56 protein-coding genes and 1 tRNA gene (2 of these 57 only partly in view) are annotated in these 56,963 nt (G+C 59.9%); 32 read left to right on the top strand and 25 right to left on the bottom strand.

Features of this window, described 5'->3' with window-relative positions; genetic code table 11:
- From GRI43_RS07450 to GRI43_RS07425, 6 genes are all read right to left on the bottom strand, one after another.
- Window positions 1-1,445: the 5' end (the start) of an autotransporter domain-containing protein gene (locus GRI43_RS07450; protein WP_160730372.1), read on the bottom strand. 1,975 nt of this gene lie to the left of the window's left edge; only the first 1,445 of its 3,420 coding nucleotides appear in the window; the start codon lies at window positions 1,443-1,445; its stop codon lies beyond the left edge, outside the window.
- A 169-nt stretch (window positions 1,446-1,614) separates the two neighbouring features.
- Window positions 1,615-3,024: a type I glutamate--ammonia ligase gene (gene glnA / locus GRI43_RS07445; protein ID WP_160730371.1), complete on the bottom strand. Its 1,410-nt coding sequence runs from the start codon at window positions 3,022-3,024 to the stop codon at window positions 1,615-1,617.
- An 85-nt stretch (window positions 3,025-3,109) separates the two neighbouring features.
- Window positions 3,110-3,448, bottom strand: a complete 339-nt coding sequence (locus tag GRI43_RS07440; protein ID WP_160730370.1) for a P-II family nitrogen regulator — start codon at window positions 3,446-3,448, stop codon at window positions 3,110-3,112.
- A gap of 269 nt (window positions 3,449-3,717) precedes the next feature.
- Complete coding sequence (gene argC, locus GRI43_RS07435) at window positions 3,718-4,653, bottom strand: N-acetyl-gamma-glutamyl-phosphate reductase (protein ID WP_160730369.1); 936 nt, start codon at window positions 4,651-4,653, stop codon at window positions 3,718-3,720.
- A complete protein-coding gene (locus tag GRI43_RS07430; protein ID WP_160730368.1) occupies window positions 4,650-5,000 on the bottom strand; it encodes an SH3 domain-containing protein in 351 nt (116 codons plus the stop codon). Before GRI43_RS07430 ends, argC begins: the two co-directional genes overlap by 4 nt.
- 121 nt (window positions 5,001-5,121) lie before the next feature.
- The gene (locus tag GRI43_RS07425) at window positions 5,122-6,504 is read right to left on the bottom strand and encodes a leucyl aminopeptidase family protein (RefSeq protein WP_160730367.1); all 1,383 of its coding nucleotides are present in this window, start codon (window positions 6,502-6,504) and stop codon (window positions 5,122-5,124) included.
- A 72-nt stretch (window positions 6,505-6,576) separates the two neighbouring features.
- Here GRI43_RS07425 and map point away from each other — a divergent pair, with 72 nt between their 5' ends.
- Complete coding sequence (map, locus tag GRI43_RS07420) at window positions 6,577-7,404, top strand: type I methionyl aminopeptidase (RefSeq protein WP_160730366.1); 828 nt, start codon at window positions 6,577-6,579, stop codon at window positions 7,402-7,404.
- On the opposite strand, the gene GRI43_RS07415 is transcribed toward map, so the two are convergent.
- Both GRI43_RS07415 and ccmA read right to left on the bottom strand, forming a co-directional pair.
- Window positions 7,401-8,054: a heme exporter protein CcmB gene (locus tag GRI43_RS07415; protein ID WP_160730365.1), complete on the bottom strand. Its 654-nt coding sequence runs from the start codon at window positions 8,052-8,054 to the stop codon at window positions 7,401-7,403. The two genes, map and GRI43_RS07415, sit on opposite strands and share 4 nt — an antisense overlap.
- Complete coding sequence (gene ccmA, locus GRI43_RS07410; protein ID WP_160730364.1) at window positions 8,051-8,635, bottom strand: heme ABC exporter ATP-binding protein CcmA; 585 nt, start codon at window positions 8,633-8,635, stop codon at window positions 8,051-8,053. The genes GRI43_RS07415 and ccmA overlap by 4 nt, the downstream gene beginning before the upstream one ends.
- Before the next feature lie 100 nt (window positions 8,636-8,735).
- Here ccmA and GRI43_RS07405 point away from each other — a divergent pair, with 100 nt between their 5' ends.
- Window positions 8,736-9,026, top strand: coding sequence for a 4a-hydroxytetrahydrobiopterin dehydratase (locus tag GRI43_RS07405; protein WP_160730363.1), 291 nt, complete (start codon window positions 8,736-8,738; stop codon window positions 9,024-9,026).
- Here GRI43_RS07405 and GRI43_RS07400 read toward each other — a convergent pair.
- The 3 genes from GRI43_RS07400 to GRI43_RS07390 form a co-directional block, all read right to left on the bottom strand.
- A complete protein-coding gene (locus GRI43_RS07400) occupies window positions 9,023-10,072 on the bottom strand; it encodes an alpha/beta hydrolase (RefSeq protein WP_160730362.1) in 1,050 nt (349 codons plus the stop codon). The two genes, GRI43_RS07405 and GRI43_RS07400, sit on opposite strands and share 4 nt — an antisense overlap.
- A 7-nt stretch (window positions 10,073-10,079) precedes the next feature.
- Window positions 10,080-10,886, bottom strand: a complete 807-nt coding sequence (locus tag GRI43_RS07395; RefSeq protein WP_160730361.1) for an SDR family oxidoreductase — start codon at window positions 10,884-10,886, stop codon at window positions 10,080-10,082.
- 73 nt (window positions 10,887-10,959) lie between these two features.
- Window positions 10,960-13,035, bottom strand: a complete 2,076-nt coding sequence (locus GRI43_RS07390; protein ID WP_235903632.1) for a S9 family peptidase — start codon at window positions 13,033-13,035, stop codon at window positions 10,960-10,962.
- Between the two features lie 1,049 nt (window positions 13,036-14,084).
- Between GRI43_RS07390 and GRI43_RS07385 the strand changes: the two genes are divergently transcribed.
- On the top strand, window positions 14,085-14,225 hold the full coding sequence (locus tag GRI43_RS07385) for a hypothetical protein (RefSeq protein ID WP_160730360.1): 141 nt from the start codon (window positions 14,085-14,087) through the stop codon (window positions 14,223-14,225).
- Window positions 14,226-14,721: 496 nt separating this feature from the next.
- Here GRI43_RS07385 and GRI43_RS07380 read toward each other — a convergent pair whose 3' ends face one another.
- Window positions 14,722-15,339 carry a DNA-3-methyladenine glycosylase family protein gene (locus GRI43_RS07380; RefSeq protein WP_160730359.1) on the bottom strand — a complete coding sequence of 206 codons (618 nt, stop codon included), beginning with the start codon at window positions 15,337-15,339 and terminating at the stop codon, window positions 14,722-14,724.
- Between the two features lie 93 nt (window positions 15,340-15,432).
- On the opposite strand from GRI43_RS07380, the gene GRI43_RS07375 reads away from it, so the two are divergent.
- From GRI43_RS07375 to GRI43_RS07240, 28 genes are all read left to right on the top strand, one after another.
- Window positions 15,433-15,750, top strand: coding sequence for a 2Fe-2S iron-sulfur cluster-binding protein (locus tag GRI43_RS07375; protein ID WP_160730358.1), 318 nt, complete (start codon window positions 15,433-15,435; stop codon window positions 15,748-15,750).
- A 60-nt stretch (window positions 15,751-15,810) separates the two neighbouring features.
- Entirely contained in the window at window positions 15,811-16,821 is a 1,011-nt protein-coding gene (locus GRI43_RS07370; protein WP_160730357.1) for a cysteine synthase A, read from the top strand.
- Between the two features lie 46 nt (window positions 16,822-16,867).
- Complete coding sequence (locus GRI43_RS07365) at window positions 16,868-17,227, top strand: tumor necrosis factor receptor family protein (protein ID WP_160730356.1); 360 nt, start codon at window positions 16,868-16,870, stop codon at window positions 17,225-17,227.
- Complete coding sequence (locus tag GRI43_RS07360; protein WP_160730355.1) at window positions 17,228-17,989, top strand: Gldg family protein; 762 nt, start codon at window positions 17,228-17,230, stop codon at window positions 17,987-17,989.
- A 298-nt stretch (window positions 17,990-18,287) separates the two neighbouring features.
- A complete protein-coding gene (locus GRI43_RS07355; protein ID WP_338090021.1) occupies window positions 18,288-18,827 on the top strand; it encodes a division/cell wall cluster transcriptional repressor MraZ in 540 nt (179 codons plus the stop codon).
- Complete coding sequence (rsmH, locus tag GRI43_RS07350; RefSeq protein WP_160730354.1) at window positions 18,824-19,801, top strand: 16S rRNA (cytosine(1402)-N(4))-methyltransferase RsmH; 978 nt, start codon at window positions 18,824-18,826, stop codon at window positions 19,799-19,801. Before GRI43_RS07355 ends, rsmH begins: the two co-directional genes overlap by 4 nt.
- Window positions 19,798-20,328 (top strand): hypothetical protein, encoded by a 531-nt coding sequence (locus GRI43_RS07345; RefSeq protein WP_160730353.1) that lies wholly within the window; start codon window positions 19,798-19,800, stop codon window positions 20,326-20,328. The genes rsmH and GRI43_RS07345 overlap by 4 nt, the downstream gene beginning before the upstream one ends.
- Complete coding sequence (locus tag GRI43_RS07340; protein ID WP_160730352.1) at window positions 20,325-22,043, top strand: peptidoglycan D,D-transpeptidase FtsI family protein; 1,719 nt, start codon at window positions 20,325-20,327, stop codon at window positions 22,041-22,043. The genes GRI43_RS07345 and GRI43_RS07340 overlap by 4 nt, the downstream gene beginning before the upstream one ends.
- Complete coding sequence (locus GRI43_RS07335) at window positions 22,043-23,542, top strand: UDP-N-acetylmuramoyl-L-alanyl-D-glutamate--2,6-diaminopimelate ligase (protein ID WP_160730351.1); 1,500 nt, start codon at window positions 22,043-22,045, stop codon at window positions 23,540-23,542. The genes GRI43_RS07340 and GRI43_RS07335 overlap by 1 nt, the downstream gene beginning before the upstream one ends.
- Window positions 23,539-25,005, top strand: a complete 1,467-nt coding sequence (locus tag GRI43_RS07330; protein WP_160730350.1) for a UDP-N-acetylmuramoyl-tripeptide--D-alanyl-D-alanine ligase — start codon at window positions 23,539-23,541, stop codon at window positions 25,003-25,005. The genes GRI43_RS07335 and GRI43_RS07330 overlap by 4 nt, the downstream gene beginning before the upstream one ends.
- Window positions 25,006-25,028: 23 nt before the next feature.
- Window positions 25,029-26,099 (top strand): phospho-N-acetylmuramoyl-pentapeptide-transferase, encoded by a 1,071-nt coding sequence (gene mraY, locus GRI43_RS07325; protein ID WP_160730349.1) that lies wholly within the window; start codon window positions 25,029-25,031, stop codon window positions 26,097-26,099.
- Window positions 26,096-27,424, top strand: a complete 1,329-nt coding sequence (gene murD, locus GRI43_RS07320; protein WP_160730348.1) for a UDP-N-acetylmuramoyl-L-alanine--D-glutamate ligase — start codon at window positions 26,096-26,098, stop codon at window positions 27,422-27,424. The genes mraY and murD overlap by 4 nt, the downstream gene beginning before the upstream one ends.
- A complete protein-coding gene (locus GRI43_RS07315; protein WP_160730347.1) occupies window positions 27,421-28,677 on the top strand; it encodes an FtsW/RodA/SpoVE family cell cycle protein in 1,257 nt (418 codons plus the stop codon). Before murD ends, GRI43_RS07315 begins: the two co-directional genes overlap by 4 nt.
- Entirely contained in the window at window positions 28,674-29,870 is a 1,197-nt protein-coding gene (murG, locus tag GRI43_RS07310; protein WP_160730346.1) for an undecaprenyldiphospho-muramoylpentapeptide beta-N-acetylglucosaminyltransferase, read from the top strand. The genes GRI43_RS07315 and murG overlap by 4 nt, the downstream gene beginning before the upstream one ends.
- A complete protein-coding gene (gene murC / locus GRI43_RS07305) occupies window positions 29,867-31,291 on the top strand; it encodes a UDP-N-acetylmuramate--L-alanine ligase (protein ID WP_160730345.1) in 1,425 nt (474 codons plus the stop codon). Before murG ends, murC begins: the two co-directional genes overlap by 4 nt.
- A 26-nt stretch (window positions 31,292-31,317) precedes the next feature.
- Window positions 31,318-32,259: a UDP-N-acetylmuramate dehydrogenase gene (gene murB, locus GRI43_RS07300; RefSeq protein ID WP_160730344.1), complete on the top strand. Its 942-nt coding sequence runs from the start codon at window positions 31,318-31,320 to the stop codon at window positions 32,257-32,259.
- Window positions 32,256-33,245: a D-alanine--D-alanine ligase gene (locus GRI43_RS07295; protein ID WP_160730343.1), complete on the top strand. Its 990-nt coding sequence runs from the start codon at window positions 32,256-32,258 to the stop codon at window positions 33,243-33,245. The genes murB and GRI43_RS07295 overlap by 4 nt, the downstream gene beginning before the upstream one ends.
- A complete protein-coding gene (locus GRI43_RS07290; RefSeq protein ID WP_160730342.1) occupies window positions 33,232-34,137 on the top strand; it encodes a cell division protein FtsQ/DivIB in 906 nt (301 codons plus the stop codon). Before GRI43_RS07295 ends, GRI43_RS07290 begins: the two co-directional genes overlap by 14 nt.
- A complete protein-coding gene (gene ftsA / locus GRI43_RS07285; RefSeq protein WP_160730341.1) occupies window positions 34,137-35,417 on the top strand; it encodes a cell division protein FtsA in 1,281 nt (426 codons plus the stop codon). The genes GRI43_RS07290 and ftsA overlap by 1 nt, the downstream gene beginning before the upstream one ends.
- A 122-nt stretch (window positions 35,418-35,539) precedes the next feature.
- Window positions 35,540-37,234, top strand: a complete 1,695-nt coding sequence (gene ftsZ / locus GRI43_RS07280) for a cell division protein FtsZ (protein WP_160730340.1) — start codon at window positions 35,540-35,542, stop codon at window positions 37,232-37,234.
- A gap of 65 nt (window positions 37,235-37,299) precedes the next feature.
- Window positions 37,300-39,072: an SPOR domain-containing protein gene (locus GRI43_RS07275; RefSeq protein ID WP_235903631.1), complete on the top strand. Its 1,773-nt coding sequence runs from the start codon at window positions 37,300-37,302 to the stop codon at window positions 39,070-39,072.
- A gap of 138 nt (window positions 39,073-39,210) precedes the next feature.
- The gene (locus GRI43_RS07270; protein WP_160730339.1) at window positions 39,211-39,717 is read left to right on the top strand and encodes a type III secretion system chaperone family protein; all 507 of its coding nucleotides are present in this window, start codon (window positions 39,211-39,213) and stop codon (window positions 39,715-39,717) included.
- A 64-nt stretch (window positions 39,718-39,781) separates the two neighbouring features.
- Window positions 39,782-40,588 carry a pyrroline-5-carboxylate reductase family protein gene (locus GRI43_RS07265; RefSeq protein ID WP_160730338.1) on the top strand — a complete coding sequence of 269 codons (807 nt, stop codon included), beginning with the start codon at window positions 39,782-39,784 and terminating at the stop codon, window positions 40,586-40,588.
- A 109-nt stretch (window positions 40,589-40,697) separates the two neighbouring features.
- A complete protein-coding gene (locus tag GRI43_RS07260) occupies window positions 40,698-41,477 on the top strand; it encodes a Bax inhibitor-1/YccA family protein (RefSeq protein WP_160730337.1) in 780 nt (259 codons plus the stop codon).
- 148 nt (window positions 41,478-41,625) lie between these two features.
- The gene (locus GRI43_RS07255; protein WP_160730336.1) at window positions 41,626-42,723 is read left to right on the top strand and encodes a hypothetical protein; all 1,098 of its coding nucleotides are present in this window, start codon (window positions 41,626-41,628) and stop codon (window positions 42,721-42,723) included.
- A 91-nt stretch (window positions 42,724-42,814) separates the two neighbouring features.
- Window positions 42,815-43,870 carry a GTPase ObgE gene (obgE, locus tag GRI43_RS07250; RefSeq protein WP_160730335.1) on the top strand — a complete coding sequence of 352 codons (1,056 nt, stop codon included), beginning with the start codon at window positions 42,815-42,817 and terminating at the stop codon, window positions 43,868-43,870.
- 65 nt (window positions 43,871-43,935) lie between these two features.
- A complete protein-coding gene (proB, locus tag GRI43_RS07245) occupies window positions 43,936-45,069 on the top strand; it encodes a glutamate 5-kinase (RefSeq protein ID WP_160730334.1) in 1,134 nt (377 codons plus the stop codon).
- Window positions 45,066-45,986 carry an NAD-dependent epimerase/dehydratase family protein gene (locus tag GRI43_RS07240; protein ID WP_160730333.1) on the top strand — a complete coding sequence of 307 codons (921 nt, stop codon included), beginning with the start codon at window positions 45,066-45,068 and terminating at the stop codon, window positions 45,984-45,986. The genes proB and GRI43_RS07240 overlap by 4 nt, the downstream gene beginning before the upstream one ends.
- An 11-nt stretch (window positions 45,987-45,997) precedes the next feature.
- Here GRI43_RS07240 and GRI43_RS07235 read toward each other — a convergent pair whose 3' ends face one another.
- The 9 genes from GRI43_RS07235 to GRI43_RS07195 all read right to left on the bottom strand — a co-directional run bounded on the left by GRI43_RS07235 (window position 45,998) and on the right by GRI43_RS07195 (window position 54,083).
- The gene (locus GRI43_RS07235) at window positions 45,998-46,783 is read right to left on the bottom strand and encodes a phosphoadenylyl-sulfate reductase (RefSeq protein WP_160730332.1); all 786 of its coding nucleotides are present in this window, start codon (window positions 46,781-46,783) and stop codon (window positions 45,998-46,000) included.
- Entirely contained in the window at window positions 46,776-47,201 is a 426-nt protein-coding gene (locus GRI43_RS07230; protein WP_160730331.1) for a DUF934 domain-containing protein, read from the bottom strand. Before GRI43_RS07230 ends, GRI43_RS07235 begins: the two co-directional genes overlap by 8 nt.
- Window positions 47,194-48,825 carry a nitrite/sulfite reductase gene (locus tag GRI43_RS07225; protein WP_160730330.1) on the bottom strand — a complete coding sequence of 544 codons (1,632 nt, stop codon included), beginning with the start codon at window positions 48,823-48,825 and terminating at the stop codon, window positions 47,194-47,196. Before GRI43_RS07225 ends, GRI43_RS07230 begins: the two co-directional genes overlap by 8 nt.
- Before the next feature lies 1 nt (window position 48,826).
- Window positions 48,827-49,123, bottom strand: coding sequence for a DUF2849 domain-containing protein (locus GRI43_RS07220; RefSeq protein ID WP_160730329.1), 297 nt, complete (start codon window positions 49,121-49,123; stop codon window positions 48,827-48,829).
- Entirely contained in the window at window positions 49,120-49,878 is a 759-nt protein-coding gene (cobA, locus tag GRI43_RS07215) for a uroporphyrinogen-III C-methyltransferase (protein ID WP_160730328.1), read from the bottom strand. The genes GRI43_RS07220 and cobA overlap by 4 nt, the downstream gene beginning before the upstream one ends.
- A gap of 98 nt (window positions 49,879-49,976) precedes the next feature.
- Entirely contained in the window at window positions 49,977-51,101 is a 1,125-nt protein-coding gene (locus GRI43_RS07210; protein ID WP_235903630.1) for a mechanosensitive ion channel family protein, read from the bottom strand.
- Window positions 51,098-52,306: a cystathionine beta-lyase gene (gene metC / locus GRI43_RS07205; RefSeq protein ID WP_160730327.1), complete on the bottom strand. Its 1,209-nt coding sequence runs from the start codon at window positions 52,304-52,306 to the stop codon at window positions 51,098-51,100. The genes GRI43_RS07210 and metC overlap by 4 nt, the downstream gene beginning before the upstream one ends.
- A 2-nt stretch (window positions 52,307-52,308) precedes the next feature.
- Window positions 52,309-53,157, bottom strand: coding sequence for a sulfurtransferase (locus GRI43_RS07200; protein WP_160730326.1), 849 nt, complete (start codon window positions 53,155-53,157; stop codon window positions 52,309-52,311).
- Between the two features lie 50 nt (window positions 53,158-53,207).
- Window positions 53,208-54,083, bottom strand: coding sequence for a hypothetical protein (locus GRI43_RS07195; protein WP_160730325.1), 876 nt, complete (start codon window positions 54,081-54,083; stop codon window positions 53,208-53,210).
- A 507-nt stretch (window positions 54,084-54,590) separates the two neighbouring features.
- Here GRI43_RS07195 and queF point away from each other — a divergent pair.
- Entirely contained in the window at window positions 54,591-55,064 is a 474-nt protein-coding gene (gene queF, locus GRI43_RS07190) for a preQ(1) synthase (protein WP_160730324.1), read from the top strand.
- Between the two features lie 9 nt (window positions 55,065-55,073).
- On the opposite strand, the gene GRI43_RS07185 is transcribed toward queF, so the two are convergent.
- The 4 genes from GRI43_RS07185 to GRI43_RS07170 form a co-directional block, all read right to left on the bottom strand.
- Window positions 55,074-55,847, bottom strand: a complete 774-nt coding sequence (locus tag GRI43_RS07185) for a hypothetical protein (protein ID WP_160730323.1) — start codon at window positions 55,845-55,847, stop codon at window positions 55,074-55,076.
- A 91-nt stretch (window positions 55,848-55,938) separates the two neighbouring features.
- Entirely contained in the window at window positions 55,939-56,097 is a 159-nt protein-coding gene (locus GRI43_RS07180; protein WP_160730322.1) for a hypothetical protein, read from the bottom strand.
- A gap of 138 nt (window positions 56,098-56,235) precedes the next feature.
- Window positions 56,236-56,311 (bottom strand) — tRNA-Thr (locus GRI43_RS07175).
- A gap of 42 nt (window positions 56,312-56,353) precedes the next feature.
- Window positions 56,354-56,963, bottom strand: the 3' portion of a protein-coding gene (locus GRI43_RS07170; RefSeq protein WP_160730321.1) for a hypothetical protein. It continues 278 nt past the right edge of the window; 610 of the gene's 888 nt are visible here — the last part of the coding sequence; the start codon falls outside the window, past its right edge; its stop codon occupies window positions 56,354-56,356.

Here is a 56,963-nt window from a genome sequence, read left to right as displayed (position 1 = left end):
GAAGCGAATGGCGATTCCTCAGCCAGTTCGACACCGTTGTGAGCTTCTACAGCGAGGGCAAGGCCGTCACCGAGCAGCCCATCGCGGGTTACAGCCCCGTCGAGGTCGAAGCCAGCCAGTTCGATACCATCGACTACGCCGATACCCGAAGCCACGCCGCCGGTAAGGGTGCTGCGTGCTGGCGGAGTGTCATCGCCTGTGCCCAGATCCTGACAACCGTCACCTGGATTGTCGCCTTCCGGATCGAAGCAGACTTCACCGAAGTCTGGCGAACCGCCGGTGATGCCAGCACCCGGAGTGGTCGGCAGGCCGTTTACGACATTGCCGTCCGCATCGATGACACGATAGATCGGGTCAAGGGTGGTTTCCCAGTGCGAGCTGTCTGCCCAACGGCCGTCGCCAGCCTTGTTGGTGACATAGCGGTACGGGTTGGTCGCCACGATGTAATCCCAGAAGAGATACAGCGGCTGGTAGAAGCTTTCCGTACCGTAGCTGGAGAAAGCTTGCGGGCCAAAGAAGCGCGAACCGCCAGACAGAACGCCGATTACCAGATCTTCGTCTGAAAGCGTGTTGTTGGCTGCATCGAGGATCAGCGGGCCACCCGAGTCACCGCCAGCGGTCGTGCCTTCGAGCTCGCGCGGCTCATCCTTGTACAGGTTGAAATCGAACGGGTTGGTCTTGTTCGGATCGTCGAAATCGAGACGATACAGGCTCTGCGGCAGGTTGCCGAACGGGGCGCCGAACAGGAACGTGTTGCGTTCGTCGAACGAAGTCAGCGAACCGAGCATGTTCTCGGCTGCCTTACGGCGCCAATCGATGCCAACGGTAGCGCCGGTTGTGCCGGAACCCGAACGGCCGTAGCCGGTGATCGCCACGTGATATCCGGTGCCGTCGGCATCGGTGATCTGTTCCGGGGTCGGAAGCGGCGAGAACAGCAGGCTCCAGGTCGGCAGGTTGGCTGCCGGCGTGTCGAGCGATGCGAGCGCGATGTCTGCTTCCAAGAAACCGACCGCTTCGGGGTTGGCCAGCGAATCCTGATTGTAATAGATGCGGTTTACATTGAAGACCGCAAGATCGGGATTGCTGGTGAAGTTGTTATTGATCCAGTCGATGAAGCCAGGAAGGGCGTTCACGTTGAACGAGAATGCCGACTGGATGATGCCGTTCGTGTCGTAATCGCTTTCAGGACGATCGTTGACGCAGTGCGCGGCGAAAAGCACGGTACGCGGGTTGATCAGCGTGCCGGTGCAAACGAAACCATCGTTACGGAAGAACTGGCCAACACCTGCATAGACATCATCTTCATCGACGATGTCGTCAGGAGTGAAATTGTCGTTCGGGACAATTGCGTTGGCGGGCGAACTGACTGCTGCGAGCGCAAGCGCAAAAGGCGCGGCCCCAGCCATCAGACGCCCGAAGCGGGTACGATCGGAAGACTTCTTCATGTGTTGTGATCCCTGATTAAGTTGATCGGCCAGATGTTTCTTAGCCTTACAGATAAATCTGCAACCTCTAGGAGATTAACGTTTGATTCAGTGATGCCAAAGACAAAGCGGCGACTGGATGAATCCAGCCGCCGCCTGTTGCAATTCTGCCGCAGTATGCAGTTGCGCGTTAGACGCTGTAATACATATCGAATTCGACAGAAGTCGGCGTGGTTTCCCAGCGGCTGACCTCTTCCCATTTCAGTTCGGTGTATGCGAGGATCTGATCCGTGCTGAATACATCGCCCTGCAGCAGGAAATCGTGATCCGCCTCGAGCGCTTCCAGTGCTTCACGAAGCGAAGCGCAAACGGTTGGCACTTCTGACAATTCAGCCGGGGGAAGGTCGTAGAGATTCTTGTCCATCGCCTCGCCCGGGTGGATCTTGTTCTGGATCCCGTCCAGGCCAGCCATCAGCAGCGCCGAATAGGCGAGGTAGGGGTTGGCCATCGCGTCAGGGAAGCGGAACTCTACTCGCTTGGCCTTGTCGCCAGCGCCGTAAGGAATGCGGCACGATGCCGAACGGTTACGAGCCGAGTATGCCAGCAGAACCGGTGCCTCGAACCCGGGGACCAGGCGTTTGTAGCTGTTGGTGGTCGGGTTGGTGAAAGCATTCAGTGCCTTGGCATGTTTGATCACGCCGCCAATGTAATACAGGCAGTTGTCGCTCAGGCCCGCATAGCCGTTGCCTGCGAAGGTCGGTTTGCCATTTTCCCAGATCGACATGTGGGTGTGCATGCCGCTGCCGTTATCTTCCTTGATCGGCTTCGGCATGAACGTGGCGGTCTTGCCGTAGGCATGCGCCACCTGATGAACGACGTATTTGTAGACCTGCATACGGTCGGCCGTTTCAACCAGCGTGCCGAAGGTCAGGCCCAGTTCGTGCTGCGCGGCGGCAACTTCGTGATGGTGCTTGTCGCATGGCAGGCCCATTTCGAGCATGGTCGCGACCATTTCGCCGCGAATGTCCATGCAGCTGTCGACCGGAGCGACCGGGAAATAGCCGCCCTTTTCACGGGGGCGGTGGGCCATGTTGCCCGCTTCGTATTCCCTGCCTGAATTGGTCGGCAGTTCGATGTCGTCGATCATGAAGCCCGAACCGGCATAGCCGTCTTCGAAGCGAACATCGTCGAACATGAAGAATTCGGCTTCTGGGCCGACATAGATCGTGTCGCCGATACCGGTCGATTTCAGATAGGATTCGGCGCGCTTGGCAGTCGAACGGGGATCGCGGCTGTAAAGGTCGCCGGTCGATGGTTCGACGATATCGCAGTTGATGATCATCATTGGCGTCGCGCTGAACGGGTCCATGTAAATCGCATCAAGATCCGGCTTCAGAATCATGTCGGATTCGTTGATCGCTTTCCAACCAGCGATTGAGGAACCATCAAACATCAGCCCGTCTTCGAGCTCGTCTTCGCCCATGACGCTGGCGACCATCGAAAGGTGCTGCCATTTGCCCTTCGGATCGGTGAAGCGCAGATCGACCCACTCGATGTCGTTTTCCTTGATCTGCTTGATGATGTCTTTTGCGGTGGCCATAAATTTTCCTCTTAATCGGAAAGATTGGGAAGGGCGGTCGAATTGTCGGTTGCGGCCCGCCCTGTGCGGCCACAACCAGAAAAACCTAGATTGCGTCGTCGTCTTTTTCGCCGGTGCGGATGCGCAGCGCGCTTTCGATCGGAGTCACGAAGATCTTGCCGTCGCCGATGCGTCCGGTCTGGGCTGCGGCTGCGACAGCTTCGATCACGCGTTCGGCAATCGTGTCGGACACCACAACTTCCAGCTTCACCTTGGGCAGAAAGTCGACGACATATTCAGCGCCGCGGTAAAGTTCGGTGTGCCCCTTTTGCCGCCCGAAACCCTTGGCCTCGGTCACGGTAATACCGGACACGCCAATTTCATGCAGCGCCTCCTTCACTTCGTCGAGCTTGAAGGGCTTGATGATCGCTTCGATCTTTTTCACACGGTCCTCTTTCAAAATCCGGGGCCTTGCCCCTGCGCAACTTGCCAGCATCGCAGACCTGTGCGGCGCGATACTGGCTAGTCGGACACTTCGTGTCCTGACTATCCAAGAACTGTGCCAAATGCGGAGCGTAGGCGCAATGCGCGTTTCTTGTCGCAAAACATCTTGGAAATACGGGGTTTTTTAGAGCAGGGCCAAAGCTGCGAGTCAAAGCAAGATGCCCCGGTGCGGCGAATCTGCCCGAATCGAAAGCAGGGAGTGCCTAAATTTCAGGCAGACAGGCTAAGGCCGGTTTCTTCTGGCAATCCAGCCATCAGATTGAGAGATTGCACGGCCGCGCCGCTTGCGCCCTTGCCGAGATTGTCGAGCTGCGCGATCAGCCGCACCTGTTCGCCGTTTGCGTCGGCGAAAACATGCAGCGTCATTCCGTCCCACGGTGCAGCGTCCTTGCGCAGCAACAATTCACCGATCTCTATGCCAAACGGGGCGACATTCACCACGGCAGAACTGGCGTAATGCTGCGAAAGCGTGCCGTGCAGATCTGCAGGTGAGGCCGAGGTTTCAAGGCAGGCCAGCGGAACCGGAATTTCTACGAACATGCCGCGATGTGCATCGATGACTGCCGGAGCGAAAATCGGCGCATGGGCCAGACCCGCATAATGCTGCATTTCGCCCAGATGCTTGTGGCCCATGGCAAGGCCATAACCGCGCCACGCAATCGAACGGTCCTGTTCAAACCGGTCGATAAGCGCATTTCCGCCTCCCGAATATCCGGAAACAGCGTTCACTGACCATGGCCAGTCGGACGGCAGTAAGCCTGAGCGCACCAGCGGAGCGAGCATCGCAAGGAAGCCTGTGGGATAACAGCCGGGATTGGCGACGCGCAGGGCATTGGCGATTGCGGCCTGACCTACAAGTTCAGGGAATCCATAAGCCCAGCCATTGGCGACGCGGTGTGCGGTCGACGCATCGATGACCCGCGTTGTGCTGTTGTCGATCATACCGACCGCCTCGCGTGCAGCGTCATCGGGCAGGCAAAGCACCGCAATATCGCAAGAATTCAGTGCATCGCGGCGCGAATTGGCGTCTTTACGCTGATCGTCGCCGAGCACGATGAGCGAAAACTCACCGCGATTTGCCAACCTGTCACGGATTTCCAGACCAGTGGTGCCAGCGGCACCATCAATGAAGACAGACAGGGTCACGCTGCTGCGGTTTCGAGCGCGCTCTTCTGGATATACCCGCTCGGCCCATCTGCACTAACGCAGCCCCAGCACCAATTGCCGGCAAAATCGAGAATTTCGAAATACGATCCGGCCTCAAGACGCATCAGGGTGTCCGAAGCATCATCTGCCGCCAGTTTCAGGTCCGCCCCGGAAGAAGCGATTTTTCCGATTTGAGGCACGACATAATGCGGAACCAGATACCGGTCTGCGAGCGCAATATGCGCCAGATCGCCGCGCAAGGGCAACGTCCCTGGTTTCGGGCGCGCAACGGGGCCCTTCAATCCCAGATCACCTTTCGGCAAATCGTATTGCGCCTTGCTGCTCACGTTGACTGTCTGCCCCTAATCGTAGCCGCCTTCAACCTGCTTGCAGGCGGATTGGCGCGCTTATACGCAGATAAGCTTCCCGGCAAGTTTACGCATGATGGGCGAAGATTGCCCAGCCGGATCAGCCGTAACGTTGACGCAGCATGTGAAACGCAGCCCTCAGGCCATAGGCCGCGCCGCCTTTTGGACGGCCAGGTTTTGCGAAGGGACGCCACGCGAATGTGTCGAAATGCGCCCACTCGATCCCTTCGCCGACGAATTTGTCCAGGAACAGGCCCGCGACGCTGGCACCGGCATAGGCGTTACCGTGCGCATTATTCACATCGGCAATGTCCGAATTCAGCCATTCGGCGTAGGCTTCGGGCAGCGGAAGGCGCCACGGCTCATCGTCATGCGCCTTGCCTGCTTCGATCAGCTTGGCTGCGGTTTCGTCGCGGCGGGTCATTAGTGCGGGGAGGTCAGGGCCCAGCGCCACGCGTGCAGCGCCGGTCAGCGTGGCAAAATCGATCAGCAATTCCGGATTGTCTTCGCTGGCACGGGTCAGTGCGTCGCCCAGAATAAGCCGACCTTCGGCGTCGGTATTGCCGATTTCGACCGTCAGCCCCTTGCGGCTGTTCAATACATCGCCGGGCCTGAAAGCGTTGCCCGCAATCGCGTTTTCGACCGCCGGGACCAACACGTGCAGCCGCACATTCAGCCCTGCATTCATAATCAGTTCGGCTAGGGCGAGCGCGTGCGCGGCACCGCCCATGTCTTTCTTCATCAATTTCATGCCGGCCGCGGATTTCACGTCGAGACCGCCGGAATCAAACGTCACGCCCTTGCCCACGATTGCCACGCGGGGGGCCTTTTCGTCGCCCCATTCCATCTGGATCAGGCGCGGCGCATGATGGCGCGCGGCAGCGCGGCCGACTGCGTGGATCATGGGATAATCGGTTTCGAGCGCATCGCCCTTGGTTACGCGGATTTCTGCCTTGTAATCCTTTGCGATCCGTTCGGCCTCGGCCTCGATTGCAGCTGGCCCCATGTCTTCGGCCGGGGTGTTGACCATATCGCAGACGAGATTGACGGCGTTTGCCTCAGCGGTCGCCGCATCGATGTGCTTTGCCTGCTTGCTGAGCAGTACTCGCGGGCCGGTCGCGTTCTCATCCTCGGTGTAGCGATCGAATATGTACTGGGCAGTAATCCAGCCATGCATCGCCGGACCGGGATCGCCGGATTTGAGGCGGTAAGTTCCTTCGGGCAGAACATCGGCCAGTTTGGCGAGGCACCAACTGGACAGGTCGGCGGGATCGGCCACACCGCCAACGGCAAACCAGCTGTCGCCATCGGGCACAATCGCCACCTGATATCCGCCGCCATTAAATTTCTGTGCTTTCAGCGATGATCGCTGCCCCGCACTGAGCGTTTTGGAAAATTCATCGAAGCTGGCTGTGTTGACCAGGTGGATGGCGATGGCGTCTTGGCCGCGGTCGGCCTTGATCAATTCATGTGTTCTGCTCATGCCATACTAAGTAGCGATTGAGGCGCATGTTCCAAGCTCGCAATTTGCTGCGGGCATCGCTATGTGAGCCAGATGAACGAATATCAGGTAATCGAAGGCACCGAGACCGTCGTACGCGACGGCACTATCAAGCTCCACGGCCAAGCCGGTTTCGAGGGTATGCGCAAGGCAGGCCAGCTGGCCGCCAGCATCCTCGATGAAATCGCGCCTATGGTTCAGCCCGGTGTGACCACCGCGGAAATTGACGACAAGGTTCGCGAACTGATGTTCGACGGCGGATCGGTGCCGGCAACGCTTGGCTATCGCGGTTACACACACAGCTGCTGCATCTCGATCAATCATGTCATCTGCCACGGTATCCCGAGCGAAAAAACGCTCAAGAGCGGCGACATCGTCAATATCGATGTTACGCCCTTGCTGGATGGATGGCATGGCGACACCAGCCGCATGTATTTTGTTGGCGATGTTCCGCTGAAAGCGCGGCGGCTGGTCGATGTAACCTATGAATGCCTGATGCTCGGGATCGATCAGGCGAAACCCGGCAACAGGTTGGGTGATATTGGTGCGGCCATTCTAGAGCATGCGCAAAAACACCGGTACGGAGTGGTGCGCGAATTTTGCGGGCACGGCCTGGGCCGCCTGTTTCATGATGCGCCCGAGGTGATCCATGCGGCGAAAGCGGGAACCGGGCCTGAGCTTAAGCCTGGGATGTTCTTCACCATCGAACCAATGATCAATATCGGCAAGCCTTGGGCCAAAATGCTCAGTGATGGCTGGACCGCAGTTACCCGCGACAAGTCACTGTCGGCGCAGTTTGAACATTCGCTGGCAATCACTGAAACGGGCAACGAGATTTTCACTCTCAGCCCCAAAGGCCTGCACCAGCCGCCTTACGATTAGGTTTCGCGCGCGGCCCTGAGCGCCGCGCCGCCAGCGAACGGGGCAATCGCCACCAGCACCAGGCTAATCGCTGCGCATAGCGCGATGCCGCTGGCATCTCCGCGTGCAAGACTGCCCGCACCGAAAATCAGGATCGGCACGGCTAGTGGTATCAGCATCAGGCCCGACAACGCAGCACCCCCGCGGAGGCTTGCGGTTAGGGCAGCGATCATCACGCCGATTGCTGCAAGCCCCGGCGTACCCGCCAGAAGGCCGAGCATCACCAGCCGAACGCTGCCATCCTCCAGCCCCAACAATGCAGCAGCGGGCAGGGCGGAAAACAGCAGCAGCGGTGCAAAACTGAGCCAGTGGGCGGTGATGCGGACAGCGATAACCGCCTCATCCGAAATGCCCCGCAGGGCCAATTGATCAAACACCCCCAGTTCGAGATCAGGGGCGATCAGCCTGTCCAGCGGCAGTATCGACGCGAGCAATGCGGCAATCCAGATCACCCCGCCGCCAGTTCGCGCCAACAGCGGTGCATCGGGGCCGACCGCGAAGGGATAGAGCATCGCAACGGCCAGGAAAAACAGCAGCGGCAGCAACGTGCCCCCGCTTTTTCCGCCGGGCAGCAACAGACCCAAATCGCGCCGCAGAAGCTGCCAAATCACAGGGCATACTCCTCTAGCGGCAGCGTCTCGCAATCGGGCAAATCCATCGCCTGATGGGACGCGATCACGCAAATACCGCCATCGCTGCAATGCAATTTGATCAGCGCAGTGATGCGTTTGCGCGCCTCTGCGTCCAAACCGTTAAGCGGTTCGTCGAGCAGCCATATCGGCGCGCCTTGGTTGACCAATCTCGCAAATGCGGCACGTTTCCTTTGACCGGTCGAAAGATAGCGGAAGGGCACATCCAGCAAGCTGTCCATGTCGAGGACGGAGGCGATTTCTCCGGCATCATCACACCGGTCGACCCGGCCCCAGAATTGCAGTGCCTTGCCAAGTGGCAATTGCGGATCGAGCGCGGGGTTTTCGTCGAGGAGGGCCACCGTTCCAGTTCGCTGGACCGATCCCGAATAGGGGCGCAGCAATCCGGCCAGAATCCGCATGAGGCTGGACTTGCCGATGCCGTTGGAGCCGGTGATGTGCAAAGCAGACCCGCCGTCCATGGCCAATCCCAGATCGCGAAAAAGCACACGATCTCCGCGCCGGCAGGCAAGTTCGGATGCGGATAGGCTGCAGGCTTGCATGGCGCTGCCCGATAGGGGAAAGGCTGGCCGGTAACAAGCGCCACCATGCGTGGCGGTTCGCCGCGCGGCCAGTCCGCAGAGCACAATCACGGAGAATTACATGAGTGTCGCAAAACTAACCGAAGCAGAGCGCGATGATGCTTTGATCCAGCTGGATGGCTGGACGCTGGGCCGGGATGGTGCCGCGATCGAGCGGACCTTCAAATTCGCGAACTTCGTCGAAGCATTTGGTTTCATGACCAGTGTGGCGATCCTGGCTGAGAAACAGGATCACCACCCGGAATGGTTTAACGTCTATAACCGCGTCGAAATCACCCTGACCACGCACGATGCGGACGGATTGTCGCAGCGCGATATCAAACTGGCCAAGGCAATCGAGGAATTGCTCTAGGGTATCAGCGTGCCTTCGCGCGCGCGCGGGCCAAGGTCGAGGCTGAGGCAGCGGTAAAATAGCCGGCCGCGTCCCATGGCCGCGGCCCCGGGGGTGGTGCTGAGGGTGTTGTCGGCACCGCATTCTGTATCCAGGATGGCCTGTTCGGCATCGGTGCGGGGATCGGCTGTCCCGCCCACCATCTCGCCAGCCGGGCGGTATTCGCGGTGCGGTTCGCCGTAGAGCAGGCGAAACGCATCGAGCGCAGCGGTGTGATAGATTGTGCCGTGGGTTTCACTGTCGTTCAGCGGGACATAGGCCCATTTCCAATCGGCTGGCGCACTGCTGCGAAACGCATCGACCAGTCGTTCGACACCTTCCTCGTGCCGGTAGCCTTCATTGGCAAGCGTCAGGTAAATCCGTTCCTTGCCGCCAGCGGCAGCCGGCATCATTGATGCGGCCTCGCGCGCCAGTTTCATGTCATCGAACCACATGGAAGGCGAGACGGCGATCCAGTCGTCGAACAGGTCAGGCTGTTTCATCAGTGTTTCCATGATGAACAGCCCGGCCAGCGATTCCCCCATGACGGCGTTATGACCGTCGGTGCGGAAATTGGCCTCCACCCAGGGTTTTACATCCTTAGCAATGAAGCGCCGAAAATTCTCCGACCCGCCCGGCTTGGCACCGAGACTTTCTTCATATTCTGCCAGCGCCTCTGGCCGAACCGGGGGCGAAATTTCCGCCCGGCGGTTCACTGTCTCGATCCCGACCAGAATGAACCGGCCAAAGCTCCAATTCATGTCGCGGCTCTGTGCAATCCCGGCGATATGCGGGAAATCCTGCTCCGGACCGCCATCGATCACATAGACCACGGGAAATTGTTTTTCGGGCTGTTCGACGTATCCGGCTGGCAGACGCACGGTCAAGCGCCGCTCGCCCTCGAATGCTGTCGCCGGAATGGAATAGGTCATGCCGATCGAAACCGGTTCACCGCCAGCAGGCTGGGCGGCAATATTGTGCGGCAGCAGTGCAAGCGCGGCGGCGCACGCAATCATTGGAAATTTCATACGGAGCCTATTTGCCAAGGGGGCGGAAGGATGAACGTGTCTGTTTGCGCACCCGGCCCGGCATCCAGCGAGCAGCAAAGCCAATCTGCTTTGCGGTCTTGCCAACCAGCGTGTGCAATTTGTCGCTATGCACGGCGTCCCATGCAGCTTTCGCGACTTCTTCAACCGGAGTAATTTCAAGACCGGCATCGGTCACGCGGGCACGAATGGCCTCGTTCGCCCCGTGGTTGGGGGTCTTGTCGAGCAACGGCGTGTCGATGAAGCTGGGGCACAGCGACCGCACATTAATGCCATCGTCCGCCCATTCACCGTCCAGGCTTTCAGTGATGCCGCGCACGCCGAACTTTGTCGCGCTGTAAACCGATGCGCCCGGTGTGCCGTAGACACCGGCTGCACTTGCGGTGTTCAGCAAGCAGCTGCCCGGCGCGGTTTTCTTCAGATGCGGATAGGCTGCCTGCGCGCCAAACAGCACGCCTTTCAGATTGATATCCAGGCAGCGTTCGATTTCATCGGTGCTGTTTTCGATCAACGAGCCGCCGATCGGGATCCCGGCATTGTTGGCGACCACGTCGATCCGCCCTCCGGCAGCGACAGAGAATGCTTCCAGCGCGGTATCCCACGCATCCCGCTCGCGAACGTCGAGCACACGGCTGTAGGAATAACCGCCGGGCAGCAAAGCTTCGGTGCCTTTCATCCCTTCCGCGTCGATATCGGCAAGGCCGATGAACCAGCCGCGCTCGCCGAAATATTGCGCGATAGCGCGGCCGATGCCCGACCCGCCGCCTGTAATGAAAATAGCTTTCCGCTCGCTCACAATGCTCTCCCAACAAATAAGCCGCCCGGGGACCTAACCCCGCGCGGCTCGTTTGTCAGCAGCGGCGGCAAATTTACCCGCCGAGGGCTTCTTCAAGGCCCTTCACATGTTCTGCGCCCTCGATGATTTCAGCGGTCGATCCGCTCACCGTGTCGCCAATCGGTTCAGCGCGCCCGCCAAGGCAGGTGGCGAGGAAATTCTCTGTCACTGCGTTGAAGGCGATGTTGTTGTTTGGCTTCGCGAAACCGTGTCCTTCGTCGGGATACAGCACATAGGTCACGGGAATGCCGTGTTCCTTCATTGCGCCGACAATCTGGTCGCTTTCCGCCTGTTTCACCCTGGGATCGTTGGCACCCTGACCGATCAGGAGCGGTTTTACGATCTTGTCTGCCGAATAGAGCGGGCTGCGCTCTTTCAACATTGCGAGCCCTTCCGGCGTGTTGGGATTGCCCATGCGTTCGTGGAACTGAGCAATCAGCGGTTCCCAATATGGCGGGATGGTCTCCAGCAGGGTTTCGAGGTTGGACGGGCCGACGATATCGACACCGCAGGCGAATTTGTCGGGCGTGAACGTCAGCCCCGCGAGCGTTGCATAGCCGCCATAGGAGCCGCCCATGATCGCTACCTGATCTGCACGGGTCACTCCGTTATCGATCGCCCAATCGACCGCGTCGATCAGGTCATCGTGCATTTTCTTGCCCCATTCCAGGTCGCCGGCAGATATGAAATCCTTGCCGAAACCGGTGGAGCCGCGGAAGTTGACGCTCATCACGGCATAACCGCGATTGGCCAGCCATTGATGGTATGAATTGTACCCGAAACCGTCGCGTGCCCAGGGGCCGCCATGAACCAGCAGGATCATCGGAACGGCCGCATCGGGAACCCCGTCGCCATCGCTATCGCTGCCTGGCGGCAGGGTGAGGTAGGAAGGCAGCGTCAACCCGTCGCGCGATTTCAGTTCCAGCGTGTGCATCGTCTGCAGCGGCGCCCCGACCAGTTCGGGCCGGGTGGTGTAGAATTCCGTCAGCGTCTTTGCAGGGCGGTCATAAATGAACGTTTTGCTGGGTGCGGTCAGCGGGTCGTTCCAGACGATCCACTTCGTGTCGTCCTCCGTCCGCGACTGGACGCCAAATTCGCCCTCCAGCCGCTCGCCCAGCCAATCGAGCGAAGACTTCACGTCCTGGTCGATCGCGGTCCATTCGGTGGTGAGATAGGTGAAGCTGTAAGCCTCGATCTCGCCAGTCTTGGGGTCCTGCATCGCGCCGCCAATGTCGGCCTTTTCATTCTCTGCAATTACGGTCTTTTCGCCGGTTGCCATATCCTGGGCGATCAGCGCGGCGGTGTTTCGGCCGCGGCTGTCGATCCAGTACATAGTCTTGCCATCGGTGGTGAAGCCGGCGGGCTGTGTGGTCAGCGAATCCGCCAGACCGGAACTTTCGCTTGGCTCGGCGGCAATCTCGCCATTTGTGACAGGGAAGAAATCCATACCCCCCGATGCGTTGGGCCGCACGGCCATCCGCAGGTCAAGATTATCATCCGCGAGGAAACCGGCATAACCGTTATTTTCCAGCACCAGCGTCAATTCGCCGGTGTTAAGGTCCAGCAGATAGGGATCATGGAACCTCGCATCGCGGTTGTTCAGGCCGACCAGCATCTTGTCGCGGATTGTTTCGGAGGTTCCGAAAACCTGAACCCGGGTTTCTTCAAAGGGGGTCAGCGTGCGTTCCTTGCCGCTCGCCACGTCGATCCCGTAAAGCAGGAAGTTCTCATCGCCGCCCTTATCCTGAATATACAGCAGGCTGCGCGAATCCGGGGCCCAGAAATACTGCCTGATCGGCCTGTCGGCGGCGCTGGTCATCACTTTGGCAGCGGCGGGATCGGATGCCGGTGCAATCCACACATTCAGCACGCCGTCTTTGGGCGCGAGCCAGCTCAGCCATTGGCCATCGGGGCTCAATTGGCCGGATGCGCGCGTGGGGTTGCCGAACAAATCCTCGCGCGGGATCAACGGGGCGGCTTGTGCTGGTGTATTCATTCCTGATGTCGTCTCCGCATGATGGTCTGCCGCAGCACTGCCGGGCAGGGATATCGCCAATGCCGCGAATGCGCAGCCGGCGAACAAATTCCTGGATAGTGATCTGAATTTCATGACAACTCTCCCTTCAGGCAACATAGGAAGAGGATAGGCAAAGGCCATGGCCGGATTATGACTATTCGACAAACCAACGAATTGGGCGGGCGAAATGCTCGAGCTGTCAATATCGTTATGAATTGCATATCGCTTGGGTTAATGGGGCATCTTCAGCTTCACGGATAAGGGGGAATCCAATGACGAAGACCGAGCCACAGAAAAACATTCCATCGGCACAATGGTCCAAACCTACGGTGCGGACAGTTGCCTCAGTCGGGCAAACTCGTGGGGGTTTCCTATCCAACGCGGCCCGGCCGGAATCTGTTTTCTACAATCCGTCGTAAGGCTGCCTTCGTTTTGCATGCTGTGGTCGTCCATTCCGCGAATGGGTACCATCGGTCAGCGTAGGGTGTGCGCGCCGTAAAAGGTCGTGACCGGGTGTGTGGGTATAGCCTGGCCCCCTTGCAAACCCGGCAGTTGCAATGCTAACAAGGCCTTAAGGTCGTATCGTAAGAACAAATCTTTGCAATTTTAACGGGGTATTTATGTCCAAAGATACGAAATTGAATCAGGTTCAGGCCAAGTCTTGGTCGAAACCGCAGGTAAAATCGATCACACCGCTTAAGCGGACTATGGGCGGTCCAACTGGTGGTCGCACGATTGAGGATACTTTCTACAATCCCTCATGAGGTTTGCGCCTTATAAGGTTTACGTTTGCTGATGCCGCGCCCTGATACAGGGGCGATGACGGTTCCAGGCGAAGCAGCATAATTGAGAATGCGCTAGCGCGCCGCACTGATGATCGCTGATCTGGGTGCGGCGCGTTTTGTTTTACGGAAAGAATATGGCGATCCTCGGCAGTCCGGATCTGTGCCTTGTCGCCCGCCCGTTGGTGGACTGTTTGCCGTCAGGGCGCGTTATATTCTCGTAAAGTCTGTCAGCCCTGCCGGTCTTTGCCCAGTTCGCGGGAATAGTCGCGCCCACTTGCAATTATGGTAGTTCGAATGCTATCAAGGCTTTAAGGTCGTATCGTAAGAAAAAATATTCGCAGTTTTAAAGAGGTATTTATGTCCAAAGATACGAAATCCGATCAAGTTCAGGCTAAGTCCTGGTCGAAACCGCAGGTAAAATCGATTACACCGCTTAAGCGGACCATGGGCGGCGCGGTTCGCCGCACGATTGAGGATGCTTTCTACAATCCTTCATGAGGTTTGCGCCTTATAAGGTTTGCGTTTGTTGATGCCGCGCCCTGATAAGGGGGCAATGACGGTTCCAGGCGAAGCAGCATAATTGAGAATGCGCTAGCGCGCCGCACTGATGATCGCTGATCTGGGTGCGGCGCGTTTTGTTTTACGGAAAGAATATGGCGATCCCCGGCAGTCCGGATCTGTGCCTTGTCGCCCGCCCGTTGGTGGACTGTTTGCCGACAGCTGGCTCAATGATCGTTATCGCCGGAGAGCATGTCACTCAAATGTTCTGCTTGCGATCTAGCCACTTTTGGGGTCTCTGATTCGCTAAGCAGTTTTGGGGGATGGGTCGTGAGTAAGTTTGATCGTAGCAAAAGCGATGCAGCGCAGGCCAAGCGTTGGAGCAAACCGAGTGTTGAAATCGTCGCCGGCGTAAACAAAACTCGTGGCGGCGCAGATGTGCGGCCATCTGAGGTTGGCCCCTTTTACACGCCTTCCTGACGCACAATACCCCTGCCTAAAGGGCGGGGTTATCGTAACAATGCCATGAAAAAATCGCCAGCGCGCCGCGGTGCGGGCTGTACGGCTGCGCCAATTCGCGTGCCTCCTTCTCACTCGGGCGTGCGGGCAGGCTCAGGATTTTATGCAGGGCCACTTGCACGGCAAGGTCGCCCGCAGGCCAGATATCGGGGCGGCCCTCCGCGAAAAGGAGGTAGATTTCCGCTGACCACCGCCCGATGCCCTTGATCCTGGTCAGTTCCGTGATGGCTTCTTCGTCGTCTGCCGGAAGTTCGCTTAGATCGAGTTCTTCACTGACCACCAGTTCGCAGAGCGACCGGGCATAGCCCTGTTTCTGGCGCGATAATCCGCAGGCCCGTAGCGTGTCGAAATCCCGGGCGAGCAATTCGTCCGGGGCGATATCTTCGCCCAGCTCAACCTCCAGCTTGTTCCACACAGATGCGGCTGCCGCCACGCTGACCTGCTGCCCCACAATCGTGCGCAGCAAGGTGCGATAGCCGGTCGGGCGGATGCGCGGTTCGGGATAACCTGCGGCGTCCAGCGCAGCCGCAAACGCAGGTTCGACCGCCGCCGCATGGTCCACGCCCTGCCTGATTTGGTCTTTCGACAAGCCCATAGTGTGTCCTCCTGCCTTGCAAATCGGCGAGGGCTCTTTTAGCAGCCACGCCGAACGGCCAATCCGGCCGACCTTTTATGGAGCCTGCTCATCATGCCCAAGCTGATTGTCGTCAACCGTGCCGGTGAAGAATCGACCGTTGAAGTCGAAGACGGCCTGACCGTTATGGAAGCAATCCGGGACAACGGTTTCGATGAATTGCTGGCGCTGTGCGGCGGCTGCTGTTCGTGCGCGACCTGTCACGTGCTGGTCGACCCGGCATTCTCCGACAAGCTGCCTGAAATGTCGGAAGACGAAGACGACCTGTTGGAAAGCTCTGACCACCGCGCGCAGAATTCGCGCCTGTCATGCCAGGTGCCTTTCACCAGCGATCTCGACGGTCTCAAAGTCACCATCGCACCTGAAGATTGATTTTAACGCTGAAAGAGCAATTGCATTGCTCTTGGCGGCGCAGCTTCCTAGTTCAGGCTCATGACAGCACCACAATTGCGCGATGATACGCTTGAACTGATCGGCAACACGCCGCTCGTCCTGTTGCAGGGACCGAGCGAGGCGGCGGGCTGCGAAATATACGGCAAATGCGAATTTGCGAACCCTGGCGCTTCGGTGAAAGATCGGGCGGCGCTGGGAATAATTCGCGATGCAGAGGCGCGCGGCGATCTGAAGCCCGGCGGTACCATCGTTGAAGGGACAGCCGGAAACACCGGTATTGGTATCGCTTTGGTGGCGAATGCGCTGGGCTACAAAACCATCATCGTGATGCCGGACAACCAGTCGAAGGAAAAGATGGATACGCTGCGGGCGCTTGGCGCGCAGCTGGTCACCGTTCCGCCGACCAAGTTTTCTGATTGCAATCATTTCGTCCACACATCGCGCCGGCTGGCTGAAGAAACCGATGGGGCGATCTGGGCCAACCAGTTCGACAATACGGCTAATCGCAAGGTCCACATCGAAACTACCGCTGCCGAATTGTGGGAGCAGATGGAGGGACGGATTGACGGCTTCACCTGCGCTGCCGGGACGGGCGGAACGATTGCCGGTGTCGGCCTTGGGCTGAAGGCGTTCGACGAAGACATCCGGATCGCCCTGACCGACCCGCACGGCGCGGCGCTTTACAGCTATTTTGCCGAAGGCGAGCTCAAGGCCGAAGGCAGCTCCGTAGCGGAGGGTATCGGACAGGGCCGCATCACCGCCAATCTGGAAGGTGCGCCGATCGATACACAGTTCCGGATTTCCGACGAGGAAGGCCTGGACTGGGTTGCGCGGTTGCTGCGTGAAGAGGGGCTGTGCCTCGGCCTTTCTTCCGGCATCAATGTTGCCGGGGCAATCGCGCTGGGCCGCCAATTGGTCGAAGAAGGGCGGGAAAAGCCGCGTGTAGCGACGATCCTATGCGACACCGGGTTCCGCTATCTGTCCACGATTTACAATGCCGACTGGCTGGAAGCAAAAGGCCTGCCGGTTTTCGAATGGCTGCGCGACTGACCCATTAGCTCTTGGCGCGCGTGCCGGGACGGTCTAGATTCCAGAAATGGCAAATCGTTTTTTTGAACGCATCATGCATGGGCCGGCCGATGCCGTCGGGCAAACGCCGCTGGGCGGAACCCGGTCGCAAGCGTTGCAACGTCTCCAGATCGGAATCAGCGGTATTATCGTGATGATCATGCTTGTCGCGCTCGCAGACGTCATTCGCGACCGGGCGGACCAGGCGGATGCCGAAAGCGTGCCGGAAGCTGCCGCGACCACCGCACCATTGCCGAGCGCATCGGTCCAGAGCGATCCGCTGGCAGAAGCCGGTGTGGTGCCGGATCTGCCTGCGGAACCGACCGCAGCTCCAACTCAGGAATCGGCGATCCTGCCTGAGCAGGGCCTGAGCTCAGAAACCGAATAAATGGGCACCGCAAGATCGGTTGCGGCTTGCATCTGCGCTGCGTTGTTGGTGCTTGCCAGCTCTGCGTGCGCTGATCAGGCGGAAGAGGTAGTGCAGGCACCGCAAATGCCAGCGTTGGGCCTGATGACGTCCCTGCCAATCTACTGGCCCAGTCAATCAGACATCTCAGCTGCGATTTCCCCCGATGCAGAAGCGCCTTGGGTCAGGCGATTGCTGGAAGAGCGATACGAACTGACGCCGCTCGACACTTTAGCCGGACAGGGCGCGGTAACGCCTTCAGCTGCATTATCGGCAGTAGATTATCTCATCCTGGCTCAACCGGCTCCATTACCGCCAGCCGACTACGTTGCTTTGGATGAATGGGTGAAGGCAGGCGGTCAGGTGCTGATATTTGCCGATCCGGTTCTGACCCAGCACTCGCAATTCGGGCTTGGCGACAAGAGGCGGCCTCAGGATATCGCGATGCTGGGGCCAATCCTCTCTCGGTGGGGGCTTGAGCTCAGGGTAGGGCCGGACACTTCGGGAGAAGCGCTGTGGAGCAGCGTTGCCATCCCGGTCGAAGCGCCTGGCGTGCTTGCTGCGCATGGCAGCGAATTTGCGGATTGCGAAATTCAGGCGGCGGGTCTGGTGGCGCAATGCCAGGTCGGGGAAGGGCGCGCGACAGTCATCGCGGATGCAGCAATTCTCGATACTGAATTGGCGGACGAGGCGCGGATAGAGGCGCTCGGCAGTATGCTCCAGCGGACATTCGGTCGTGACTGAACGCCGTTCGGGGATTTCACGGGATGGAGCGGAGTCGCGCCCCGGGATCGACGGGGATTTCGCGGGAGGCGTGTTGTTATCAAGGCTTTTTATGCGAATATCAGGCTTAGGGTTAAGGATATTTAGCTAGGTAAAACAAATACTTATCAGCATATCCCCATTAAACCCTTAATTTTCCCTTCCATCCCCGCATCTCGCGGGGTAATACCGTCTTCCATCAGGCAAGTCGTTTTTTGCTGCGCTCCGATTCTTCGGGGCGAGCCACCCGAGCTTATGCGCGGGCGGAAGCGGAGAAGGCGTGCCTCAGGGGTTTTGTTCGGCAGAGGATTGGGGCGAAGTGGCGGGAGCACTTCATAGTTACAGTGGACAGGCTTTGACCCTTCTGGGGGACAAAGGTCGGTTCGTTGTGCCTTCCGACTTCAGAAAAACCGTCAAGGAATCCAGCGATGGGCATCGCATCCTCTGCCTTGCCAAGCATGACCGCTGGGATTGTCTGGTTGGCTTCGGCCTTTCCCGAGAAGCAGAGCTTGAAACCCAGCTTGACCGCGAAGAAGATGCTGCCCTGCGCCTTGGCCGCGAATACGACCGTGAACTGCGCGCCAGCCAGTTGTTCGGTTTCGAGAAAATTCCCTTTGATGACAGCGGCCGCTTCACCATGCCCGACTTCATCAAGACCGATGGCCTGATCGAAGATGCACTGTTCTTTCGCGGTGGCGGCCGGTTCTTCACAATCTGGAACCCGCAAGTCCTCGACCGGCAGGGCGACGAATGGCGTGCTGCGAAAGCCGGTTGCCAAGGGCTGCTGGCCGACATTGCGGCGAAGGCGAAGCGCAAATGACCGGCGCTCCGAACACAGCTGCGAACACCGCTCCGCACATTCCCGTGCTGTTGCAAGAGGTCGTTGCGGCGCTTGCGCCCGAGCAAGGCGACGTCATCATCGACGCGACTTTCGGTGCTGGCGGATACACCCGCGCGCTGCTCGATGCAGGAGCCACCGTCCACGCTTTCGACCGCGACCCCGACGCGATCGAGGCGGGCGAGAAATGGCCTGAAACACGCGAAAATCCGCCCCGGCTTGTGCTCCATGCGCGGCGTTTCTCGGAAATGGCAGAGGCTATGAATGATGCCGGGATCGAAGCGGTCGACGGCATTACAATGGATATCGGCGTATCGTCGATGCAGCTTGATCAGGCGGAGCGCGGTTTTGCCTTCTCGGCTGATGGACCGCTCGATATGCGTATGTCGCAAGAGGGCGAAAGCGCGGCGGATTTCCTCAATTCCGCCGACGAAAACGTGATCGCCGACGTCCTTTATGATTACGGCGAAGAACGCCAGTCGCGCCGGGTCGCCCGGGCGATCGTTGCGGCGCGCCCGCTGGAGACGACCGGCGACCTCGCACGCGTGGTTCGCAAGGCACTGGGTTACCGCCCGGGCGAATACACGAAGCGCCCGCAGAAAGACCCGGCCACCCGCAGTTTCCAGGCAATCCGTATTCACGTGAATGCGGAGCTGGATGAGTTGCACGAGGGGTTGGCTGCTGCAGAGGCACTGCTGGGTGAGGGCGGCCGTCTTGCCGTGGTCAGTTTCCACAGCCTCGAAGACCGTATCGTCAAACGTTACCTCAAGGATGCCAGCGGCAGCACCGGCGGTTCGCGTCACTTGCCGCAAATCGAATCCGAGCCGGCAATCTATCGCGATGTGTCCAAGGCAATTCGTGCCGGCGAGCGTGAAGTGAACGACAACCCCCGTTCGCGCTCCGCAACCCTGCGCTATGCCGTTCGCACAGCCGCCCCCGCGAGGGAGGCAGCATGATGCGCGGTTCGCGTCTTCGCCAGATCGGCTGGGCCGTGGTGCTGAGTGTCTGCATCACCGGTTTTGTCGCGCTCACTTTCCGTGTGAATGCCGTGAAGAGCGAAGTCCGGCTTGCCGAACGCCAGCTCATCGCGCTGGAGCGTGAGACATTGCTGCTGGAAACAGAATTTCAGACCCGCGCCAATCAGCAGCAGCTGGCCGACTGGAACCGGATCGAATTCGGTCTTTCTGCACCGAATGCGGACCAGTACCTCGAGAATGAGCGTCAGCTTGCGAGCCTGGGCGTTCCCCGCGGTGCCACCGCGCCCGAACCGATCCGTGTTGCCCGCGCTCCAGTTGAAGGTGAAGAGTCGAGCTTCGCATTGATGGTTTCGCCGCTGACCGGCGAGACTTTGCAGCCTGAACGCTCGGACGGCGGGAATACCGGCGAGCGGCGCCGCTCGCCCATGTCCGCCCCATCTTCGCTGGCAGAACGCCTTTCGCTCGATAATCCGCTGGAGCGGTCGATTGCGGAGCTGCCGGAATGAACGGGATGGCAGTCAGCACTGCAATTTCGACCAGCCGTTTCCAGCTTACATCCGTCCGCGAACTGGCCGTAGGCACGGCGCGTCTGCGGGTGCTGTGGGTTGCCATCATCTTTGCTCTGGTGGCGAGCGCGGCCGTGGCCCGGATTGGCTATCTTGGTTTCACCGATCAGACTTACCGTGCGACTTCGCTGGAAGATGCGCTGCTGCCGCCGCGCGGGGAATTGACTGATCGCAACGGTGTCCCGCTGGCGCGCGCATTCCCGGCCTATGCGCTGTGGTATAACCCCAAGGCCTTGGGCGATGCTGATAATCCGCTGGTGAAGAACCCGCGTGAAATCGCGCAGGAACTCAACCGCATTTTTCCTGAGATGGACATTGATGTCACCGCGGAAAAACTCGCGGCTGGCCGGCCGGGATATCTGCGCCGCCGCGTTCTGCCAGAACAGGCAAACGAAGTCATGGCGCTGGGCGAACTGGCGCTGGAAATGCCCCGCGAAACCGACCGCCACTATCCGCAAGGATCGATGGCAGCCCATGTGCTCGGCTATGTCGATGCCGAAGGTAAAGGCAAGGTCGGCATGGAGCAGGTGCTCGACGCGCGCCTTATGGACCCGGCAGTTCGCGGAACTCCCGTTGCTCTCTCGATCGACATGCGCGCCCAAGGTGCGCTGGAAGACGAGCTGCGCCGCGGCATGCTGGCGACCAATGCGATGGGCGCCGCAGGGATCGTGCTGGACGTCGATACCGGCGAGGTGATGGCGCTTGCATCCTTGCCCGAATTTGATCCGAACAAGATTGATGCCAAGGGCGTCGACCATATGTTCAACCGGGTGACCAATCAGGTTTACGAACTCGGCTCCACCTTCAAGCCGCTCACGGTAGCAGCGGCGATCGATGCAGGCACGGTGCGCGATTTTGGTCGCCGCTATGATGCCTCGCCGGTGAAAGTTGGCCGTTTCAGCATCAAGGACAGCCACTTCATCGGCAACCACCTCAACGTGGCCGAGACGCTGATCCATTCTTCCAATACGACAACTGCACGGATCGCCGACGAGTTGGGGGCAGAGCGCCTGCGCCGCACAATGGTAGATCTTGGCATGAACGAGCGGCCCTATATCGAATTGCCAGCAAAGGGTTTCCCGATCTGGCCGGGCGATGACTGGCCGCGCCTGCGCAACATGACTGTCAGCTATGGCCACGGCATTGCGGTGACACCGCTGCACCTCGCCAGCGCCTATGCTGCGATGGTAAATGGCGGTGTCTGGCGCCCTGCGACAATGCACAAGCTCGCGCCGGGCAAGGCACCCAAGGGCCGCCGTGTGTTCAAGGCATCGACTTCTTCACGGATGCGCCAGTTGCTCCGCATGATCGCAGTGTACGGCACCGGCCGCAACGCAGACGCACCCGGGTTCCGGGTCGGCGGCAAGACCGGCAGCGCGGAAAAGCCGGGTGCGGGCGGGTATCGCCGCAGCTCTCTGGTTTCGACCTTCGCCGCCGCCTTCCCGATGGACAAGCCGCGCTATGTCGTGATCGCGATGCTGGATGAACCAAAAGGCACCGCCGCAAGTTCGTTCCAGCGCACCGCCGCATGGAACGCCGCGCCGATCGTCGGCAAGCTGGTCCCGCGTATCGGGCCGATCCTCGGCGTGCGGCCCGACACCACGCGCGATATCGATATCAGCGACCTCAAACCCCTGATCGCGAAGGCTGACTGATGCGCCTGACAAAGATCGCCCAAGCCGCCGGAATCGAGTGCCCAGAGGGCGCTGAAATCAACGTCACCGGTTTCGCCATCGATAACCGCAAGGTCGCGCCGGGCACTGTCTTTGGCGCGTTCCAGGGTTCGCAGGTCAACGGCGAAGATTTCATTCCCGCCGCGGTCGAGGCAGGCGCAGTTGCCGTTGTCGCCAGGCCCGAAGCACGCGTGGAGGGCGCGGTCCACATTGCTGACCCTGAACCCCGGCGGGTATTCGCACGGCTGGCGGCACAATTCTTCCAGCCGGTGCCTGAAACAATCGTTGCTGTCACGGGCACAAACGGAAAGACTTCGACCGCCGAAATGACGCGCCAGATCTGGCGCATGTGCGGACACCGCGCGGCATCAATCGGTACTTTGGGCGTAACAACCCCGGATGGTTCGGTTTCGACCGGACTGACCACTCCCGATATCGTCACTTTCCACTCGAACATGAGCGGACTGGCGCGTGAGGGCGTTACCCATGTTGCATTCGAAGCTTCGAGCCACGGCCTGTCGCAATACCGCAACGAAGGGCTTCCGGTCGTGGCGGCCGGGTTTACCAATTTCAGCCGCGATCACCTCGATTATCATGCCGATATGGAGGATTACTTCGCGGCCAAGATGCGGCTTTTCGACGAAGTCGTGAATGACGATGCAACGATCGTAGTCTGGACGGGTACTGGCGAGTGGACCGAACGGGCTATCGAACACGCACAGCGGCGTAATTTGCGCGTGTTCACTGTGGGTGAGCAGGGGGCTAACGATCAAAACGGGATCCGCCTGCTCTCCCATACGCCGACCCAGCTGGGTCAGGAACTCGAGATCGAGCATGCGGGTCAGAAACGCACTATCAAACTTCCGCTGATCGGCGCCTACCAGTCTGCGAATGCGCTGGTCGCCGCAGGACTTGCGCTTGCAACGGGCGGCGATGCGGGAATGGTGTTCGATGCGGTGGGCCGCTTGCAGCCAGTGCGCGGCAGGCTGGAACGTGCGCTGATCAGCCCGTCGGGCGCGCCGGTTTATGTCGACTATGCCCACACACCCGATGCGCTCGAATCCGCGATTGTCGCGCTGCGCCCGCACGTCACAGGACGCCTGATCACCGTGTTCGGTGCGGGCGGCGACCGCGACCAGGGCAAACGCGGGCCAATGGGCGAAGTTGCCGCGCGCCTGTCCGACGAAATTATCGTGACCGACGACAATCCGCGCGGTGAAGATCCGGTCGCCATCCGCGCAGCAGTGCTTGCCGGTGCCAATGGCAAGGGGCGCGAGATCGGCGACCGCCGAGAAGCGATTGAATGCGCAATGGAAATGTCGGGCAAAAACGACATCATCCTGATCGCCGGCAAGGGTCATGAGAAGGGCCAGATCATCGGCTCGGGAGAGAATACACGCGTGTTGCCATTCGACGATGTCGAGGTGGCACGCGAATGCGGCGTGAAGCTGGGCAAGGAAGCATGGGGAACCGAAGAATGAGTGCATTGAGCAACCGCCACCCTGCGCTGCGCGCATGGCCTGTTCGCAAACGCGATGCCATCGGTCTGGCATTGTGGGATGCGGCCAGCATTGCTGCGGCGACCGGCGGTACAGCCAGCTGCGATTTCCAGATTTCCGGCGTCGAAATCGATTCCCGCGATGTGCGTTCCGGGGACCTTTTCTTCGCGCTCAAAGGCGAAGCGACCGATGGGCACAAATTTCTCGACAAAGCATTTGCGAACGGTGCAACCGCAGCCGTTGTCGATCATCCGATTGAACAGCCGCACATCCTCGTGTCCGACACCAACGAAGCGCTGGAATTGCTGGCAGCCGCGGCCCGCGAACGCAGCACGGCGGTTCGTATCGGGGTAACCGGATCAGTCGGCAAAACGGGTGTGAAAGAGGCAATCTTTGCCGGTCTGGACCGCGCAAGCCACGGCGCAACGCATCGTTCCGTCCGCAGTTACAACAACCATGTCGGCGTGCCGCTCAGCCTCGCCAGAATGCCTGCGCGGAGCAAGTTCGGCGTGTTTGAAATGGGCATGAACCACGTTGGCGAAATTTCAGGCCTGACCAATCAGGTGAAGCCGCACGTGGCGGTGATCACTACGATTGCGCCAGCCCACATCGAAAACCTCGGTAGTATCGAAGCCATCGCAGATGCCAAGGCAGAGATTTTCGAAGGTATTGTGCCGGGCGGAACCGCAGTGATCCCGGCCGACAGCCCGCAATTCGAACAATTGAAAGCGGCCGCGGCGAAACACGGTGTCAACATCGTGTCGTTCGGCCGCGCGCGCCATGCCGATGTGCGTCTGCTCGATGCGATTCCATCTGCCAATGGCGGGTCGCTGGTAACGGCGGACCTCGGCGAGACTCGGCTGTGCTTTTCAGTTGCTGAGCCGGGCGACCACTGGATCAGCAATGCGCTGGCGGTCATGGCCGCTGTGCGCGCCGCTGGCGGCGATCTGGGATCTGCCGGACTGGCGCTGGCGGAGATGGGCGGCCTGAAAGGGCGCGGCGCACGCCACCAGATCACTGCAATCAGCGGCAAGGCATTGCTGATCGACGAAAGTTACAACGCCAATCCTGCATCCATGCGGGCAACCTTGCGCCAATTGGGCCAGACGCCAGCGACGCGGCGCGTTGCGGTACTTGGTTCGATGAAGGAACTGGGTGATTTTGCTCCCCGTTTTCATGCCCAGCTGGCCGAACCGCTGGCCGAGGCGAATGTCGATTTTGCCATATTGGTTGGTAAAGAGATGAAAGCCCTCGTCAGGGACTTGGGGAAAGGCGCTGCGGATGCGCTTGCAGGGGGTCTCAGCTTCGCGCATTGCGAAGGTCCTGCAGAGGCCATTTCGGCGCTTGAAGAATTCGGAATCACGTCGGGGGACGCGATCCTGGTCAAAGGCTCCAACTCAGTTGGTCTGGGCAGGGTGGTCGCGCATTTCACGGCCAGGAACTAGAACGTGGGGGGCGGGAAGCCTTAATGCTCTATTTGATCGCCGAGTGGCTGAATTTCGAGGGAATTTTTAACCTCATCCGTTACCAGACCTTCCGGTCCGGGGCGACGCTGATGACCGCGCTGGTGATCGGCCTGATCATCGGCCCCCGTTTCATCAACATGCTGCGTGTCCGCCAGGGCAAAGGGCAGCCAATCCGCGAAGATGGGCCGCAAACCCATCTGGCAAAGGTTGGCACACCAACGATGGGCGGCCTGATGATCCTGATCTCGCTGACATTTTCGATGGTCATGTGGATGGATTTGCGAAACCCGTTTGTCTGGGCCTGTCTGGCTGTGACGGTGGGATTTGGCCTGATCGGCTTCCTTGACGATTACGACAAAGTCACCAAGGCCAGTCACAAGGGTGTGTCAGGCAAGGTTCGCCTGCTGATGGAATTCGCCGTGGCCGGTGTCGCATCCTACCTGATCGTCAGCCAGATAAACACCAACCTCTATGTCCCGTTCTTGTCGGACGTATCGATCCCGCTTGGCCCGTTCTATTATGTTTTTGCCGCCGTCGTTATTGTCGGGGCGGGTAACGCGGTGAACCTCACCGACGGGCTGGATGGTCTTGCGACCATGCCGGTAATCATCGCCTCAGGCACCTTCGCGATCATCGCCTATCTTGTGGGCCGTGTGGATTACTCCGCCTATCTTGGCATTCCCCATGTTCCGGGGGCGGGCGAGCTTGCGATCCTGTGTGCTGCGATCATGGGTGCCGGCCTCGCTTTCCTGTGGTTCAACGCGCCCCCTGCCGCTGTGTTCATGGGCGATACCGGCAGTCTTGCCCTGGGCGGGGCTCTGGGCGCAATTGCTGTGGCATCGCATCACGAGATTGTGCTGGCGATTGTCGGCGGCCTGTTCGTGATGGAGGCACTGTCGGTCATCATCCAGGTTTTCTGGTTCAAGCGCACCGGCAAACGGATTTTCCGTATGGCGCCGATCCACCATCATTTCGAACAAAAAGGCTGGGCTGAATCGACGGTGGTGATCCGGTTCTGGATCGTGTCGATCGTGCTCGCACTGATGGGGCTGGCAACGCTCAAGCTCAGATGATCACCAGCCCCGCTTTTTCCGGCAAACGCTATGCCATCCTCGGTCTCGCCAGATCAGGTCTCGCCGCGGCGGAAGCATTGCTTGCCAGCGGGGCGGACGTCATCGCTTGGGACCGGCAGGATGTGGCCCGGGAAAAGCTGGAAGGGCGCGCGCGTCTGGCTGACCCGTTGGAGATTGACCTGAGCGGATTTGCCGCCGTGGTCGTGTCGCCCGGTGTTCCGCTCAACACCCATCCGATCGTCGGGCATGCTGCGCGTTTCGGCGTTCCGGTGATCGGCGATATCGAATTGTTCGCGCAGGCCCGTTCTGCGCTGCCGCCGCACAAGGTGGTGGGCATTACCGGCACCAACGGCAAATCGACCACCACCGCGCTGGTGCATCACATTCTCAAATCTGCCGGGGTGCCGACCCTGATGGGCGGCAATATCGGCATTCCGATCATGGAACAGGAGCCGCTGCCCGAAGGCGGTGTCTATGTGCTGGAACTGTCCAGCTATCAGATAGACCTGACAGTCAGTCTAGATTGCGAAATTGCGGTGCTGCTTAACATCACCCCCGACCATCTCGACCGGTATGACGGATTTGCGGCCTATGCGGCGAGCAAGGCACGTCTGTTCGCGATGCAGTCCGGCGGGCATATTTCGTTCCTAGGTTCCCACATCCCGCCCGAGTTGCGCCTTGCGTCCCCGACCAATCCGATCCCGGCGATCGATGGTGAAAGACAGGTGCGGTGGCCGTCGCTGCAAGGGCCGCACAATGCGGAAAATGCATCTGCTGCAATCCAGGTTTGCATGGAACTCGATCTCACTCCGGATGAGATCGAACGCGGTTTGCAGTCCTTTAGGGGCCTGCCGCACCGGATGGAATTCGTGACGGAGCATGACGGGGTGCTGTTCATCAACGACAGCAAGGCAACCAATGCCGATTCCGCTGCACCAGCTCTCGCTGCCTATCCGCCCAATCCCGCGCCAAGGCTCCACTGGATTGTCGGCGGGTTGCCCAAGGAAGATGGATTGGGCGCGTGCGAACAGCATCTGGGCAACGTCAAGACAGCCTACACAATCGGCGAGGCCGGCCCCCGTTTCGCAGAGCTTCTGGAAGGGACGGTACCCGTCCAACGCTGCGAATTGCTGTGCGAAGCAGTCGGGCGCGCCGTCGAGAATGCGGTGCCCGGCGATGTTATCCTGCTATCCCCGGCCTGTGCCAGCTTCGACCAGTTTCGTGATTACGAAAAGCGCGGCGAACACTTCCGCCAGATCGTTAGGACACTGACCGAACAAGACCCGGACGGTGCCGCAGATAGTGACCGCAGGCCTGAAGCATGAGCGCCAGCCAGCCCTATATCCCGCGTGCCGGCGAACGTGCACCTGCGACCGAGAAGTTTCGCGGATCACGAAGCGCGGAGTTGAAGATCTGGTGGCGCGAAGTCGACCGGGTCCTGCTGTTTCTGATTCTGCTGCTGATGGCAATCGGCACAGCCGCTGTTGCTGCAGCATCGCCGGCCAGTGCGCGCCGGCTGTCCACGGCATCGGTGCAGTTGCCGGATCTCTATTTTTACTGGGCGCATCTGCGCTGGCAGTTCCTCGGCGTGATCACGTTGATCGGCGCATCCATGTTGTCGCGCGACAACGCACGCAGGGTCGGGATCGTTCTGGCAGCGGCAATGCTGGGTTTCCTCGTACTGGTGCCGATGATCGGCCATGAAGTGAACGGAGCGAAGCGCTGGATCAATCTGGGTATGAGGTTCCAGCCTTCGGAATTTCTCAAGCCTGGCTTTGCGATTGCGCTGGCGTGGATCCTGTCGTGGCGGCTGCGTGATCCGCATTTGCCGGTGCTGGCAATCGTCACCGCAATCATGGGTGTTGTTGGGCTCCTGCTGATGTTGCAGCCTAATCTGGGTGCGACGCTGCTGTTTGGCGGTGTGTGGTTCGTTCTGGTGTTGCTGTCGGGCGTCTCGGTCCAACGTATCGGGATGCTGATCGGCGGCGGTATCGCGGGCCTTGTCGCGGTGTATTTCCTGTATGAAAACGGCCGCAACCGGATCGACGCATTCCTTGGCGGGGGTACGGCATTCGATCAGGTCGACCTTGCCCAACGCACCTTGCTGGCAGGCGGCTGGACCGGAAGCGGGCTATGGCTGGGCATTCGCAAGCTGAACCTGCCCGAGGCGCATACAGACTACATTTTCTCCGTCATCGGCGAGGAATTCGGGCTGCTTATGTGCGCTGTCATCGTCGTGATGTATCTGGCGATCATCGCCCGCGTGTTGGTTCGTCTGGCTGATGAAGACAATCTGTTCACACTGCTGGCCGGTGCCGGTCTGGTGACACAGATTGGCGGTCAGGCGTTCATCAACATCCTCGTCAATCTGCAGCTTTTTCCATCGAAAGGCATGACCTTGCCGCTTGTATCCTATGGCGGTTCTTCGACCATCGCTGTATGTCTTGCCGCCGGGCTATTGCTGGCCATCACGCGGCGAAATCCGTTTCTCACGCGTGAGACACCCGGATTGCGCAAGGTGCCCCCGTTCAAGAAATTCGGGGCGATGCGAAAAACGAACGAAGGAAAACGCTCATGAGCGGCGCGAACCGCCATTTTGTCCTGGCTGCCGGTGGTACCGGCGGGCATCTGATCCCGGCCTTTGCGCTGGCGACCGAGCTTGACCGCCGCGGCCACCATGTTGCGCTGATCACTGACGAGCGCGGCGCGGCGATCCCGGGCAAGCCTGAATTTTTGCCAGCGCATGTCCTGCCTGCCGGCCGGTTTGGAAAGAACCCGCTCAAATGGTTCAAGGGCATCAAGGCTGTGCTGGAAGGGCGCAAGATGTCACTGCGCCTGTTCGAAACTTTCGAGCCCAGCGCCGTAATCGGTTTCGGCGGATACCCGGCACTGCCTGCGCTGCTGGCGGCGACTTCGGCTGAAATACCCAGCCTGGTGCACGAACAGAACGCCGTGCTTGGCAGGGTGAACAGGTTGCTGGCCAGCCGGGTTGAAGCAATCGCCACTGCCTATCCGGAAATCAAACGGCTTAAGCCAAAACACGCTGAGAAAACGCATCTGGTTGGCAACCCGGTACGGGCCGAAGTCATGCAATTGCGCGACGACCCGTTTCCTCCGTTTACGGATGAAGGGCTGCTGCGCGTGCTTGTCACTGGCGGCAGTCAGGGTGCCAGCGTGCTTTCAGAAGTGGTGCCGGACGGGCTCGCCATGTTGCAGCCTGCTCTACGTGCGCGGCTTCAGGTGACGCAGCAATGCCGCCCGGAAGATATTGATGCCGTGCGTGAGCGGTATCGCAGCCACGACATTCCGGCAGAACTCGGCACATATTTCGAGGACATGGCATCGCGGCTGGCCGACGCGCATCTATTTATTGGCCGTGCTGGCGCATCTACCATCGCGGAACTGACTGCGGTTGGCCGTCCGGCCATCCTGATCCCGCTGCCGATTGCAACCGATGACCATCAGGCAGCAAATACGCGCGAGTTGACCCAAAGCGGCGGTGCGCGTTCGATCCGTCAGCATAATTTTACCGGCAAGGAACTCGCGCGCCAGATACAGGCTTTGGCGCAGCGTCCCGATACACTTTCAACGGCGGCTCATGCGGCTTGGAATTGCGGACGTCCCAACGCGGTGCGGGACCTTGCCGATCTGGTCGAGAGTTTCGGCGGCAGCGAACTGATGGACGTTATCCGGGTTGGCGCGAACAACGCCCGCGGCGCATCGCAGGAAGCAAGGCCGGCGCATGGCGCGGCAAGGGATGATGCATCATGAAGGGCGTAGGCACTGATATCGGGGTGATCCATTTCGTCGGCATCGGCGGGATCGGGATGTCCGGCATTGCGGAAGTGATGCACAATCTCGGCTATACTGTGCAGGGCAGTGACCTGTCTGAAAGCCCGAGCGTCCTGCGCCTGCGGGAGCGCGGAATTTCGGTCAAGATCGGACACGAGAAGGAAAACGTTGAAGGTGCAGCCGTCGTCGTGATCTCTACCGCCGTGAAGCGGACCAATCCCGAAGTCGCGCACGCTCTGGAAAACCGTATCCCCGTGGTTCGCCGCGCTGAAATGCTCGCTGAACTGATGCGGCTGAAAAGCACGGTCGCGGTTGCCGGCACGCATGGCAAGACTACGACGACCAGCATGATCGCTGCACTTCTGGATGCGGGCGGGGTTGATCCCACCGTCATCAATGGCGGCATTATCGAGCAATACGGTTCCAACGCGCGCATGGGCGACAGCGACTGGATGGTGGTTGAGGCCGATGAAAGCGACGGCAGCTTCTTGCGCCTTGACGGTACGATTGCGGTTGTAACCAACATCGATCCTGAACACCTCGATCACTACGGCGATTTCGACGGGGTGAAAGACGCCTTTGTGGAATTCATTCACAACGTCCCGTTCTACGGCGCTGCCATTCTGTGCATCGATCACCCTGAAGTGCAGGCGGTGATAGGCAAGGTCCGCGACCGCCGGGTCGTGACCTATGGGTTCTCGTTGCAGGCAGACATTTGCGGTGTGAATGTCCAACCTGTGGAAGGCGGAAACAAATTCGACGTGGTCGTCCGCCAGCGCGGTGAAGAAGATCGCCGCATCGAAGGCGTCAAGCTTCCGATGCCAGGCCGCCACAACGTTCAGAACGCTCTCGCCGCGATTGCTGTTGCGATCGAGATGGGTTGTACTGACGAAGTGATCTGCAATGGCTTTGGTCATTTTGGCGGCGTGCGTCGGCGCTTTACCAAGGTCGGTACCGTCGGGGGGGCAAGCATCATCGACGATTATGCTCACCATCCGGTTGAAATCCGTGCTGTACTTTCGGCTGCGCAGGAAAGCGTATCGGCTGTCGGGAACGGGCGTGTATTCGCGGTCATGCAACCGCACCGTTATTCGCGCCTCAATGATCTGATGGATGATTTCCAGACCTGCTTCAACGATGCGGACCAGGTGTATGTGACTCCGGTATACGAGGCGGGCGAAGACCCGATCGAAGGTGTCAGTTCGGACGCATTGGTAGAAGGGCTGAAGTCGCGCGGCCACCGTTCAGCAGCGACAATCAGCGACCAGCAAGCGCTGGCAAAAACCCTTGCCGACCAAATCGTTGAAGGCGATCTGGTCGTGTGCCTTGGCGCAGGTGACATCACGAAATGGGCAGCCGGGCTGGCCGATGCGATTGCTAAAGAACGGACTGCGGCGTGAGCGGCCATCAACCAAACGACTGGTTTATGAACGACACTGGATCGGCGCCCGCATCCGAGGTTGATGGTGCGGTTTCGACGCCTGTCCCAATCGAGAACGTCCGCGGCAAACTGACCGCGGATGCGCCGCTCGCCAAGCTGGTCTGGTTCAAGGCCGGGGGCAATGCGGACTGGTTGTTCGAACCGGCGGACCGGGGGGATCTGGTCGATTTCCTTGAACGGCTGGGCGGACAACTTCCGGTGATGGCGCTCGGCCTAGGGTCCAACATGATCATCCGCGATGGCGGCGTGCCGGGTGTGGTCGTGAAACTTGGCAAGCCGTTCGCACAGGTCGAAACGGATGAAAATTGCGTTGTCACATGTGGCGGCAGTGCTCACGGAATTCTCGTCTCCTCCACCGCGCGCGATGCCGGCATTGCCGGCCTTGAATTTCTTCGCGGGATTCCCGGGACGGTTGGCGGCTTCGTACGAATGAACGGCGGCGCATATGGCCGCGAGGTTTCAGACGTGCTGATCGATTGCGAAGTGATCCTGCCGGACGGGGAATGCATCGTCCTGCCCGCAGCAGATCTCGAATATACATACCGCCATTCTGCGCTACCCGATGGGGCGGTGGTCGTTCAGGCCCGGTTTCAGGGCACGCCGGGCGACCCGGAAGAAATCGGTGCGGAGATGGACCGGATTGCCGAAGCGCGCGAAAACTCGCAGCCGCTACGGACCAAGACCGGCGGTTCCACTTTCAAGAATCCGGAAGGCCGAAAGGCCTGGCAGCTGGTCGATGATGCCGGTTGTCGGGGGCTCAAAATGGGCGGCGCGCAAGTGAGCGAGAAACACACCAATTTCCTGATCAACACCGGCGATGCGACAAGCGCAGATATCGAAGGGCTGGGGGAAGAAGTGAAGCGCCGCGTCTATGAAAACTCCGGCGTCCAGCTGGAATGGGAAATTCAAAGGGTTGGCCGGCCATGAATGCGAAGCGCAAACTGCATATCGCGGTTCTGATGGGCGGATGGGCTAACGAACGGCCCGTCTCCCTGATGAGCGGCAAAGGCGTGGCTGACGCGCTGGAAAGCCGCGGACACAAAGTGACCCGGATCGATATGGACCGGCAGGTTGCCGCCCGAATTGCCGAAGCTGCGCCCGACATCGTTTTCAACGCTCTGCACGGGGTGCCGGGCGAAGACGGAACGGTGCAGGGCATGCTCGATCTGATGGGCGTGCCATACACTCACTCTGGCCTCGCCACCTCTGTCATCGCAATCGACAAGGAGCTGACCAAGCAAGCGCTTGTCCCGGCGGGTATTCCGATGCCGGGTGGGCGGATCGTGCAAACTGCGGAGCTTTACGAGAAGGACCCGTTGCCGCGTCCATACGTGCTCAAACCCGTGAACGAGGGATCGTCGGTCGGGGTTGCGATCGTCACCGATGAAAGCAATTACGGCAATCCGATTCAAAGAGATGCCAAAGGGCCGTGGCAACAGTTTGACCACCTTTTGGCAGAGCCTTTCATAAAGGGGCGCGAGCTTACCACAGCCGTTATCGACGGCGAAGGTGGCCCACGCGCCCTGACGGTGACAGAACTGGTTCCGAAATCCGGCTTTTACGATTTCGACGCGAAATACACTGACGGCATGACCGATCATATCTGCCCCGCTGAAATTCCCGACAACATCGCGCAATTGTGCTGCGAATATGCGGTCAGGGCGCACAAGGTCTTGGGCTGCAAAGGTACGAGCCGAACTGACTTCCGCTGGGATGACGAACTGGGCGAAGACGGCCTGTTCGTGCTGGAAACGAATACACAGCCGGGGATGACTCCGCTCAGCCTCGTGCCTGAACAGGCAAAATATTGCGGTATGGAGTACGCGGATCTCGTCGAAACAATCGTCGAGGAAGCGCTTCGCAGCGCGGCAAGTGGTGCGGATCAGCAAGGAGGGGCAGATGGCAACGGTTAAACGCAAAGGGCAGGGCGTGCGCCGCTCCGCCGCAGCCAAGAGCCGCGCCAACACCGCTCGGCGGGCAAAGGCGAAAACCGGCTCGTTCATGGATTCGGCAATGGCTGTGCTGCCATTCACCGAAGAACAGCTGACGCGTTTCTTCCTGGCGATGATCCTCGGTGCAGCAGCGGCGCTGGCATGGTTCGTGGCTAGTCTGGCCGGCGTGCCGGCCATGGCACAGCAACAGATTGCCGGGCTGGCATCCGACGCCGGTTTCGAAGTGCGCCATGTTCGCGTGAGCGGCGTCGACCGGATGAACGAACTGAAGGTCTACGAGAAAGTCTTGGGCGAACGCGACAGGCCGATGCCGCTGGTCGAACTCGATACGCTGCGCGACGAATTGCTCGAACTGAGCTGGGTCCAGGACGCGCGCGTTTCGCGCCAACTGCCCGACACGCTCGTCGTAAACATCGTTGAACGCACACCCCATGCGGTTCTCAGGAAACCGGGCAGGATGGTGCTTATCGATCCAACCGGGGCGGAACTCGAACCGATCACTCAGGCAAATGCACGCGGGATGCTGGTTATCGCCGGGCCCGGTGCCAGGCAGCAGGTCGCACAGCTAACGGATTTGCTTGATGCCGCACCGGCGCTGAAGCCGCAGGTTGCGCAAGCCGAATGGATCGGCAATCGCCGCTGGAATCTCACCTTCAGCACCGATCAGGTGCTGGCCTTGCCGCAGGGCGAGAAGGAAGCGGCCACCGCGCTGATTTCCTTCGCAAGGCTCGACGGGGTGAATCGCCTCCTCGGCGGAAAGGTTGCGACGTTCGACATGCGAGCGCCTGAGCGAATTTACATGCGTATTCCGGGCCGCGCGCAGGAAAGCCTTGAAACCGGGAGCGGCAGCTGATGGCTCTACCCCGCATTTCCAAAGTCTACGGCGCAGTAAATGTCGGCAGTTTCCGCATCTCTGCCATGATCATGGGCATTTCGGAGACCGGAGAGATGATCGTGCTGGGCTCGGGCCACCGTGCCAGCCAAGGCATAAAGCGCGGCTATATCACCGATATGGCCGCCGCAACCTATGCCATCCGTGATGCTGTAGAGCGGGCAGAAAAGAACGCCGGGACCAGCGTGTCCAGCGTCTGGATCGGCTGTGCAGGCGCGGGACTCGCCAGCCAGATTGCCAAGGTGGAAATCGATATTGGCGGCCGCCGGATCGAAGAAGAGGATATCGAGCAATTGCTCGTAACCGCACGCGATTCCATCGAGCCTGACGGCCGCATGGTGCTACACGCGCAGCCGGCGCATTACACACTCGACGGCGCACACGGGGTTGCCAATCCAAAGAACCTTCATGCCGAACGTCTTGGCGTGGATATTCACGTGATGCTTGCCGACGGCGCGCCAGTCCGCAACCTGATCGAAGCGGTGCAGAACGCGCACCTGGACGTCGAAGCGGTGGTTGCGGCGCCAATCGCGGCTGGCCATGCCTGTCTTAGCCCTGAGGAACGGGAGTTGGGCACGGCGCTGGTCGAAATCGGCGGTGATGTGACCAATGTGTCTGTCTATGCTGGCGGGATGCTGCTGGGATTGAAAGCCATTCCGCTTGGCTCGGCTGATATCACCGATGCCGTTGCATCAGCCTTTGGCATCCGCCGTTTCCAGGCCGAGCGGCTGAAATGCGTTTCCGGCTCTGCAATCGCCAGCCCTAGCGACCACCGCGAAATGATCCCCGTTGATGGGCCGGGCGACAGTTCCGCAGGCACAACCGCTCGCGGCGCTGATGACAAGAACCGCATTCCGCGCGCCGAACTCGTTTCCGTCGTGACAGAGCAGCTCTCGCGCCTGACCGACGAAATCGGCAAGGCTTTGAAGGAGATGGGTTTCTCCGGCGCGCGCGGCAATCAGGTTGTTCTGACCGGCGGCGGCGCTGAACTTGCAGGCATCGCAGAGTTTGCACAAGGCGCGCTTGGCCGCCCTGTCAGGGTGGGTAAGGCCCCATCGCTGCGCGGCCTGCCCGAGGCCCATGCGACACCGGGATTTGCAACCCTGTCGGGGCTTTGCCTCTATGCGGCAGACGATCCGGTGGACATCCGCTCGATCGAGCCTGGCTACCAGGAAACCGTGAAAGCTTCGGGCGCAGCGATGTTCGGAAGGATATTTCGCGCGGTTAAAGAGTATTTCTGAGTGGAACTCCGTGCGTTAACCACTGTGGATAAGAGGATTTACCCTTTGCAGGGTTGATTCGCTTTGTGGCAAAACGAATGTGACTATCAAATTATGCGACCAATCCCTTGGAGGGGTATAAAATGAGCATTAATATCGGCCCACCGGCATCCGACGAACTTCGCCCGAAGATTACCGTAATCGGTGTCGGCGGAGCGGGCGGCAACGCGATCGCCAACATGATTGCGGCTGAAATCGAAGGCGTCGAATTTATCGTCGCCAACACCGACGCGCAGGCGCTCAATACAGCAGTTGCGGACACCCGCATCCAGCTTGGCCCTGAAATCACCGGCGGCCTTGGTGCTGGCGCCCGTCCCGAAGTGGGCAAGGCAGCCGCAGAAGAAACGGTCGCGGAAATCGAAGACGCGCTCGACGGTGTGAACATGTGCTTCATCGCAGCCGGTATGGGCGGCGGTACAGGCACGGGTGCTGCTGCGGTCATCGCAGAAGCGGCGCGGCGCAAGGGTGTTCTGACAGTTGGCGTGGTCACCAAACCATTCCTGTTCGAAGGTACGCGCCGGATGCGTGCAGCCGAAGCAGGCATTGCCGAACTGCAGCGCCATGTCGACACGCTGATCGTTATTCCGAACCAGAACCTGTTCCTGATCGCCAAGGCTGAAACCACTTTCAAGGAAGCGTTCCAGCTAGCCGACGAAGTGCTTCAGCAGGGTGTGCGTTCGATTACCGACCTGATGGTCATGCCGGGCCTGATCAACCTCGACTTTGCCGATGTTAAGTCGGTTATGGAAGAAATGGGCAAGGCAATGATGGGCACCGGCGAAGGCGAGGGTGAAAATCGCGCTCTCGAAGCTGCTGAACGTGCGATCGCGAACCCGCTGCTCGACGGTGTGTCTATGCAGGGCGCGAAGGGTGTGATCATCTCGATCATCGGCGGTGAAGACATGAAGCTGCTGGAAGTCGACGAAGCGGCGAACCACATTCGCGAGCTGGTGGACGAAGACGCGAACATCATCTGGGGTTCGGCCTTCAATCCCGATCTTGACGGGAAGATCCGTGTTTCGGTCGTTGCGACGGGTATCGAGCCCGGCGCCGGTCAGGTCGACGGTGGCGGGGATACCCATTCGCTCTCCCTGGGTGGATCGCGTGCGCCAAAGCGTCCGGCACTTGAACTGCCCGCCGAAGATGAATTCGAAGAAGAGTTCGCAGAGGAACCCTCCGCTGTTCCCGCTGGTCTTGCCGGAATGTCTTTCGACGACGACGATTTCGAGGAAGAGGGCGAGGATGACGGCGATGTCGACGGCATCGTTGACCCGCTTGCCGGGATGCGGAACGAGATTGCTGATCCGTTCGATGCGGATGAAGAGTCTTCCCTGCCGGAACCTGCGGATGATACCGCTCTGACCTCACCTGGTGAGCAAGAGGGCTATGCTTCTGCCAGTGACGATGATTGGGATGAAATCTCCGAAGCAGGCAGCGATGATGATGCGCTGGACCTGACCGCCGAGGTTGAAACTGACGAGAGCACCGACGCCGGTTCGCAGCAGGACGAACTCCTTCTCAATGCCGACAAGCTGGCTGAAGAAGATCAACCGCTGGAGGTCAAGACCGGTCGCAGGCGCGGTCTGGTTTCCGGATCGGGCGAGGGCGGCAGTGGCGGCGGATCGGGTGCGGGCAGCACTCTGTTCGAGCGTATGGCCAATCTGTCGCGCGGCTCGGGTTCTGACAGCAATGCAGAAGACGAGGATGAGGACGGCGAGGATGAAGGCGGTTCGTCGCTCAACATTCCCCGTTTCCTCGGGCGTCAGAACAACCAGTAATCTACGAAGCAACGTTCCGCTCGGGTTCATGCGGCTATGCTATTGCCGGGGACCCGATGCGGAATATGCGAAAGGTAGATTGGATTTTGGCGTTGGCCGAAACTGGAACCATGCAGCAAGGTTTGACGGCACGGAAACCGCTTCGCGCGGCATTGTTCGGATGTTTGATGGCGTCTGCTGCGCCTCTGTCCGCGCAGCCGACGCAGGATGCGGTATCGCAAGCCGTCGTGCAGCCATTGCCCCCCAAAAGTGCGACTGACCTGAGCGAGGCGCTGCAAAGGCTGGCCAGGAATTCACGCGATGTCGATGCGCTGATTGATGCAGGCAATGCCTCATTGGCGGTTGGCGATGTGGATGCTGCCATTGGCTTTTTCGGACGTGCGGACGAGCTTTCGCCAGTCAATGCGCGTATCAAGGTCGGGCTGGCAGGCGCATTTGTCCGCCGCGAGCGCCCCTTGGAAGCCCTGCGGCTGTTCGACGAAGCAGAGCAGGCCGGCGCTGCAACAGGTGCCTTGGCCGGTGACCGCGGGCTGGCCTACGATCTGGTCGGCGACAATGCTGCGGCACAAAATTTCTATCAGCAGGCAATGGCCCGCAAAGATGACGACGAAACACGCCGCCGCCTAGCTCTGAGCCACGCAATCGCCGGAAACCGCAGCGAATTCGAGAAGGTGCTTTATCCGCTCCTCAAAAAACAGGACTTTGCCGCTTACCGGACCCGTGCGTTCGGCATGGCAATTCTGGGCGAAGATACGGAAGCGGTTGCCATCGCAGAAGCAGTGATGCCGCGCGACCTGTCGGCCCGGATTGCGCCTTATCTGCGCTACATGCCGCGCCTGACGAAGGCTCAGCAGGCTGCAGCTGCCAATCTGGGTATTTTTCCGCGCGCAGCTCAGATCGGCCGCGACGATCCCCGAATCGCCGAATATGCCGGGCGATCTTCTGCAGCGAGCAATGCCGATGCGCGCCTTGCGCCGCAGGGCGAGCCGCTTGGCCGGCGGGTTGCCAGTGCGGCGACAGACACAAAGAGCCCACGGCGCCGTCCCGATCGCGGCAGAAGCGCAGTTCCGCCTGAGCCTGCACCGGTTACTGCGCAGCCAGACGAACAGGCGACGCAGTCTGCAGACCTCGCCGCCAATAGTGGCTCCAAGCCCGTCACTGCTTCTGCGGAATTGCCCCAAATCGCAGTGCGGAACAGTGCTGATAACGTGCAGGTGCGGAATGAACTGCCTGCAGCGAACAGCACAATTGCAGCACAGGTAGCCGCCGCACCGGCATCGGTACCACCGGCAAATATGCAGGCGGCCGCCCCCAGTTTCGATTTCGCTCAGGCGGGGGCCTCGCAATCGGGCGCGTCACCCGTGGTGGTCAGCACGATCGCAGCCAGCAATACGCCTGTGAAAACACCGCCGGACGACCCGGCCACCGTTGCCGAGGCGTTTGCCAATTTCAGCCTCGGGCCGTCTACAACGGCAGCGCCGGGTGCAGGTGCAGTCGACATCACCACGATCAAACCCCCGCGCGAGGTGGCAAAGCCACCCGAGCCGAAAACGTCGGAGCCGCCAAAACATCCTGAACGGTTCTGGGTCCAGGTCGCGACCGGAAAGAATGTGTCTGCATTGAAGTTCGACTGGCGGCGGATCAGCCGGTCGGCTCAAGGTGTTCTGGACGGCAAAAACCCGCACGTAACACCTTGGGGCCAATCAAATCGCCTGCTTGCAGGGCCATATGCCAGCCTGAAAGAGGCTCGCAACACCATGAATTCGCTCAAGGAAAATGGTGTCGACAGCTTTACCTTCACCAGCCCCGAGGGGCAGGAAATTGATCAATTGAAGTAAATTTCTGGTGGTTTCGGCGCCGCTTTTGCACAAGCTTTGAACAGTCTAAATGACTTCTCCCCAGCGCTTGTCCGGCATCGCATTGCAAGCTGCGCGCGTGATCTGCATCCCGTCAATCATGGTTTACGGATCCACCCGATGAGAGCGAGCGAGCAAAGCTTCACCGCGTCAGACGATGCTGCACCGGTTGATATGCTGGCGGCACTGTTCGAGGCGCGAGGCTGGCCTTTTTCTGCCACTTCGAAGGAAGAGCTTTCCGGAGAAATCCAGGGAAGCTGGGCGAAATTCCAGCTGCGTGCGATCTGGCGGCGGGAAGACAAGGTGCTGCAATTGCTGTGCCTGCCCGATGTCCGGGTTTCCAAGGAAAAACGGAACGCCGCTTACGAGCTGCTCGCCAAGGTTAACGAGCAGATATGGATGGGCCATTTCGATATGTGGTCCAATGGCGGCGTGCTGGTTTACCGCAATGGCGCGATGCTGGGTGATGACGGGCTTCTTAGTCTTGATCAGGCTCAGGCGCTGGTGGAAACGGCGGTTGAGGAATGCGACCGCTTCTATCCGGCTTTCCAATTCGTCTTGTGGGGCGACAAGTCGCCGACCGAAGCTCTGGAAAGCGCATTGATCGATGCCGCCGGGGAGGCTTAGGCCTGTCGGCTGAGGCGTGCGCGGATTTTCAGTTGGCGGCTGTGTGTATGTCAGGAGCGATGCGATGGCGTTTCGGAGAATCCTAATAGTCGGTTTCGGCACGATGACCGGCGCAATGGTCGATGGCTGGCTTGCCGCTGGCAGTGATGCATCGCGGTTCGAGGTTTGTCACCCTTCAAAAACCGAAGTCGCGCACGGGCTTACGGTCCACAACGCCTGGCCTGCGGACACGTATGACGCAGTCCTGCTGGGGGTAAAACCGCAAATGCTGGACGATGTCGCCGCCGGGCTGGAGCCGCTGATCGGACCCGGTACTGTGCTCCTCTCGGTTCTCGGCGGAGTAACGATCGACACCTGCAAGACGCGGTTCGCAAGGGCGGCGGGCTGGGTCCGGTTCATGCCGAACCTTGCCTGTTCGATAGGCAAATCGCCCAACGCCCTGTTCGAGGCAGGACTGGACGCTGAAACCCGTCACGCGGTTACGCAGCTGGCCGAGGAAATCGGGACCGCAGAATGGCTCGAATCCGAAGATCAGTTCGATCTGGTCACCGCCCTTGCAGGGTCCGGACCGGGCTTTGTCTACCGTTTCATCGATGCGCTGGCGGCAGGGGCGACCAATCTTGGCCTGCCCGAGCAGCAGGCGCAGCGGCTTGCGCTGGCTATGGTGGAGGGTGCGAGTGCGCTTGCGGCCAGGTCGGAACATTCACCGGCGCAGCTGGCGAAACGTGTGGCGAGCCCGGGCGGAATGACACAAAAGGGGCTCGACGTGCTCGACGATGGCGGCGCGCTGGTGAACCTTTTGACCGACTGTTTGAGAGCCGCGCGTGACCGGGGAGCCGAAATGGCGAAGGGACCTGCCGCAAAAGGTTAATGCCGGGAAATGCTTTGCGTCCGGTTTCACTTGAAAAATGGTGCTTAAACACTGATATTGTCACCAGAGCCGGGGCCTATTGGGGATCCGGAAGAGGAGTTGAATCGTAATGGCTGATTGGAACGACACCCGGAACGAACGGACGGGTTTCGGCGCAGCACCCGGCATCAATGGCGAAGTCGCGAGCGGCGTCACATTCGACGAGGGTCTGCGCAAGCATATGCTCTCGATTTACAATTACATGACATCGGGCATTCTGCTGACCGGCGTTATTTCACTGCTGTTCGCCCGCTCGGGCATGGCAGCCGACATCATGCTCGGCGGCGGCCCGCTGGCATGGATCATCATTCTGTCGCCGCTGGCGATCGTTTTCGCGATGAGCTTCGGACGTAACAAGTTCAGCACGGCCACGCTTCAGGCGATGTTCTGGGGCTTTGCTGCGCTGATGGGTCTGTCGATGTCGACGATATTCCTGATGTATACAGCAAGCTCCATCGCGGTGACTTTCTTCGCGACGTCGGCGGCCTTTGCCGGGCTTAGCCTGTTCGGATACACCACGAAGAAAGACATGTCCGGTATGGGCAGCTTCCTGATTATGGGTGTCGTCGGACTGATCGTGGCTATGCTGCTGAACATGTGGCTGCAGTCGCCGGGCCTGATGTACGCCATCAGCTTCATCGGTGTGCTGATCTTTGCTGGTCTGACCGCCTATGACACCCAGCGTCTGAAGTCGGAATATCTGGCGATCCGCGAAGCCGGTATGACCAACCCTGCGGTCGCGGCAGCTTACCCAATGGGCAAGCTCGTGATCCTCGGCGCGCTGACCCTGTATCTGGACTTCATCAACATGTTCCAGTTCCTGCTGAGCTTCCTCGGCAGCCAGGAATAGTCGCAAATAAGACTCACTTGAACGTGCCCGGAGTGCAATGTGCATTCCGGGCATTTTCTTTGTCTGCTTAAGGCGTTACGGTCGCTTCAGGTCAGCGTAATCTTCGCTGTTCCATAGTATCAAGCGGGCTAAGGAGGGCCGCAGGAGCATGTTCGAAACGAACGCAGCAAAAATTCGTCTTGCCGGGGCCATGATGGGCCTGGCGTTGCTTGCCGGGTGCGTTACGCCGCCACCTCCGCCGCCGCCACCGCCGCCTCCGCCCCCTCCGGTCAAGGTTATCCCGCCGCGGCCATTGCCGCCTGGTGGTGCGACGCCGACAATGTATGTGCCGCCGCGCGGGCTCGACGGAATTCGCCGGACAGTGAACTACGGCATCACGACGCCGCAATCGGTGTGGAATTTGCGTTCTGCATTGAATGTCGCGGCGCTCAATTGTCTTGATCCGCGTTATGACGGGCTTGTCGATGCGTATTCATCGCTGCTGACAACTCACAAGCGTCAACTTGCGCGCGTGAATGACCAGATCACGCAGGAATATCGGGCCGAATATGGCCGGGCTGAATATCGTGACGCATTCGACGGATACATGACGCAGGTTTACAATTATTTCGCTCTGCCGCCCGCGCAGAGGCCGTTTTGCGATACCGCGATGCAGATCGCCAGCGCTTCACTGATGGTGGAAGAAGGCGGGCTGGAACCGTTTGCGTTGGCCAACCTGCCGTTGATCGAGAGCGTGTTCGACAATTTCTACACTGAGCTTGAACAGTACCGCGTGAATGTCGCGGCATGGGATTCGCAATACGCGCCGGCATCGACGTTCGCTCCGTCTGCTGTTTTCGCACCTGCTCCGACTTTCGTTGCGGGTGATGGAACACAGACCAATACGGCGACCCCTGCTGCGAGTTCAGCCGGATTCGCGCCGGTCATTCGCAGCGTCGAAGTTGCTCCGTCGGACACCGGTGAAGAGCGGGTTTACACCGCAGCGCCTTACCCGGCGCAAGCGCAGCCAGTCGTTGTTGATGCCTTGCCCGGTGCGCAGGCGGCACCTGCGGTCGGTGCCGGTGGAACCGGAGCCGCTGCAAACGTACAAGGGCCGCTGGTCGGTGCTACGCTGGAAGCGGCTGCACCTGAAAGCGGCGCAATTCCTGGATTTACAATCACGGAGCAACCCTTGCCCGAACCATCGCAGGAGCCCGTTTTCATCAGCGAGCCGGTCGTTGAGCCGCTGCCTGACGAAGACGGATAATATCGGCTGGAGGCAATGCCCCCGGTGTCTGCCATGGACATGGGGGCCGTCATCGCTGGCCAATAAGAGAGATTGGCCCTAAAGGCGCGTCATGCATTTCCTCGACCAAGCGAAGATATTTTTGAAATCCGGTGCCGGTGGCCCCGGAGCGGTTAGTTTTCGGCGTGAAAAATACGTCGAATACGGCGGACCCGACGGCGGCAATGGCGGCCGGGGCGGGGACATCGTGTTCGAAGCCGTGCAGGGCCTGAACACCCTTATCGACTTCCGCTATGCACAGCATTTCAAGGCGAAACGCGGCGGACACGGTATGGGCCGTGACCGCTACGGTGCCGGTGCCGACGACCTTGTAATCAAGGTTCCGGTCGGCACGCAGATCCTGTCCGAAGACAAAGAAGAAATACTCGCCGATTTCACCGAAGTCGGGCAGCGCGTCGTATTCCTCGAAGGCGGAATGGGCGGACGCGGCAATGCGAGCTACAAAAGCTCCACAAACCGCGCGCCGCGCCAGCATCAGCCTGGTGAAGCGGGTGAAGAAATGTGGGTCTGGCTGCGGCTGAAACTGCTTGCCGATGTTGGCCTGCTCGGATTGCCGAACGCTGGCAAATCCACTTTCATCAACGCAGTTTCCAATGCGAAGGCGAAAGTCGGCGCCTATGCCTTTACCACTCTCGTGCCGAAACTGGGCGTGGTGCATCACAAAGGGCGCGAGTTCGTGATCGCGGATATTCCCGGCCTGATCGAAGGGGCTGCTGACGGGGCCGGTATCGGTGACCGTTTTCTTGGGCATATCGAACGCTGCCGCGTGCTGATCCACCTGGTCGATATTTCAGGCGACGATCCGGCGGCTGCGATGCAGACAGTTCAGGAAGAACTGGCTGCATACGGTGCAGGTCTTGAGAACAAGCCGCAATTGATCGCGCTGAACAAGCTCGATCTGGCCGACGCCGAACTGGCAGAAGGTTTTGCCAAGGAACTGATGGATGCTGGCGCGGACGAGGTTTTCGCTGTTTCCGGCGCAACTGGGCAGGGAATTGAACAATTGCTTGATGCGGTGCTCTCGTACCTGCCCGATCGGACGTCCACGGAAACCAATGCGGCCGAAGAAGAAAGCATTGATGAAGCCGAACCATGGTCACCCATCTGATTTCTTCGCCCGCTGGTCGGTAAGGCAGCTTCTCATCCGCGGGTCCTGCGGGTAAATGCTACGCTATGGCGATCGAACGGCTGGAACATCTGACCGACAAGGATATTTGTAGCACTCTGGTGCTCAAGATCGGTTCTGCGCTGCTCGTCGATGGTGACGGCAAACCAAAATCGGCGTGGCTGGCAGGGCTGGTCAACGAAATCTCGGAATTGCGGGCCGGTGGCCAGAACGTGGTGGTGGTCAGTTCGGGCGCGATCGCTCTGGGCGCTGCGCGGCTGGGTCTGCCAAAGGGCGGGCGCGGCAGTCTTGCCGATGCGCAGGCCGCGGCGTCGGTCGGGCAGATTGCGCTGGCCGGGTTGTGGTCGGGGCTGTTGGAGCAGCACGGTCTGACCGCGGCGCAAATGCTGGTAACGCTGGGCGATATGGAAGAGCGCCGCCGATATCTCAACGCATCGACCACGCTTTCACGCCTGCTTGAGGCCGGGATTGTGCCGGTCGTGAACGAAAACGACAGCGTGGCGACGGAAGAGATCCGTTTTGGCGACAATGACCGCCTGGCATCCCGCGTGGCTCAGGCTGCCTCTGCCGACGCGGTAATCCTTCTCTCCGATGTTGACGGCCTGATGGACCGCAACCCCGCCGAACCTGGGGCAAAGCTCGTCCCGCAGGTTAACGGCGTGACGAGCGAAGTCCGTGCGATGGCGGATGGCGGATCAACCTCGGGCATGGGTTCGGGCGGGATGACATCGAAAATTCAGGCGGCGGAAATTGCCGAGCGCGCCGGAATCGCTCTCGCGATCATCAACGGCACAGTCGATAAACCCATTTCTACCGCTCTCGGCAAAGACCGCGGCACGGTCTTCGTCGCCCAGCGGCAGGACAATGCACGGCAGGCCTGGCTAGGCGGGCGAATCGCGCCGGGCGGATCGCTGGTGGTCGACGAGGGCTGCATTTCCGCCCTTGCCAACGGTGCCAGCCTGCTTGCAGCCGGTATCGTCGAGGTGAAGGGCGCGTTTGAGCGCGGCGAACTGGTCATCGTGCTCGACGGCGACGGATGCGTCGTCGCGCAAGGTCTGGCCGAATATGGCGCGGAGGCGTGCCGTGCGATCGCGGGCAAGAAACAGGCCGAACAAGCCGGCATTCTTGGACATGCGCCAAGGTCCGCGGTCGTGCATAGAGACCAGATGGTGATGCTGTGAGCAGTGCGGGTAAAATTGCGATAACTGGCGGTACCGGTTTTGTGGGGCAGGCAGTGCTCGACGCGGCAAAGCGCCGCGATCTGGCGGTGCGCGCGCTGGCACGGCGTGTGCCTGATGACCGGCCTGCGGTCGAATGGGTTCACGGCAATCTGCACGACGAACCTGCATTGCGCTCACTGGCAGGCGGCGCAGATGCCGTCGTCCACATTGCCGGGCTGACCAACACGCCGGATATTGCGGAATTTGCCCGGGCGAACGTCGCCGGAACGCAGGCAATGATAGATGCAGCCAAGGGCGCGGGTGCGAAGCGGTTTGTTTTCGTGTCGTCGCTATCTGCCAGAAAGCCTGATCTTTCCGCGTATGGGGCATCCAAGCTGGAAGCAGAGAAGCTGGTGGAGGCCAGTGGTCTCGACTGGACGATCGTGCGCCCGCCAGCGGTCTATGGCCCGCGCGACAGCGATATGTTCGAGCTGTTCAAGAGCGCGCGGCTGGGAATTGTCCCTCTGCCGCCGGGCGGGGCGACTTCACTGATCCATGTGGATGATCTGGCCGCTTTGCTTCTGGATCTCGTCCCATCGTCGCCGATTGTGCGGCGCAAGCTGTTCGAGCCGGATGATGGCCGCGTGGGCGGCTGGTCGCACAAGGAACTTGCGAAAGAAATTGGCCGCGCTGTGGGCCGCCCGGTTTTGGCACCGCATCTGCCGCGCGGTGTGCTGCTGGGCGCAGCGAAAATCGACAAGCTGGTTCGCGGGGACGGCGCAAAACTGACCGCTGACCGTGTCGGTTACATGTGCCATCCGAACTGGGTCGCCCGATCGGACAAGTCGGTGCCTGACAGTGTGTGGAGCCCTGCGATCAAATCGGAGCAGGGTCTGCGGCAAACGGCCGAATGGTATCGGCGCGAGAACTGGCTCTAGGCCTGCCGAGCTTAAAAAGCTGGATCGAAACCGGGCGGCAATTCGCCATCATCCCCTAGCGGCGTGTGGATGCCGCATTCGGTCTTGTCCCAACCCTTCCAACGGCCCGAACGCGGGTCTTCACCCGGCGCAACCTTGTTGGTGCAGGGCGAACATCCGATCGAGGGGTAGCCTTGTTCAACCAGCGGGTGACGCGGCAGGCTGTGTTCTTCAAAATAGGCCTGAATATCATCGGCCGTCCAGTCGATCAGCGGGTTGATCTTGAGCCGGCCCTGCGCGTCGGAACTGTCCACTTCGAACCGCGGCAGATTGGCGCGGGTGGCGGACTGGAAAGCCTTCCTGCCGGTCAGCGTTGCGTCATATCCGGCCAGCGCATTGGCGAGCGGGATAACCTTGCGAATCTCGCAGCACCCATCGGGGTCGTAGGACCAGCGCAGGCCGCTTTCGTCTTTCTGCGCGATCAGACCGGGTTCGGGCAAAATGTTGCGCAGGTTGTTCAGTCCAAGCTGGGTAATCAGGGTGTCGCGATAAGTCAGTGTTTCGTCAAAATGCTTGCCTGTTTCCAGAAACAGGACCGGCAGATCAGGTGCGACCTCGCTGATAAGGTGCAGCAAAACAGCGCTTTCTGCGCCGAAGCTGGAAACCGTGGCAAGTTCGCCCACCAGGTCGTCCTCGATCAGATTGCCCAGCATTTCGCGCGTATCCTGCCCCCTGAACATCCGGTTCAGGCGGATCGCATCATCGTCGGTAAAACGCGGCGCGGTGTCGAGGCGGTCTATCGCGCGCAAATCATTCATGGCGCAGGTTCCAGATCGGTGTGCGGCTGTCCGCGCTTTCCTGATAGACTTCGGGCCAGCGGTTCAGCGCGGCTTTCACATCGGCGGGATCGAGCGGCGCGTCGGGCTCGAATGCGTCGAAACCGCAGCGTTTCATATTGCCAATCTGATCGACCAGCACATCGCCGACCGCGCGAATTTCGCCGGTATAGCCTGCTTCGCGCAGGATACGCGCGGCGGAATAACCGCGCCCGTCGCCGAACACCGGAAAGTTGACTTCCACCAGATGGATCTGGGCCAGATGCGGGATCAGGTCGCGCGCATCGTCGCTCGGTTCGATCCGAACGGCGTTGGCGTTGGTCTGTTCGACAAAGGAATCGACCGTGACAGCGGCATGATCAACCGCCTCGTCATCGCGAAAACGAAGGATATCAACCATAGAGCGCCTCCTTGAACGGAGCCATTCCGATGCGGCGATAGGTGTCGAGGAAACGTTCCCCGTCCTCCCTCTGGCTCAGGTAAACGTCAGCGGCTGTTTCGACAGCATCGACGATCCCGTCTTCCGAAAAACCGGGGCCGGTAATCTTGGCAAGCGACGTGTCCTCTGCCTCGCTTCCGCCCAGCAGCAACTGGTAATTTTCGACGCCTTTCTTATCGACGCCGAGGATGCCGATATGCCCGGCGTGATGGTGCCCGCAGGCATTGATGCAACCGGAGATTTTCAGTTTGAGTTCGCCCAGCGTGTCTTCCTTGCCATTCGCGGTGAAGCGCTGGGAAATTTTCTGTGCCAGCGGGATCGAGCGGGCGTTGGCCAGACTGCAGTAATCGAGGCCGGGGCAGGCAATAATGTCGCCGATCCGGTCAAGGTTCGGCGTGCCAAGGCCCGCCTCGTCCAGAGCGGTCCACAAGGCATGAAGGTCTTCGATCCTGACGTGCGGCAGGACGATGTTCTGCGTGTGCATCACGCGCAGTTCGTCGAAGCTATAATCCCTGGCGAGCTGCGCCATCAGATGCATCTGTTCGGCAGTCGCATCGCCCGGGATGCCGCCAACCGGCTTCAGGCTGATAACCGCGCTGACATAGCTGTCATGCTTGTGCCGGTGGGTGTTGCGATCAACCCACAGCGCGAAATCAGGATCGCTGCGATCGACAGTTTTCGCGCCGTCGGCAAATTCGGGATCGGTGAAGAACGTCTTGATCCGGCCCAGTTCAGCGATCGGCGGTTCGATGCCTTGGCCGAGCAGGTGGGCAAATTCTTCCTCTACCTGCCGCGTATATTCCTCTGCCCCCAATTCGTGGACCAGGATCTTGATCCGCGCCTTGTACTTGTTGTCGCGCCGGCCATAGCGGTTGTAGACGCGCAGGCAGGCTTCGGAATATGTGATCAGCTGGTCCAGCGGCACGAATTCGCGGATGTTGGGGGCGATCATCGGGGTGCGTCCCATGCCCCCGCCAACATAGAAGCTTGCGCCCAGTTCACCCGCATCGTTCTTTACGATCTGGATACCGATATCGTGCAGCCGCATGGCAGCGCGGTCTGTATCGCTGGCAATCACCGCAATCTTGAACTTGCGCGGCAAATACATGAATTCCGGATGGAAACTGGACCATTGGCGCAGCAATTCGGCATAGGGGCGCGGATCGACCAGTTCATCCTGCGCGGCGCCTGCGAAATGGTCCGAACTGATATTGCGGATGCAGTTTCCGCTGGTCTGGATGGCGTGCATTTCAACCGCGGCGAGGTCCGCCAGAATGTCGCCTGCATCTTCCAGCTTTATCCAGTTGTACTGGATGTTCTGCCGGGTGGTGAAATGCCCGTATCCGCGGTCATACTTGTCGGCAATATCCGCCAGCGCGTGCATCTGACGCGAATTGAGCGTGCCATAGGGAACCGCCACGCGCAGCATATAGGCGTGCAATTGCAGGTAGAGGCCGTTCATTAGCCGCAGCGGCTTGAACTGGTCTTCACTCAGCTTCCCATCGAGACGTCGTTGTGCCTGGTCGCGGAATTCTTCCACCCGGGCATCGACCATCGCCTGGTCGTATTTGTCATATGCATACATGTCAGATTACCCAGTTGCCGATTTCGGGGTCGGCCGGTTTGAGAGTGAGATCGGGCCGCACGGTCGGGCCCAATGCCCGGATGCGGTCCTTGATGTGATTGGGGCGGGCCACGCCATCGGTCAGGGTGGCTTCGACTGCGTAAGGTACATTGACGCGGCGCGCGCTTTCCTCACGCGCCATGACCGCTTCGGCATTGCCGCCCACGTCAATGGCGTTTTCGATGTGAAGAACCCAGTCGGAGCCATCCCACCAGACGACAGCTCCGGTCTTCAGGTCATTGCCGGTCAGGATGATCATGCCGCTGCCTCCTCTGCGATCCGGGCGATCGCGTGATCGCCGCGCGCTGTGACTTCGCCGATCACGATCAGCGCTGGGCTGACAACCGAGTGGTTTTCAACGATTTCGGGAAGTGCCGCGAGCGGGCCGCGCAAGACGCGCATTTCAGGCCGTGCGGCGTTCTCGATCACTGCGACAGGCATCGCAGGCGAAAGGCCGTCTTCCATCAGCTTCTCGGCGATCTGCGGTGCAGTCTTGACGCCCATATAAATTACCAGAGTGCGGTTCTGTCCGGCAAGCCCGGCCCAGTCCTGATCTTTCAGACCCTTGCACTGGCCTGCCACGAAGCTGACTATGCTTGCACTGTCACGGTGGGTGAGCGCGATGCCAGCTGCCGCAGCCGCACCATTTGCCGCACTGATGCCCGGCACGACTTCCACCGGAACGCCGGCGGCGTGGCAGTCTTCCATTTCCTCGCCGCCGCGTCCGAAGATGAACGGGTCGCCGCCTTTCAGACGGACGACATCGCGCCCTGCGTGCGCTTCACGGACGAGCAGGGCGTTGATCTGATCTTGTGGCAGGGTGTGTTTGGAACGCTTCTTGGCCACGCAAATCAGTGTCGCCCCGCTGCTGGCAAGCGCCAGAATAGCGGGATCAACCAGCCCATCGTGGACAATAAGCGTCGCATTCTGCAGCAAACGTGCAGCGCGCATGGTCAGCAGATCGGGATCACCCGGACCTGCGCCGACGAGAAAGACTGTGCCTGTTTTTGTCATGCCGCCCAAATGCGCGACGGCACGCTACCCTTCCAGCGAGAATGGGTGTCCAGCGTGGAAGCAAAGTTTTTGAAAGCGGTTGTAGCAGGCCGAGAAGCTTAGCTTTTGTCGCCTGTTACCCGCTGCGAGATAGCCGCGACAAGCTGATCCATCTGGGCATTGCTGCGCAGATTAAGGTCGCGCTGCGGGAATGGAATTTCGATGCCGTTTTCCTGAAACAGGTCCCACAGGGTCTTCAGAACTTCGCTTTTGATATTCCCGATGCCCGCTTCCGGGTCCTTGATCCAGCAATGGATTATGAAGTCGACCGAGCTGTCACCATACCCGTCCAGCCAGCAGGTCGGTGGCGGTGACTTCAGCACGCGCGAGGTGTTTTTTGCCGCCTCCAGCATCAATTGTTCGGCCTTCTTGATGTCGCAATTGTAACTGACCCCGACGGGGATCTGCATGCGGACATTGCGGCTTGAATAGGACCAGTTTTCAACTTGGTTGACCATCAGGTTCTCGTTCGGGATCAGGTATTCCTTCTGGTCCCGGGTGGTGATCGAAACGGCGCGGATACCGATCTTGCGGATCTGACCAAACGTCGAATTGCCAGCTTGGTCGGCGACCGCAATAACGTCGCCAGGCTTGATCGATTTGTCCATCAACAGGATGATCCCTGCGATCAGATTACCGAAGGTTTTCTGCAAACCGAAACCGATTGCCAAACCGAATGCACCGGAAAATACAGCCAGTGCAGTCAGATCAATGCCAAGCAGATCGATACCTAGGAAGAATGCCGCGCCCCAGATGACGATCGTGGAGATTTTCTCCGACAGCAGCCGCTGCGTATTGTCGAGCTTGGTCATCCGCTTGAGCAGCATCGAGACCAGACGCGATGCAGCCCATGCCATTGCTATGACGAGGAAGATAACTCCAACGACAATCAGCACATCCCACATCGAGATACGCATGTCGCCGATGCTGAATGCCATCGCATCAAGTGTGTCGACCATCCCGCCAACGGTCTCGCTCTTGTCCGAAACGGCTTCTTTCAGGTCCTCGGCTGCGCTGACGGCTTCGGTTGGCGTCGGGGTCGGCTCAGGCGTAGCTGATACATCGGGAGAGGTGACGTCTTGACCGTTGGCATTCTCGACCGGTTGCAGCGTGACGGTATCGCCCGCTTGCAATGTCTCGCCGTCGGAAGTTTCCATCGCCAGTGGCGCGGTTGCAGTGGTCATGTTTGCTCCATCGCCGCGAACCCTTGCTCAAGGTCGCGTACCAGATCCTGTTCATCTTCTAGCCCGATGGCGAGGCGAACGCCATATCGGTCCTCTGCCTGCCAGTTTCCGGGCGGCCAAGGGGTCGCGGTGCGGATCGGAGCAGGGTCAAATGGCAAAGCCAGGCTTTCGAAACCGCCCCAGCTGTAGCCAATGCCGAACAGTTGCAGGGCGTCGATCAGACGGGCCCTGCTTTCCTCGTCTGCCCCTTTCAGGACGAAGCTGAACAGGCCGCACCCGCCGGTGAAATCCCGGCTCCACAATTCGTGACCTGCGCAGCCTTCGAGCAGCGGGCAAAGGACATGTGCCACTTCCGGGCGCGCGGCCAGCCAGCTTGCAACCTCACGAGCGGTCTGCGTTGTCCGGTCGAGCCGCAAGCCCATGGTGCGTAAACCGCGCAGCGCCAGTGCTGCATCGTCGGGCGATACTACATGGCCCAGCGTCTGCGCTGTCTGGCGCAGCAGACGGTAATGTCGATTGGCGGCACTTGCGCTGCCCATCATCAGGTCGGAATGTCCGCCGACATGCTTGGTCAGCGACATGATCGATATATCGCAGCCATGCTTGATCGCTGGAAAGCCAAGCGACGTTGCATAGGTGTTGTCGATCAGGCTGGTCGCGCCCATCTCGCGCGCAATCGCTGCGAGGGCTGGCACATCGCACACTTCCATAGTCAGACTACCGGGGCTTTCCAGCATGACGGCCTTGGTCCGGTCGCAGAACTGATCGCGAAACCCATCAACATCCAGCGGGTCGAAAAAGCGCGTTTCGATGCCAAGTTTGCGGAACAGGCCGGTCGCCATCAGGCGCGTCGGTTCATACGCGTTATCTGTTACCAGCAAGACGTCACCTGGTTTCAGCACGGCCATGAGCGAGCCGGATAACGCGGCGACGCCGCTCGGGTACAGCACCGTCCCGTATGCGTCGGGTTCGAGTTTGGTCAGAGCATCGCACAGTGCCCACTGGGTTGGCGAACCGCGCCGGCCATAGAAAAAGCGGCCGTCCTCGTTGGTCTTGGTTCCCTGTCTGAGCGCCGCTGTGTCGCGGTACAGATGGGTGCTGCCCCGCCAAACTGGCGGATTGACCACTGCACCGGTCCATTCTTCGCGCCGTCCAGCCGCTACCAGGCGCGTATCGCGGCCCTGCTTGTCATCGAAATTGGCCATGCCTAGCGCGCGGGTCCTTCTTCTTTCGGGGTAAGGGGATCTGCGCCCCATTCGCTCCAGCTGCCATCGTAGAGTGCGGCATTGTCATTGCCCAGCAGTTCCAGCGCGAACAACAGCACAGATGCGGTCATCCCGCTCCCGCAGCTACCGATGATCGGCTTTTCAAGGTCAAGGCCGGACTCGGCGAATATTTCGCGCAGCTCCGTTAAATCCCTGAAGGTGCCGTCTTCGTTGAACAGGCTGGCAAAGTGCAGATTTCGCGCGCCCGGTATGTGGCCGCCGGCAAGGCCGTGTACGGTATCGGATGTCTCGCCGGTGAAACGGCCAGCGTCGCGTGCATCGACCACCTGATCTTCACAGCTGGCGCAATTGCCGAGCATGTGCGCCTTGCTCCGGACCCTGCTGCGATCATCGCACTGCGCGGTGAAATCGGACGGTTCCACTTGCGGTGTGCCCGCTTCGACAGGACGGTTTTCACCGACCCATTTGTCCAAGCCTCCATCAAGTATCGCAACATTATCGAAACCGAACATGCGGAAGATGAAATACGCCCGAGCAGAGCTGTGGAGCGCGCTGTTATCGTACAAGACGACTCGATCAGTGTTGCGCACGCCGAGTTGGCGAAGCCGCTGCTCGAACTGATCCAGCCGGGGCAGAGCTGACGGGACTGGCGACGTGCCATCCTTTAGCGACGGCAAATCCAGATACCGAGCACCCAATATATGTTGAGCAAGGAATTCCGCCGCTGGATCGCGATTTGCAGACGGCAAATGCGCTGATGCGTCCAGAATTACGAGGTCATCTGCATTGAGGTTCTGGGCAAGCCAGTCGGTTGATACGAGTATATCCATGGCCTGAACCTAGCCGGGTCAAGAACCCTCGTCGAGATAGACCAGCCTTGTCAGTTCAGCGCGCGCAAGCCGATATTGCGGTAAGTCTGTGCCATTTCATCCAGCCGGAATGGCTGCAGTTTCGCACCGGTCTCGGCGGGTTTGATGCCGACCACCAGCGTGCTGATGATCGGATCGAGCCCTTCAGCCTCGATCCGCAGCCTCAGCAGCGGGACATACAGTCTGGCTTGTCCCTGTGAAATTGTGCGGATCGCATTGATCGGCAAGCGAAATTCCCCGCGCACTTCATGACCATCGCCAACCGGTATCGTTTCGACGACGCTCATCGGTTGCAAAACTGTCGCTGCGTCCGCGATTTGATCGCCAATGGGCGCCTGCCCGTGGGCAGTGACGACATCTGCCTTCACGGTTATGTCTGTCAGATCCCGGTCGCCCTGATTGAGCAATTCAAACCGGTAGGCGAGCGTGGCATTCATCAGACTGCGGCTTAGCGACAGCGCCTCGGCCTTTACGTGAAGCTTGCCTTTGCCCGCGCCAGTCGCGGGTGTGGCCGCTGCTGCGCTGCCTGCTGCTGGAGCGAACGGGGGCGCGGGCGAGGGCGTACGTTTGGGCGGTTTGACTGGCTCACGCCGATTGGTTTCTGCAGTTGCAGAACCGGCTGCAGGTGTGCGGGCAAGCGGCGGCTCGATCTGCGGTGCTGCGGCAAATTCGCTGCGCTGCCTGCGCCAGAAGAGGAACGCTCCCACCACAATTGCCAGAACGGCTGCCAAGGCCGCCAGCCATGCGGCCAATCCCAACCCGGCGGTATTGTCCCCGATCACTTCCGATTGGGCTTCCACGGGGGCGATTTCGGTCGGTAGGGAACTTGCCGACGATGCACCGTCATCTTCTGTAGCGGGGGCTTCAGTGGCAGTGCCATCTGCCATTAGCGGCTCACTCGCTGGCGGCAGAGCGGTCTGTGCTGGCGCGGGAGCGATTCCAATCGGCTCAGGCCGCGGCTGCGGAGCAGTAACCGTTTGGGCTGGTGCGGCGGCCGGGCTGCGGCGGGGCTGCGTCGCTGCTGGGGATGCCGAGTCATCCGTTGCGCTGGCCGTAGGTGCGGGTGATGGGTTGGTAGTCGGCCGTGGTGTCGGGCTCGCAGTCGGGAGAACCCGTGGACGTGACGGCAGCGCGCCTTCGACATCCACCGGACCCTGGACCTGCGGTGTCGCTGTCGGGGTTGGGGTGGGCAGCTGGAAATCCCGAACACTTCCGGGCGACGCTGCAGCCGGCGCGGTTAGCGCAATGGCGAGGATGGATGGGATGATGCGGTGTGTCATGTTTCTTTGGATTGGTTTCTGTGCGACCAGCAGAGGGCGCGCTGAATAGTCACTGAACCTGGCAAATACCACAGATGACTTGTGCGAATTGTCCGATCACGGCATCAGCGCGGCATGAGCGACACACCTGAATCAAACCAGCCCAACGTACAGTTTCTTGGCCAGCAGAGCCCGCTGCCATCCTCTCCGGAAGAGGCGGTTCTCGACTATGTACCCAATCCGCGGCCCGGATCGCTGTATCTGACGCGGTTCGCTGCGCCCGAATTTACCTCGCTATGCCCTGTAACCGGCCAGCCCGATTTCGCGCACCTTGTGATCGATTACGCCCCGGGGGACACGATTGTTGAATCGAAAAGCCTCAAGCTTTTTCTGGGTAGTTTCCGCAATCACAACGGCTTTCATGAAGATGTGACGGTTGGCATCGGCCAGCGGCTGGCAGACGAGATGAAGCCGCGCTGGCTGCGGATCGGTGGTTACTGGTATCCGCGCGGCGGAATTCCGATCGACGTATTCTGGCAAACCGGCGCGCCGCCGGAAGGTCTGTGGGTGCCGGATCAGGGTGTGCAGGGCTATCGCGGTCGCGGCTGAGGCGCGTGGCTATTTCTTGACGCGCCATTCGCGCGAATAGGTCGATTCCTCGTTATATTTGCGGTTCGTCGCGTTTTCCTGTTCCGACAGTTCCTGATCGGTGGAGACGCGGCTCCTCGCGTCCTTGATCAGCGTGTCGCGCCTGATCGGCACAATCTGGGCGATGGGCGTTCCAGCGCGCAGCAGGGTTTCGCCAACCGGACCGGTCCAGACAAACGGGATGTTCACTGCGGTGTCGAACCGGTCGCAATCGACCAATCCGGAAAAGCATGTGAAGGGCAAATCCGGCCGGCTGAATGGCTGGCTGAATAGCACCGAGTACCCGTCTGGAACCTTGATCCGCCAGGGATTGATGAATTTGAGCGGCATCGCCGTCTGGAAGGGATCCTCGGGCGCGCCGATCTGGCCCGGGTGATGTTGTTCCATCGGTTGAAACGGCACGTCCGGGGCCCAGCCCATCTGGATAGAGACGCGGTCTTCCGGCACCATCAACTGCACATCGAACGGCAGCGGCAGCATAAAACCAAGCGACATGACATCGGTAACCGGCAGGCACGCCTTGATGGTCAGGCCGGGCAGCCCATTTGCATCGGGCATTCCCATCTCGCGGGGTAAGCGTTTAAACCATTCGGGTGCGAACCGGATGGCCTTGTCCGGTTGCGGGATCGTGTTCCACAGCGATAGTTCGCACAGAAACTCTATCTCAGCCGGGCTGGATTTGCTGCTGTTTTCCTGAACAGGCGCAGGCTCTCCAAAGCCAAAGCTTACCTTGAAATTGCTCATCTTGCCCCGCCTCGCGCAATTGCCATCGCGCGACTCTGGGCGAAGTGCCACGTTTCAGCAACGCTGCAACGCAGCGTTTCGACAGATCGGTCTAGCCGCCCCAGTCGCCGGACGAATCGTTGCCTGTCAGGACGCGTGCGTTTTCACCCGACAGATTGAGCATCTCGCGTTTAATATCGGCAAGATCATAGCCCATGATGAACAGCCCGCCCAAGGCAGCCGCGCAGAAAAAGAAGAACGGTTTGAACATGGCGCCACAGCTTAATTGCCAGATTTCGGCAATCTCCTAACGCCTTTGGTAAGCTGAAATTTACCACAATCCACGGCTCAAGGCTTGGGTTGCGGGAGGGCCCGCCTGTCGAACCGGAAAAATGCGGAAGGGGGGGAATGGTGCCGGCTGCAGGAGTCGAACCCGCGGCCTGATGATTACAAATCAACTGCTCTACCAACTGAGCTAAGCCGGCCCATCGCCGTGCAGCTATCGAAGCTGCGGCGCGCCCTTTGCGTCAAACTGCGCCGAATGTCCAGCCCTCGGTTCGGGCAATTTTTGGTGTCAGCCCCGCCGGGTTCCAATAGGCCGGGTCATGGGCGATTTTCCTGAGCCACGCAGCTGTAACCAGCGCGTCGGAAGAATGGTCGTCAATGTCTCCTGCGCCGCCTACGGGGGGAGAACCCAACTTGCCCAAGGCTGCGTTGAGCGCCTCGTAACTTCGCAGCTTTGTCTTCCCCTTGCGTGCACCGCCGCCGCGCGCAGCGATAGAGGTGTACATTTCCACCAGCACCGGACCCGAAGGGGGCACCGGATCGACCGGCCAAACCGAAACTACGCCTTGCAGCGAATGCAACATTCGCATCCCGGTGAGGCTGGATTTCCCCACCTGTGCAGCGCCGACGAGGTTGAAATTGCTCACCGGTCTGACCCCCAAGGCGCGCTGCGCCTGTTCGGCGATACGAAAGCGCCCCTCGCGCGTTTCGGCGGCGGGGTGATGGAACCTGTCGCCAACGTGTTCCCTGGAATGCCTGAAATAGCGAGATGCCTCGGGATGCGCGACGAAACTGCCCGCTTCAAGATTGGGATCGTTCTCGCAGATGCTCTCCACCATGGCCCACAGCGAT

Origin of the sequence: Pontixanthobacter luteolus (assembly GCF_009828095.1) — a bacterium.
Lineage (GTDB): Bacteria > Pseudomonadota > Alphaproteobacteria > Sphingomonadales > Sphingomonadaceae > Pontixanthobacter > Pontixanthobacter luteolus.
This window is presented reverse-complemented; position numbering and strand designations above follow the sequence as displayed.

Coding starts and splice junctions, on each gene's coding strand:
- GRI43_RS07185 (WP_160730323.1), bottom strand. CDS start 55,847: ATGAGCAATTTCAAGGTAAGCTTTGGCTTTGGAGAGCCTGCGCCTGTT.
- ccmA (WP_160730364.1), bottom strand. CDS start 8,635: ATGCAAGCCTGCAGCCTATCCGCATCCGAACTTGCCTGCCGGCGCGGA.
- rsmH (WP_160730354.1), top strand. CDS start 18,824: ATGACCGGCGCTCCGAACACAGCTGCGAACACCGCTCCGCACATTCCC.
- GRI43_RS07375 (WP_160730358.1), top strand. CDS start 15,433: ATGCCCAAGCTGATTGTCGTCAACCGTGCCGGTGAAGAATCGACCGTT.
- GRI43_RS07200 (WP_160730326.1), bottom strand. CDS start 53,157: ATGGATATACTCGTATCAACCGACTGGCTTGCCCAGAACCTCAATGCA.
- GRI43_RS07260 (WP_160730337.1), top strand. CDS start 40,698: ATGGCTGATTGGAACGACACCCGGAACGAACGGACGGGTTTCGGCGCA.
- murC (WP_160730345.1), top strand. CDS start 29,867: ATGAAGGGCGTAGGCACTGATATCGGGGTGATCCATTTCGTCGGCATC.
- GRI43_RS07385 (WP_160730360.1), top strand. CDS start 14,085: ATGTCCAAAGATACGAAATCCGATCAAGTTCAGGCTAAGTCCTGGTCG.
- map (WP_160730366.1), top strand. CDS start 6,577: ATGAACGAATATCAGGTAATCGAAGGCACCGAGACCGTCGTACGCGAC.
- murB (WP_160730344.1), top strand. CDS start 31,318: ATGAACGACACTGGATCGGCGCCCGCATCCGAGGTTGATGGTGCGGTT.
- GRI43_RS07340 (WP_160730352.1), top strand. CDS start 20,325: ATGAACGGGATGGCAGTCAGCACTGCAATTTCGACCAGCCGTTTCCAG.
- GRI43_RS07365 (WP_160730356.1), top strand. CDS start 16,868: ATGGCAAATCGTTTTTTTGAACGCATCATGCATGGGCCGGCCGATGCC.
- GRI43_RS07425 (WP_160730367.1), bottom strand. CDS start 6,504: ATGAGCAGAACACATGAATTGATCAAGGCCGACCGCGGCCAAGACGCC.
- murD (WP_160730348.1), top strand. CDS start 26,096: ATGATCACCAGCCCCGCTTTTTCCGGCAAACGCTATGCCATCCTCGGT.
- GRI43_RS07275 (WP_235903631.1), top strand. CDS start 37,300: ATGCGAAAGGTAGATTGGATTTTGGCGTTGGCCGAAACTGGAACCATG.
- GRI43_RS07270 (WP_160730339.1), top strand. CDS start 39,211: ATGAGAGCGAGCGAGCAAAGCTTCACCGCGTCAGACGATGCTGCACCG.
- glnA (WP_160730371.1), bottom strand. CDS start 3,024: ATGGCCACCGCAAAAGACATCATCAAGCAGATCAAGGAAAACGACATC.
- metC (WP_160730327.1), bottom strand. CDS start 52,306: ATGGCCAATTTCGATGACAAGCAGGGCCGCGATACGCGCCTGGTAGCG.
- GRI43_RS07330 (WP_160730350.1), top strand. CDS start 23,539: ATGAGTGCATTGAGCAACCGCCACCCTGCGCTGCGCGCATGGCCTGTT.
- GRI43_RS07230 (WP_160730331.1), bottom strand. CDS start 47,201: ATGGTTGATATCCTTCGTTTTCGCGATGACGAGGCGGTTGATCATGCC.
- murG (WP_160730346.1), top strand. CDS start 28,674: ATGAGCGGCGCGAACCGCCATTTTGTCCTGGCTGCCGGTGGTACCGGC.
- queF (WP_160730324.1), top strand. CDS start 54,591: ATGAGCGACACACCTGAATCAAACCAGCCCAACGTACAGTTTCTTGGC.
- GRI43_RS07295 (WP_160730343.1), top strand. CDS start 32,256: ATGAATGCGAAGCGCAAACTGCATATCGCGGTTCTGATGGGCGGATGG.
- GRI43_RS07225 (WP_160730330.1), bottom strand. CDS start 48,825: ATGTATGCATATGACAAATACGACCAGGCGATGGTCGATGCCCGGGTG.
- GRI43_RS07265 (WP_160730338.1), top strand. CDS start 39,782: ATGGCGTTTCGGAGAATCCTAATAGTCGGTTTCGGCACGATGACCGGC.
- GRI43_RS07290 (WP_160730342.1), top strand. CDS start 33,232: ATGGCAACGGTTAAACGCAAAGGGCAGGGCGTGCGCCGCTCCGCCGCA.
- GRI43_RS07370 (WP_160730357.1), top strand. CDS start 15,811: ATGACAGCACCACAATTGCGCGATGATACGCTTGAACTGATCGGCAAC.
- GRI43_RS07390 (WP_235903632.1), bottom strand. CDS start 13,035: ATGAAATTCAGATCACTATCCAGGAATTTGTTCGCCGGCTGCGCATTC.
- mraY (WP_160730349.1), top strand. CDS start 25,029: ATGCTCTATTTGATCGCCGAGTGGCTGAATTTCGAGGGAATTTTTAAC.
- GRI43_RS07405 (WP_160730363.1), top strand. CDS start 8,736: ATGAGTGTCGCAAAACTAACCGAAGCAGAGCGCGATGATGCTTTGATC.
- GRI43_RS07380 (WP_160730359.1), bottom strand. CDS start 15,339: ATGGGCTTGTCGAAAGACCAAATCAGGCAGGGCGTGGACCATGCGGCG.
- cobA (WP_160730328.1), bottom strand. CDS start 49,878: ATGACAAAAACAGGCACAGTCTTTCTCGTCGGCGCAGGTCCGGGTGAT.
- GRI43_RS07255 (WP_160730336.1), top strand. CDS start 41,626: ATGTTCGAAACGAACGCAGCAAAAATTCGTCTTGCCGGGGCCATGATG.
- obgE (WP_160730335.1), top strand. CDS start 42,815: ATGCATTTCCTCGACCAAGCGAAGATATTTTTGAAATCCGGTGCCGGT.
- proB (WP_160730334.1), top strand. CDS start 43,936: ATGGCGATCGAACGGCTGGAACATCTGACCGACAAGGATATTTGTAGC.
- GRI43_RS07400 (WP_160730362.1), bottom strand. CDS start 10,072: ATGAAATTTCCAATGATTGCGTGCGCCGCCGCGCTTGCACTGCTGCCG.
- GRI43_RS07335 (WP_160730351.1), top strand. CDS start 22,043: ATGCGCCTGACAAAGATCGCCCAAGCCGCCGGAATCGAGTGCCCAGAG.
- GRI43_RS07220 (WP_160730329.1), bottom strand. CDS start 49,123: ATGATCATCCTGACCGGCAATGACCTGAAGACCGGAGCTGTCGTCTGG.
- GRI43_RS07235 (WP_160730332.1), bottom strand. CDS start 46,783: ATGAATGATTTGCGCGCGATAGACCGCCTCGACACCGCGCCGCGTTTT.
- GRI43_RS07180 (WP_160730322.1), bottom strand. CDS start 56,097: ATGTTCAAACCGTTCTTCTTTTTCTGCGCGGCTGCCTTGGGCGGGCTG.
- ftsA (WP_160730341.1), top strand. CDS start 34,137: ATGGCTCTACCCCGCATTTCCAAAGTCTACGGCGCAGTAAATGTCGGC.
- GRI43_RS07360 (WP_160730355.1), top strand. CDS start 17,228: ATGGGCACCGCAAGATCGGTTGCGGCTTGCATCTGCGCTGCGTTGTTG.
- GRI43_RS07210 (WP_235903630.1), bottom strand. CDS start 51,101: ATGACCACTGCAACCGCGCCACTGGCGATGGAAACTTCCGACGGCGAG.
- ftsZ (WP_160730340.1), top strand. CDS start 35,540: ATGAGCATTAATATCGGCCCACCGGCATCCGACGAACTTCGCCCGAAG.
- GRI43_RS07195 (WP_160730325.1), bottom strand. CDS start 54,083: ATGGCAGATGGCACTGCCACTGAAGCCCCCGCTACAGAAGATGACGGT.
- GRI43_RS07315 (WP_160730347.1), top strand. CDS start 27,421: ATGAGCGCCAGCCAGCCCTATATCCCGCGTGCCGGCGAACGTGCACCT.
- GRI43_RS07345 (WP_160730353.1), top strand. CDS start 19,798: ATGATGCGCGGTTCGCGTCTTCGCCAGATCGGCTGGGCCGTGGTGCTG.